51 protein-coding genes (2 of these 51 running past the window's edge) are annotated in these 57,671 nt (G+C 61.4%); 30 read left to right on the plus strand and 21 right to left on the minus strand.

All coding sequences use genetic code 11. From position 1 onward, the window contains the following. The 5 genes in view from BLW69_RS19740 to BLW69_RS19760 are tightly spaced (at most 20 nt apart) and all read left to right on the plus strand, a layout consistent with a single transcriptional unit that may run on beyond the window. Window positions 1-751, plus strand: the 3' portion of a protein-coding gene (locus BLW69_RS19740; protein WP_092664396.1) for an ABC transporter ATP-binding protein. The gene continues 248 nt to the left of window position 1, outside the view; the window shows 751 of its 999 coding nt (coding positions 249-999); its start codon lies beyond the left edge, outside the window; its stop codon occupies window positions 749-751. Between the two features lie 11 nt (window positions 752-762). Continuing rightward, window positions 763-1,689 carry an ABC transporter permease gene (locus tag BLW69_RS19745; RefSeq protein WP_092664398.1) on the plus strand — a complete coding sequence of 309 codons (927 nt, stop codon included), beginning with the start codon at window positions 763-765 and terminating at the stop codon, window positions 1,687-1,689. Between the two features lie 14 nt (window positions 1,690-1,703). Next, window positions 1,704-2,585 (plus strand): ABC transporter permease, encoded by an 882-nt coding sequence (locus tag BLW69_RS19750; RefSeq protein WP_062458558.1) that lies wholly within the window; start codon window positions 1,704-1,706, stop codon window positions 2,583-2,585. 20 nt (window positions 2,586-2,605) lie between these two features. Then, a complete protein-coding gene (locus BLW69_RS19755) occupies window positions 2,606-3,364 on the plus strand; it encodes a glycerophosphodiester phosphodiesterase family protein (RefSeq protein WP_092664400.1) in 759 nt (252 codons plus the stop codon). Between the two features lie 14 nt (window positions 3,365-3,378). Continuing rightward, complete coding sequence (locus tag BLW69_RS19760; RefSeq protein ID WP_092664402.1) at window positions 3,379-4,293, plus strand: TIM barrel protein; 915 nt, start codon at window positions 3,379-3,381, stop codon at window positions 4,291-4,293. 56 nt (window positions 4,294-4,349) lie between these two features. Here the strand turns inward: BLW69_RS19760 and BLW69_RS19765 are convergent, their stop codons facing one another. Both BLW69_RS19765 and BLW69_RS19770 read right to left on the minus strand, forming a co-directional pair. Beyond that, entirely contained in the window at window positions 4,350-5,069 is a 720-nt protein-coding gene (locus tag BLW69_RS19765; RefSeq protein WP_092664642.1) for a FadR/GntR family transcriptional regulator, read from the minus strand. Between the two features lie 26 nt (window positions 5,070-5,095). Further along, on the minus strand, window positions 5,096-6,532 hold the full coding sequence (locus tag BLW69_RS19770) for an FAD-binding oxidoreductase (protein WP_092664404.1): 1,437 nt from the start codon (window positions 6,530-6,532) through the stop codon (window positions 5,096-5,098). Between the two features lie 173 nt (window positions 6,533-6,705). On the opposite strand from BLW69_RS19770, the gene denD reads away from it, so the two are divergent. From denD to mce, 4 genes are all read left to right on the plus strand, one after another. After that, window positions 6,706-7,689 carry a D-erythronate dehydrogenase gene (gene denD / locus BLW69_RS19775; RefSeq protein WP_092664406.1) on the plus strand — a complete coding sequence of 328 codons (984 nt, stop codon included), beginning with the start codon at window positions 6,706-6,708 and terminating at the stop codon, window positions 7,687-7,689. Then, entirely contained in the window at window positions 7,686-8,570 is an 885-nt protein-coding gene (locus tag BLW69_RS19780; protein WP_092664408.1) for an NAD(P)-dependent oxidoreductase, read from the plus strand. Before denD ends, BLW69_RS19780 begins: the two co-directional genes overlap by 4 nt. Window positions 8,571-8,653: 83 nt before the next feature. Continuing rightward, the gene (gene scpA / locus BLW69_RS19785) at window positions 8,654-10,798 is read left to right on the plus strand and encodes a methylmalonyl-CoA mutase (RefSeq protein WP_244508900.1); all 2,145 of its coding nucleotides are present in this window, start codon (window positions 8,654-8,656) and stop codon (window positions 10,796-10,798) included. 6 nt (window positions 10,799-10,804) lie between these two features. Next, on the plus strand, window positions 10,805-11,206 hold the full coding sequence (mce, locus tag BLW69_RS19790) for a methylmalonyl-CoA epimerase (protein WP_092664412.1): 402 nt from the start codon (window positions 10,805-10,807) through the stop codon (window positions 11,204-11,206). Window positions 11,207-11,261: 55 nt separating this feature from the next. Here the strand turns inward: mce and leuD are convergent, their stop codons facing one another. Then, the gene (gene leuD / locus BLW69_RS19795; protein ID WP_062576678.1) at window positions 11,262-11,882 is read right to left on the minus strand and encodes a 3-isopropylmalate dehydratase small subunit; all 621 of its coding nucleotides are present in this window, start codon (window positions 11,880-11,882) and stop codon (window positions 11,262-11,264) included. After that, on the minus strand, window positions 11,879-13,297 hold the full coding sequence (gene leuC, locus BLW69_RS19800; RefSeq protein ID WP_092664414.1) for a 3-isopropylmalate dehydratase large subunit: 1,419 nt from the start codon (window positions 13,295-13,297) through the stop codon (window positions 11,879-11,881). Before leuC ends, leuD begins: the two co-directional genes overlap by 4 nt. Window positions 13,298-13,422: 125 nt before the next feature. Between leuC and BLW69_RS19805 the strand changes: the two genes are divergently transcribed. After that, window positions 13,423-14,169: an SDR family NAD(P)-dependent oxidoreductase gene (locus BLW69_RS19805; RefSeq protein WP_092664416.1), complete on the plus strand. Its 747-nt coding sequence runs from the start codon at window positions 13,423-13,425 to the stop codon at window positions 14,167-14,169. 1 nt (window position 14,170) lies between these two features. Here BLW69_RS19805 and BLW69_RS19810 read toward each other — a convergent pair whose 3' ends face one another. Both BLW69_RS19810 and BLW69_RS19815 read right to left on the minus strand, forming a co-directional pair. Next, window positions 14,171-15,142: an NAD-dependent epimerase/dehydratase family protein gene (locus BLW69_RS19810; RefSeq protein ID WP_092664417.1), complete on the minus strand. Its 972-nt coding sequence runs from the start codon at window positions 15,140-15,142 to the stop codon at window positions 14,171-14,173. A gap of 22 nt (window positions 15,143-15,164) precedes the next feature. Then, entirely contained in the window at window positions 15,165-17,150 is a 1,986-nt protein-coding gene (locus BLW69_RS19815) for an oxidoreductase (RefSeq protein ID WP_092664419.1), read from the minus strand. A 150-nt stretch (window positions 17,151-17,300) separates the two neighbouring features. Here BLW69_RS19815 and BLW69_RS19820 point away from each other — a divergent pair, with 150 nt between their 5' ends. The 13 genes from BLW69_RS19820 to BLW69_RS19880 all read left to right on the plus strand — a co-directional run bounded on the left by BLW69_RS19820 (window position 17,301) and on the right by BLW69_RS19880 (window position 33,177). Continuing rightward, window positions 17,301-18,101: a GntR family transcriptional regulator gene (locus BLW69_RS19820; protein WP_244508901.1), complete on the plus strand. Its 801-nt coding sequence runs from the start codon at window positions 17,301-17,303 to the stop codon at window positions 18,099-18,101. Next, window positions 18,098-19,324 carry an ABC transporter substrate-binding protein gene (locus BLW69_RS19825; protein WP_092664423.1) on the plus strand — a complete coding sequence of 409 codons (1,227 nt, stop codon included), beginning with the start codon at window positions 18,098-18,100 and terminating at the stop codon, window positions 19,322-19,324. Before BLW69_RS19820 ends, BLW69_RS19825 begins: the two co-directional genes overlap by 4 nt. Window positions 19,325-19,406: 82 nt before the next feature. Beyond that, the gene (locus tag BLW69_RS19830) at window positions 19,407-20,279 is read left to right on the plus strand and encodes a branched-chain amino acid ABC transporter permease (RefSeq protein ID WP_092664425.1); all 873 of its coding nucleotides are present in this window, start codon (window positions 19,407-19,409) and stop codon (window positions 20,277-20,279) included. Further along, window positions 20,276-21,250: a branched-chain amino acid ABC transporter permease gene (locus BLW69_RS19835; RefSeq protein ID WP_092664427.1), complete on the plus strand. Its 975-nt coding sequence runs from the start codon at window positions 20,276-20,278 to the stop codon at window positions 21,248-21,250. The genes BLW69_RS19830 and BLW69_RS19835 overlap by 4 nt, the downstream gene beginning before the upstream one ends. Before the next feature lie 11 nt (window positions 21,251-21,261). Beyond that, entirely contained in the window at window positions 21,262-22,008 is a 747-nt protein-coding gene (locus BLW69_RS19840) for an ABC transporter ATP-binding protein (RefSeq protein WP_062576853.1), read from the plus strand. Beyond that, window positions 22,001-22,702: an ABC transporter ATP-binding protein gene (locus tag BLW69_RS19845; protein WP_092664429.1), complete on the plus strand. Its 702-nt coding sequence runs from the start codon at window positions 22,001-22,003 to the stop codon at window positions 22,700-22,702. The genes BLW69_RS19840 and BLW69_RS19845 overlap by 8 nt, the downstream gene beginning before the upstream one ends. A 49-nt stretch (window positions 22,703-22,751) precedes the next feature. Beyond that, window positions 22,752-23,645, plus strand: a complete 894-nt coding sequence (locus tag BLW69_RS19850; RefSeq protein WP_092664431.1) for an isocitrate lyase/PEP mutase family protein — start codon at window positions 22,752-22,754, stop codon at window positions 23,643-23,645. Continuing rightward, complete coding sequence (locus BLW69_RS19855) at window positions 23,642-25,408, plus strand: hydantoinase B/oxoprolinase family protein (protein WP_092664433.1); 1,767 nt, start codon at window positions 23,642-23,644, stop codon at window positions 25,406-25,408. Before BLW69_RS19850 ends, BLW69_RS19855 begins: the two co-directional genes overlap by 4 nt. A gap of 5 nt (window positions 25,409-25,413) precedes the next feature. Beyond that, a complete protein-coding gene (locus BLW69_RS19860) occupies window positions 25,414-27,510 on the plus strand; it encodes a hydantoinase/oxoprolinase family protein (RefSeq protein ID WP_244508909.1) in 2,097 nt (698 codons plus the stop codon). Further along, entirely contained in the window at window positions 27,507-28,121 is a 615-nt protein-coding gene (locus BLW69_RS19865) for a cysteine hydrolase family protein (RefSeq protein WP_092664437.1), read from the plus strand. The genes BLW69_RS19860 and BLW69_RS19865 overlap by 4 nt, the downstream gene beginning before the upstream one ends. Then, on the plus strand, window positions 28,118-29,518 hold the full coding sequence (locus BLW69_RS19870) for an FAD-dependent oxidoreductase (protein ID WP_092664439.1): 1,401 nt from the start codon (window positions 28,118-28,120) through the stop codon (window positions 29,516-29,518). Before BLW69_RS19865 ends, BLW69_RS19870 begins: the two co-directional genes overlap by 4 nt. A gap of 112 nt (window positions 29,519-29,630) precedes the next feature. Then, window positions 29,631-31,139 (plus strand): ATPase domain-containing protein, encoded by a 1,509-nt coding sequence (locus tag BLW69_RS19875; protein ID WP_092664441.1) that lies wholly within the window; start codon window positions 29,631-29,633, stop codon window positions 31,137-31,139. Beyond that, a complete protein-coding gene (locus tag BLW69_RS19880) occupies window positions 31,132-33,177 on the plus strand; it encodes a hybrid sensor histidine kinase/response regulator (RefSeq protein WP_092664645.1) in 2,046 nt (681 codons plus the stop codon). Before BLW69_RS19875 ends, BLW69_RS19880 begins: the two co-directional genes overlap by 8 nt. Window positions 33,178-33,238: 61 nt before the next feature. Here BLW69_RS19880 and BLW69_RS19885 read toward each other — a convergent pair whose 3' ends face one another. The 5 genes from BLW69_RS19885 to BLW69_RS19905 form a co-directional block, all read right to left on the minus strand. Then, complete coding sequence (locus BLW69_RS19885) at window positions 33,239-34,066, minus strand: transglutaminase-like domain-containing protein (RefSeq protein WP_092664443.1); 828 nt, start codon at window positions 34,064-34,066, stop codon at window positions 33,239-33,241. Between the two features lie 74 nt (window positions 34,067-34,140). Beyond that, window positions 34,141-35,037, minus strand: a complete 897-nt coding sequence (locus tag BLW69_RS19890; protein ID WP_062458480.1) for a transglutaminase family protein — start codon at window positions 35,035-35,037, stop codon at window positions 34,141-34,143. 93 nt (window positions 35,038-35,130) lie between these two features. Then, on the minus strand, window positions 35,131-35,397 hold the full coding sequence (locus tag BLW69_RS19895) for a DUF1488 family protein (RefSeq protein ID WP_062458477.1): 267 nt from the start codon (window positions 35,395-35,397) through the stop codon (window positions 35,131-35,133). Between the two features lie 317 nt (window positions 35,398-35,714). Beyond that, window positions 35,715-36,431: a histidine utilization repressor gene (gene hutC, locus BLW69_RS19900; protein WP_092664648.1), complete on the minus strand. Its 717-nt coding sequence runs from the start codon at window positions 36,429-36,431 to the stop codon at window positions 35,715-35,717. Between the two features lie 77 nt (window positions 36,432-36,508). Continuing rightward, complete coding sequence (locus tag BLW69_RS19905) at window positions 36,509-37,858, minus strand: formimidoylglutamate deiminase (protein ID WP_092664651.1); 1,350 nt, start codon at window positions 37,856-37,858, stop codon at window positions 36,509-36,511. A gap of 60 nt (window positions 37,859-37,918) precedes the next feature. Between BLW69_RS19905 and hutI the strand changes: the two genes are divergently transcribed. The 5 genes from hutI to BLW69_RS19930 all read left to right on the plus strand — a co-directional run bounded on the left by hutI (window position 37,919) and on the right by BLW69_RS19930 (window position 43,796). Continuing rightward, window positions 37,919-39,211: an imidazolonepropionase gene (hutI, locus tag BLW69_RS19910; RefSeq protein ID WP_092664445.1), complete on the plus strand. Its 1,293-nt coding sequence runs from the start codon at window positions 37,919-37,921 to the stop codon at window positions 39,209-39,211. Further along, complete coding sequence (hutH, locus tag BLW69_RS19915) at window positions 39,208-40,743, plus strand: histidine ammonia-lyase (RefSeq protein WP_092664447.1); 1,536 nt, start codon at window positions 39,208-39,210, stop codon at window positions 40,741-40,743. Before hutI ends, hutH begins: the two co-directional genes overlap by 4 nt. Window positions 40,744-40,771: 28 nt before the next feature. Continuing rightward, the gene (gene hutU / locus BLW69_RS19920; RefSeq protein WP_092664449.1) at window positions 40,772-42,457 is read left to right on the plus strand and encodes a urocanate hydratase; all 1,686 of its coding nucleotides are present in this window, start codon (window positions 40,772-40,774) and stop codon (window positions 42,455-42,457) included. Window positions 42,458-42,462: 5 nt separating this feature from the next. Continuing rightward, entirely contained in the window at window positions 42,463-43,056 is a 594-nt protein-coding gene (locus BLW69_RS19925; protein WP_092664451.1) for a HutD/Ves family protein, read from the plus strand. Window positions 43,057-43,292: 236 nt separating this feature from the next. Next, window positions 43,293-43,796 carry an invasion associated locus B family protein gene (locus BLW69_RS19930; protein WP_062576716.1) on the plus strand — a complete coding sequence of 168 codons (504 nt, stop codon included), beginning with the start codon at window positions 43,293-43,295 and terminating at the stop codon, window positions 43,794-43,796. Window positions 43,797-43,875: 79 nt separating this feature from the next. Here BLW69_RS19930 and BLW69_RS19935 read toward each other — a convergent pair whose 3' ends face one another. The 8 genes from BLW69_RS19935 to BLW69_RS19970 form a co-directional block, all read right to left on the minus strand. Beyond that, window positions 43,876-45,045, minus strand: coding sequence for a pyridoxal phosphate-dependent aminotransferase (locus BLW69_RS19935; protein WP_092664453.1), 1,170 nt, complete (start codon window positions 45,043-45,045; stop codon window positions 43,876-43,878). A gap of 34 nt (window positions 45,046-45,079) precedes the next feature. After that, window positions 45,080-45,337, minus strand: a complete 258-nt coding sequence (locus BLW69_RS19940) for a hypothetical protein (RefSeq protein WP_092664455.1) — start codon at window positions 45,335-45,337, stop codon at window positions 45,080-45,082. Window positions 45,338-45,417: 80 nt separating this feature from the next. Then, complete coding sequence (locus BLW69_RS19945; RefSeq protein WP_092664457.1) at window positions 45,418-46,038, minus strand: 2-dehydro-3-deoxy-6-phosphogalactonate aldolase; 621 nt, start codon at window positions 46,036-46,038, stop codon at window positions 45,418-45,420. A 4-nt stretch (window positions 46,039-46,042) separates the two neighbouring features. After that, window positions 46,043-46,984, minus strand: a complete 942-nt coding sequence (locus tag BLW69_RS19950; protein ID WP_092664459.1) for a 2-dehydro-3-deoxygalactonokinase — start codon at window positions 46,982-46,984, stop codon at window positions 46,043-46,045. Window positions 46,985-47,105: 121 nt separating this feature from the next. After that, window positions 47,106-48,164 carry an ABC transporter ATP-binding protein gene (locus BLW69_RS19955; RefSeq protein WP_092664461.1) on the minus strand — a complete coding sequence of 353 codons (1,059 nt, stop codon included), beginning with the start codon at window positions 48,162-48,164 and terminating at the stop codon, window positions 47,106-47,108. 16 nt (window positions 48,165-48,180) lie between these two features. After that, entirely contained in the window at window positions 48,181-48,969 is a 789-nt protein-coding gene (locus BLW69_RS19960; protein WP_092664463.1) for an ABC transporter permease, read from the minus strand. 4 nt (window positions 48,970-48,973) lie between these two features. Then, on the minus strand, window positions 48,974-49,798 hold the full coding sequence (locus BLW69_RS19965; protein ID WP_092664465.1) for an ABC transporter permease: 825 nt from the start codon (window positions 49,796-49,798) through the stop codon (window positions 48,974-48,976). Window positions 49,799-49,939: 141 nt separating this feature from the next. After that, the gene (locus BLW69_RS19970) at window positions 49,940-50,980 is read right to left on the minus strand and encodes an ABC transporter substrate-binding protein (RefSeq protein ID WP_092664467.1); all 1,041 of its coding nucleotides are present in this window, start codon (window positions 50,978-50,980) and stop codon (window positions 49,940-49,942) included. A gap of 243 nt (window positions 50,981-51,223) precedes the next feature. On the opposite strand from BLW69_RS19970, the gene BLW69_RS19975 reads away from it, so the two are divergent. Then, complete coding sequence (locus tag BLW69_RS19975; RefSeq protein WP_092664469.1) at window positions 51,224-53,449, plus strand: heavy metal translocating P-type ATPase; 2,226 nt, start codon at window positions 51,224-51,226, stop codon at window positions 53,447-53,449. Between the two features lie 53 nt (window positions 53,450-53,502). On the opposite strand, the gene BLW69_RS19980 is transcribed toward BLW69_RS19975, so the two are convergent. Then, a complete protein-coding gene (locus BLW69_RS19980) occupies window positions 53,503-55,209 on the minus strand; it encodes a glycoside hydrolase family 13 protein (RefSeq protein WP_092664471.1) in 1,707 nt (568 codons plus the stop codon). A gap of 310 nt (window positions 55,210-55,519) precedes the next feature. On the opposite strand from BLW69_RS19980, the gene BLW69_RS19985 reads away from it, so the two are divergent. Beyond that, window positions 55,520-56,602 carry a glycoside hydrolase family 25 protein gene (locus BLW69_RS19985; RefSeq protein WP_062454464.1) on the plus strand — a complete coding sequence of 361 codons (1,083 nt, stop codon included), beginning with the start codon at window positions 55,520-55,522 and terminating at the stop codon, window positions 56,600-56,602. A gap of 109 nt (window positions 56,603-56,711) precedes the next feature. Here the strand turns inward: BLW69_RS19985 and BLW69_RS19990 are convergent, their stop codons facing one another. Continuing rightward, on the minus strand, window positions 56,712-57,671 hold the 3' portion of the coding sequence (locus BLW69_RS19990; RefSeq protein WP_092664474.1) for an HlyD family secretion protein. It continues 111 nt past the right edge of the window; 960 of the gene's 1,071 nt are visible here — the last part of the coding sequence; the start codon falls outside the window, past its right edge — the gene reads right to left on this strand; it ends in the stop codon at window positions 56,712-56,714.

Here is a 57,671-nt window from a genome sequence, read left to right on the forward strand (position 1 = left end):
GCCGAAGCTTGCAACGCCAGAATGGCGTGCATTGCGGGCAAAAATGCAGTTCGTCTATCAGGATCCGCTGGCAGCGCTCGACCGCCGTCTGACGATTGCCGAGCAGATCGGCGAGCCGCTCGCCATCCACAACCTCGTGCCGAAGCCCCATCGGGAAACGCGCGTCGCCGAGCTGATGTCGGCTGTGGGACTGAGACCGGATCAGGCCGGGCGCTATCCGCACGAGCTTTCGGGTGGTCAGCGTCAGCGCGCCGTCATTGCGAGGGCGCTTGCGTCGCGGCCGAAGCTTCTGGTTTGCGACGAACCAGTTTCGGCGCTCGACGTGTCGATCCAGGCGCAAGTGGTCAACATGCTGCGCGACCTGCAGGAGAAAAACCACATCGCCATGGTGTTCATCAGCCATGACCTGAAAGTGGTGCGCAATATCGCCGACCGCGTCGCCGTCATGTATCTCGGCCGTATCGTCGAGGAGGCGTCCTCGGACGTCATCTTCAAGACGCCGCTGCATCCCTATACCAAGGCGCTGGTGTCCAGTGTGCCGGTGCCGGGCAAGCTGCTTCAAGGCCGCGTCATCCTGCAGGGAGAGCCGCCGAACCCTGCCAACCGCCCATCCGGCTGTGCCTTCCATCCCCGCTGCCCGCTCGCCGCCGATATCTGCCGCACCAGCGTGCCGCAGCTTCTGTCGGTTGCCGACGGCCGAACCGCGGCCTGTCACATGGTGACCCGCGCCGAGGCGTCGGTCGCGGCCTAAAGGATTTCCCGATGTTTCGTTTCGCTTCCATCCGCCTTCTTCGCGCGCTCATCACCATCCTTGCCGTCATCACCTTTGCCTTCGTCGTGTTGCGGCTGTCGGGTGATCCGGCCCAGGTCATGCTTGGTCCCGATGTTCCGCAAGAATCCGTCGATGCCTTCCGCAAGGCCTGGGGCCTCGATCAGCCGCTGTGGATCCAGTACCTCTCCTATATCCGGGCGATCTTCACCGGCGATTTCGGCGTCTCCATGCGTGACAAGGCCTCGGCCATGCAGCTGGTGATCGAGCGCATTCCGGCAACCCTTCAGCTGACGATCCCGGCGCTGTTCCTGAAGGTCGTGATCGGCATCCCGGCCGGCGTCTATGCGGCCCTGCATCGCCAGAGCGCGATCGATCGCGGCGTTATTCTGGCTGCCATTTTCGGCTTCACCATTCCGTCCTTCGTCATGGGCCTGCTTCTGGTGCTGATCTTTTCGATCACGCTCGGGCTGCTTCCATCCGGTGGGCAGGACACGTGGCAGCACGGCATCCTGCCGACGCTGACGATGAGCATCGGCGGTATCGGCATTCTCGCGCGCTTTTCGAGAAGTGCGATGATCGAGGTGATGGGCCAGCCCTATATCCGCACGGCTTCTGCCAAGGGGATGAAGTGGCAGGATGTCGTCTGGAAGCATGCGCTGCCGAATGCCGCTGTTCCGATCGTCACCATCGTCGGGTTCATGGTCGGCACGCTGATCGCCGGCGCCGTGGTGGTGGAATCGATCTTCTCCTGGCCAGGCATCGGACGCCTGCTCGTCGTCTCTGTCAGCAACCGGGATCTCGCTGTCGTCCAGTGCATCCTGCTCCTGGTCGCCGCCACCATGGTCGTGTCGAACCTCATCGTCGACCTGCTCTACGGCTTTCTCGATCCACGGCTTCGCGCCCAGAGCGCTTCATAGAGAGGAGGCCGGTCATGACTGTTACCGATATCGCCCGCCCACAATCACCCAACTTGTCTCTCTTCACCCGCTTCATCAAGCAGGTCCGCAAGGTTCCGTTCTCCGTTACCTTCGGCATCGTCTGGCTGGTCGGGATGGTGGTGGTTGCCGTTTTTGCAGACGTCATCCGCCCCTATGGCATTACCGCCATGGATCTGCGCGCCCGTCTGTCGCTGCCGGGCAATCCCGCGCATCTTCTCGGAACTGACGAACTCGGCCGCGATGTCCTGTCGCGCCTGCTTCAGTCGATCCGCGTATCGCTGGCAATCGCCTTTGGTGCAACGATCATCTCCGCCGTGTTCGGCACCGTGCTTGGCTTTGCCGCAGCAAAGTTTCGGGGCGCGGTCGAGCATCTTGTCCTCGTGCTCGCCGATTTCCAGGCTGCCCTGCCGTTCCTGATCATGTCGCTCGCCGTCCTCGCCTTCTTCGGTTCGTCGATGCCGCTTTTGATTGGTTTGATGGGGTTTTATGGCTGGGAGCGCTATGCCCGCATCGCCCGCGGTCTCGCGATCTCGGCCAGTGCGCAAGGCTATGCATCTGCCGTCGTGCAGCTCGGCGCCACGCCTGGACGCGTCTACCTGCACCACATCCTGCCGAACGTTGCCTCGACCCTGATTGTCTCGATGACTCTGACCTTTCCGGAAATTATCCTGATGGAAAGCGGGCTCTCGTTTTTGGGGCTCGGTGTGCAGCCGCCGGAAACCAGCCTTGGCAACATGGTCGGCTTCGGCCGCGAATACCTGACACGGGCGCCGTGGATCATGCTGGCGCCGGCCTTCGTCATCATGGTGACGACGCTTTCCATCTCGCTCGTTGGTGACTGGCTGCGCGACAAGCTCGATCCGACCCTTCGCTGATCACACTTCAGGAGACGACAATGACGAAGATCACCGGCCACCGGGGAGCCCGCAATCTCTGGCCTGAAAACTCCATGACCGGCTTTCGCAACGTGCTGGATCTGGGTGTGGATGCGATCGAATTCGACGTGCACCTGACCGATGCCGGCGAACTGGTCGTCATCCACGACGCGACGCTCGATCGCACGACCGACAGGACAGGACCGGTCCGCTCGCTGACGCCGGAGATTCGTGGCGAAACGCATCTCGACGGTTCTGATGACACGGTGCCGACGCTGGCCGACGTCCTCGCCGTCCTGGCGACATCCGAGGGCAAGCAACTGCATGTCGAAATCAAGTCCGACGAAGCAAAGCAGCCCTATCCGGGCATTGCCGAAAAAGTCGTGGCGGAGATCGAGCAGTTCGGTCTGGCAGATCGCTGCCATCTGACCTCCTTCGACCTCTCCGTTCTCGACGAATGCCAGCGCATTGCTCCGCATATTGCGCGCCTCGTGTCCGTCAATGCGGAATGGGCTGACAAAGAGGGCGGTCTCGAACGCTTCCTCGAGAAGGTCGACGGCCTCGCCGATATCGTTGCCATCCACCACGAGCTGATGGATGCCGAATGGGCGCTTATCACCGGCAAACTTCCGCTCGAAAACCTTTGTGTCTGGACACTGAACGACGAAGCATTGATCCGGCGCTGGCTTGACCGCGGCATCGGTCACCTGACCTCCGACAGCCCGGACCTCGCGCTCGATCTGCGACGCGAAACCCAGTTCCAATCCGAACCTGCCTGAAAGGGAATACGACAATGAGCAACATCATCGGCACAGGCTTCAATGCCGGCTCCACCAATGGAGAACTTGAAAGCCTAGAAAAGGAGCTTCGCATCCTGAGCGAGATCGGCGTCGATACCGTCGAACTCGGTCTGACCAGCCTCGATCTGATCTCGGGCGGCCGGATCATCGAAGAACGCGCCGAGCGGCTCGTGGCGCTGACGAAGCAGTTCGACTTCCGCTACACGGTTCATGGCCTTGTCTCCTCGAACTTCATGGAGCCGGAAACCTGCCGCTACCAGCTCGACGCCGCCAAGGCGCTTGCGCAGATCTGCGATCGGATCGGTGCCGGCATCCTGGTGCAGCACGGCGGCAATCTCCGCGCCGAACAGATCATGGAGCGTGCCGAGGCCGACGCCCGCGAACGCGAAGCGCTGTTCGAACTCGCCGAATTCTGCAAGCCTTACGGTGTTAGGGTCGCGTTTGAAAACATCTTCACCACGGAGCCCGGCCAGTATCGCCAGACACCGACCCAGATCGCCGAAACGGTGAAGACCATCGGGCATCCGAACCTCGTGGCACTGATCGACTTCAGCCACGCCTATATCGAATCGACCTATCGCGGCCTGAACTTCCGCGAGGAGCTGCGTGCCATGGCGTCTGTCGCCGGCCATCTGCATGTCCATGACAGCTTCGGCCGTCCGCAGGCTTTCTACAAGGGTTACCACGTGCAGGAAAATACCGCGCTCGGCATCGGCGATCTGCACATGCCGCTCGGCTGGGGCGACATCGACTGGGAAGATATCTTCTCCGAACTCACCTTCCTGCCCGGCACCGTGCTGATGATGGAAATCGGACGCCGCTACCATGCCGAACAGCCTGCGAGTCTGGAACGGGCGAAAGGCCTTATGGCCCTAAACGACCGCACCGCAGCTATCGCGGCAGAATAACGTCGAAAGGGGCGGGGGAGGGACACTTCCCCGCTCTGGCCTTTTGAGGTCTGCCCTCAGGGAACGGTAAGTTCCAGATTGAGACGGCCGGACGCGCCATCGAGATGATCGCGCATGGCGCTTCTGGCCCGAGATGCGTCGCGGGCCGCAATCGCATCGCGGATTGCCACATGTTCGGCGATCGTCACTTCCACGATCTCCTCCAGCACCGCCTTCGCCCGCGCGGCGTTGATGGTGAGCTGGATACGCTCGGCGATGAAGCCGATGAACTGGATGAAATAATCATTGCGGGTCGCGGCGGCGACAGCGCGGTGGAAGGCGAGATCGGCAACGATGCCTTCCTCTGTCCATTTGGCGGCACCGGTCATCTGAGCCAGAACCTCGTCGAGACGCTTCAGATCATCAGGCGTATGGCTGACGGCCGCAAGCGCCGCCGCCTCGACCTCAAGCGCCAGACGCAGCTGGAACAGGTCGCGGAAATTTTCCGGATCGGTCAGATCGGCCGGCTCGACGCGGATCATCTGGCGACGATCCTTTTCCGTTGCAAATGCACCGACGCCCTGGCGTGTCTCCACCAGTCCTTCGTTGCGCAACTGTACGATGGCTTCGCGAACGACCGACCGGCTGACGCCGAATGTCTGGGCAAGCAGATGTTCGGTGGGCAGCTTTTCTCCGGACGCGATCCGTCCCTCGACGATCTCGCGTCCGATTTCCGCGGCGATCCGGGCCGGTAGATGCGCGTTGCGCCTGATCTGGTTGAAGTCCGTCAAAGCCAAGGCCGCCTTCTTGTTCCGGATGGTTTCTACGACTCTGCCGATAAATTCAACTGGCATCCCGGGTTCATCACGAGGTCGGGATCGATCGCCCGCTTGATCGCAGTCAGCAACCTGCGTTTTACCTCGGGCAGTCTGGTATCGAAATCCATCTGCTTCAGGCGGCCGATGCCGTGTTCGGCGCTGATGCTGCCGGCATATTGGTCCACCACCTCATTGAGCACGGTCTTTGACCGATAGATCCGTTCAGCTTTGTCCGCTGCCGAAAGATCCGAAGGCGGCAAACAGTTGAGATGAACATTGCCATCGCCGACATGTCCGTAGGACACGCAGATGCAATCGGGCAGGGCGGCATGGATCGCATCTTCCGCATCACGGACGAAGGCCGGCAGTTGCGACAGTGGCACGGAGACATCGCTTCGCATATGTGCGCCCCGCTTTGCCTGTCCCTCGTTCATGCCCTCGCGGATCAGCCAGAGGTTTTTTGCCTGCGCCTGAGAGGATGCGAGTGTCCCGTCGAGGACGAGACCGTCCTCCATCACGCCTTCCAGAAAGCGCTCCATCAGGTCCTGGATGTCGACAAGGCCGCATCCGGATATCTCCATCAGGACATAGGCCGGATAATCGCCCGACATCGGCAACGGCAGGTCGGGGATCGCTTCTCTCGCGAGCGTCAAGGCGAGAGGCGGCATGAATTCGAAGGCCGACATCAGGTCGCAGCAATCCCGGCGGGCGCGACGGTAAAGCGTAATGACGTCCTCGAGTGAGGCAAGGCCGAGCAGCGCAGTCGCAACCTGATCGGGGTAGGGGGTAAGCTTTACCGAGACGGCGGTGATGATCCCGAGCGTGCCCTCGGCGCCGATGAACAGTTGCTTGAGGTCAATGCCGCGGTTGTCCTTGCGCAGGGTCGAGAGCCCGTTGAGGATCGAGCCGTCGGGCAGCACCACCTCAAGCCCGAGCACAAGCTCGCGGGTCATGCCGTAGCGCAGCACGTTGATGCCGCCGGCATTGGTGGAGACGTTGCCGCCAATCCGGCAGCTGCCCTGCGCGCCGAGCGCAAGCGGAAAGAACATCGCCTTGTCGGCGATCGCGTCCTTGAGTTCGGAGAGGATGCACCCGGCCTCGACCACGGCGGAAAAATCGTCTGCGTCGATATTGCGGATGGCGTTCATCCGCTCCAGGCTGATCACGACCTGATGGGCCGGATCATCAGGCGTACCGCCGAGCACGAGGCCGGTATTGCCGCCTTGCGGAACGATAGCAAGGTTCAGCGCACGACAGGCTTTCACACAGGCGGCGACGTCCTGCGTCGAGCGCGGTCGTAGCACTGCAACGGCGCTGCTGGAAACGTCGCCGTGCCAGTCGCGGCAGTAGCGCGCAATCTCGGTCTCGTCGCGGATCACGATATCGCTGCCCAACGAGGCAGTCAGCGACATGGCCGGGCTATCCTCAAGATCCAATGCCATGATGTCTCTCCCTTGGGCTCATCCGTCCGCTCTTTGGAAAGGCGCGGCTTCTTGATAACCTCTTTTTCACCCGGTAAGGCTGGACAAACCATATAAGGTTATCAGACAACCGTACAAGAAAAATCATGCCGGGTTCGCAACGCTCTGCGAACTCTTCGGAAAAGGGAGGTTCCATGCATATCTTGATTATCGGCGCGGCCGGAATGGTCGGGCGCAAACTGACGACGCGGCTGCTTCGGGAGGGAGCGGTCGGTGGCGCCGCGATCGAAAAATTGACGCTGGTCGACGTGGTCAGTCCGGAAAAACCCGAAACCACCGTGGCGATCGACAGTTTCGCGGTGGATCTGTCGACGCCGGGCGTCGCCGAAACCCTGGTCGAAGGTCGCCCGGATCTGATCTATCATCTCGCAGCCATCGTCTCGGCCGAAGCCGAACTCGATTTCGACAAGGGTTACCGGATCAATCTCGACGGCACGCGCTATCTGTTCGATGCGATCCGCCTGGCCCACCAGGCTGACGGCTACAAGCCGCGCGTGGTCTTCACATCGTCCATCGCCGTGGTCGGCGCGCCCTTGCCGCTGTCGATCCCGGACGATTTCCACCTGACGCCGCTCACCAGCTACGGCACCCAGAAGGCGATGTCTGAACTGCTTCTGGCAGACTATTCGCGTCGGGGATTTTTCGACGGCATCGGCATTCGCCTGCCGACCGTTTGCATTCGCCCGGGCAAGCCGAACAAGGCCGCATCCGGCTTCTTCTCGAACATCCTGCGCGAACCGCTGATCGGTGAGGAAGCCATTCTGCCGGTGCCTGAAAGCACCCGCCACTGGCACACGTCGCCGCGCTCGGCGGTCGGGTATCTTGTCCATGCGGCGGATCTCGATCTGGCGCAGCTCGGGTCGCAGAGAAGCCTTTCCATGCCCGGCGTCAGCGCCACGGTCGGCGAGCAGATCGAAGCATTGCGGCGCATTGCGGGCGACAAGGCGGTCAGCCTCATCCGGCGCGAGCCGAACGAGATGATCATGAAGATGGTCGCAGGCTGGGCTCCGGGTTTCGAGGCAAAACGCGCAATCGAACTGGGGTTTACGGCAGAGAACAACTTCGACGAGATCATCCAGGTCCATATCGAGGATGAACTTGGGGGGAGGCTGCCATGACTGTCGCAAACCCCTCGAAAAAGATCGCCTTCCTCGGAACAGGCCTGATGGGTGCGCCGATGGCGCGCCGGCTGCTTCAGGCGGGATATTCTCTCACCGTCTGGAACCGCAATCCGGATAAGGCCAAGGCGCTGGAAAGCGATGGCGCGACGGTCGCGCCGTCTCCGGCAGAGGCCGTCGACGGCGCAGATATCGTCATCACCATGCTGACGGATGGCAAGGCCGTCGGCGACGTGCTGTTCGAAAGCGGTTGTGCCGAGCGTCTGGCCAAGGGCGCCAAGGTGATCGACATGAGTTCGATTGCGCCTGCCATTGCCAAGGAACATGCCGCAAAGCTTGAGGCATTGGGCATCGCCCATGTGGACGCGCCGGTGTCCGGTGGTGTCGTCGGAGCGGAGGCTGGCACGCTGGCGATCATGGCGGGCGGTGATGCGGATGTGGTCGCAAGCCTCCAAGACATGTTTTCGGCAATGGGTCGGGTAACCCATGTGGGCCCGAGCGGCGCGGGACAGATCTGCAAGCTCGCCAACCAGCAGATCGTTGCGGTCACGATCGGTGCGGTCGCCGAGGCCATGATCCTTGTCGAGGCCGGTGGTGCTTCCCGCGAAGCCTTTCGCAACGCGATCCGCGGCGGCTTTGCCGATAGCCGTATTCTCGAAATCCATGGCCGCCGTATGGTGGAGCGGGCGTTCGAGCCGGGTGGTACGGCAAAGAACCAGTTGAAGGATCTCAACGCCGTCATGGACGTGGCCGACGCCCTTTCCCTCACGTTGCCTCTGACCAGTGGCGTCAGGACAGAGTTTACCGATTTCGTCGAGGGCGGCGGCGGGCCGCTCGATCACAGCGGATTGCTTCTTCATCTCGAAAAGCTGAACCCGTAGTTCTTTGGAAAGGCTTGACCCTGCTGGCTGAGGCGATACCTGATAGGCTGTCGATTGAAGCGAAGCGCTGAGGGGGGATGCTTTTGTCAAAAGATACCGGGGAGAAAACGCAGGCCTGGAAAGCGCTTGCGGAACGGGAGCTAAAGGCTTCACCTGACACGCTGGTCTGGCACACGGCGGAAGGGATCGACATCAAGCCGCTCTATACGGCAGACGATCTCGACGGCATCTCGCATCTCGATACGATGCCTGGGATCAAGCCTTTCGTGCGCGGTCCGCGGGCGACCATGTATGCCGGTCGACCCTGGACGATTCGCCAATATGCCGGTTTTTCGACGGCGCAGGCTTCCAATGCCTTTTACCGGCGTAATCTGGCTGCCGGCCAGAAGGGCTTGTCCGTCGCCTTCGACCTTGCCACCCACCGCGGCTACGACAGCGACCATCCGCGCGTCGAGGGCGATGTCGGCAAGGCCGGCGTCGCGATCGACTCGGTCGAGGACATGAAGATCCTGTTCGACGGCATTCCGCTGAAAGACATGTCCGTGTCGATGACCATGAACGGTGCGGTGATCCCTATCCTTGCCTCTTTCATCGTCGCCGGCGAGGAACAGGGTTGCGAGCGCTCGCAGCTTTCGGGCACGATCCAGAACGACATCCTCAAGGAGTTCATGGTCCGCAACACCTATATCTATCCGCCCGAACCCTCGATGCGGATCGTTGCGGACATCATCGAATACACCGCAAAAGAAATGCCGCGCTTCAACTCGATCTCCATTTCCGGCTATCACATGCAGGAGGCGGGTGCGACGCTGGTCCAGGAACTGGCCTTCACGCTGGCCGACGGTCGCGAATATGTGCGCGCCGCGATCGCCAAGGGCCTCGATGTCGACGAGTTCGCCGGACGCCTGTCCTTCTTCTTCGCGATCGGTATGAACTTCTTCATGGAGGCGGCGAAGCTGCGCGCCGCCCGCCTTCTGTGGTCGAGGATCATGGAGGAGTTCGCGCCGAAGAAGCCGGGCTCGCTGATGCTGCGCACCCATTGCCAGACGTCAGGTGTCTCTCTTGCAGAGCAGGACCCGTACAACAACGTCATCCGCACGGCATACGAGGCAATGTCGGCCGTGCTCGGCGGCACCCAGTCGCTGCACACCAACGCGCTCGACGAGGCGATGGCGCTGCCGACCGAATTTTCAGCCCGCATCGCGCGCAACACGCAGTTGATCCTCGCCCACGAGACAGGCGTCACCAAGGTCGTCGATCCGCTGGCCGGCTCCTATTATGTCGAAAGCCTGACCAGCGAGCTTGCGGAAAAGGCCTGGGCGCTGATCGAGGAGATCGAGGCGCTCGGCGGCATGACCAAGGCTGTGGCCGACGGTCTGCCGAAACGGCTGATCGAGGAGGCGGCGACGCTGCGCCAGGTCAAGGTCGACCGCGGCGAGGAAATCATCGTCGGCGTCAACAAATACAGGCTTGAGACAGAAGACGATATCGACATCCTCGCCATCGACAATACGGCCGTGCGCAACGGCCAGATCGAGCGGCTGGAAGACGTGCGCCGCAAGCGCGATCCGCAAAAGGTGGCAACGACGCTTGCAGCCCTTGGCGACGTCGCGACGTCGGGCCGCGGCAATCTTCTGGCGGCGGCCGTCGAGGCGGCGCGCGCGCGTGCCACGGTCGGCGAGATGTCGGATGCGATGCGCAAGGCATTCGGCGATCATGCGGCCATGCCGGATGTGGTCAGCGATATCTACGGCCCTGCCTACGAGGGCGACCCGGAATACGAAACGCTGACTAGGCGTCTTGCCGAATACACATCGGCTAAGGCCAAGCCGAGGATCATGGTCGCAAAGCTCGGCCAGGACGGCCACGATCGTGGCGCCAAGGTCATCGCCTCGGCCTTCGGCGATATCGGCTTTAAGGTTCTGGCCGGCCCGCTGTTCCAGACGCCGGATGAGGCCGCCGATCTGGCAATCCAGCAGAAGGTTCAGGTGGTCGGCATGTCGTCGCTGGCAGCCGGTCACAGGACGCTTGCCCCGCAACTGGTCGAGGCGCTCAGGCGCAAGGGTGCAAACGATATCATCGTCGTGGTGGGCGGCGTCATTCCGCGTCAGGACTACGACTACCTCCTCGAAAACGGCGTCGCTGCCGTGTTCGGGCCCGGCACAAACGTCCTTGATGCCGCCAACGCCGTGATCGATCTCCTTGAAGGAAAACGCCGGAATGTGTGAGGCACAATGATCGGGAAGCTCAATCACGTGGCGATCGCGGTACCGGATCTGGCCGCGGCAGCCGATCAGTATCGCGGCCTCGGTGCTTCGGTCTCCGCACCGCAGGATTTGGCCGAGCACGGCGTGACTGTCGTGTTCGTCGAACTGCCCAACACCAAGATCGAGCTTCTTCACCCTTTCGGAGAGACGTCAACGATCACGAGCTTCCTGGACAAGAACCCGTCCGGCGGCATTCACCATCTCTGCTTCGAGGTCGACGACATCAACGACGCCTCAGCAAGGATCATCGAGACGGGCGCACGGATTCTGGGTGACGGTCAGCCGAAGATAGGCGCACACGGCAAACCGGTGATCTTCGTTCACCCAAAGGACTTTCAAGGCGCGCTGATTGAGTTTGAGCAGGCCTGACGGGCGAGAGACACGGAGCATGAGGCTTTCCGGTCAAAGCAACCAATCTAGTCGCTCATACCGAAGCCGGTATCTCCTGAAGCCACGGGTGACGGTCTCTGTCCGAGACCACGTAGCGGGCTATGTCATCGGCATAGCTTGCCGTCAGGTCGAGATCATCCCAGCCGTTGAGGAGCTTGGTGCGCCAGACGGGCTCGATCTCGAAGCGGAAGACATGGTTGGCGAGCCGGATTTCGCAGGTGTCGAGATCGACAAAGGCACGGTCCTGTCCATTTTCCAGCAGGGAAAGAATGGTCTCCGCATCCTCTTCGGTCACCCGCGCCGGCAAGAGGCCGTTGTTGACGGAGTTGGACGCAAAAATGTCGCCGAAGCTCGGTGCGATGACACAGCGAAAACCGTAGTCGACAAGCGCGTAAACGGCGGCCTCCCGCGAGGAACCTGCGCCGAAATTCCGGCGTCCCACGAGGATTTCGACGCCTGCGCGGGCAGGGTCGTTCAACGGGAAATCCAGGATCGGATTGCCTTCCCCGTCGAAGCGCATGTCATACAGAAGGTACTGGCCGTAGCCCTCCGATCGCGAGCGCTTCATGAAGCGCGCCGGGATCAGCTGATCGGTATCGACGCTTGCAAAAGGCAGTGGCGCAGCTTTTGCGTCGAGGGTCTTGAACGGTCTCAACTGCGGCCTCCCATCAGATCACGAACATCGGTCAGGTGACCGGTCACCGCTGCCGCGGCGACCATGGCCGGCGACATCAGGTGCGTGCGTGACTTCGGCCCCTGTCGGCCTTTGAAATTTCGGTTGGTGGTGGAGGCGCAGCGTTCGCCCGGTGGAACGAGATCACCATTCATACCGACACACATCGAACAGCCGGAATCGACCCATTCCAATCCGGCATCCACGAAGATCCGGTCGAGGCCCTCTTGTTCGGCCTGGTGTTTGACAAGCGACGATCCTGGCGATACCAGGCCCGGAACGGCAGATTTTCGGCCGGAAAGCACGGCAGCGGCGGCTCTGAGGTCTTCGATACGGCTGTTGGTGCAAGAGCCGATGAAGACGCGGTCGACCGGAATTTCCGTCAGAGGCATGCCGGGTCTCAGTCCCATATAGTCGATCGCTTCGCGCGTATGGGCAGCGCGTGACTCGTCGGTCATCGCGTCCGGCATGGGTACCGCGGATGTGATCGGCAGCGCGTCTTCGGGGCTGATCCCCCAGGTGACAACAGGTGCAATCTCGCTGCCGTCAATCACCAGCTCGCGCTCGAAGGAAGCGTCGCCGTCGCCGCGCAGGGAAAGCCAGGCTTCGGCTGCACGTTCGAAGAGATCGCCCTTCGGTGCGAGCGGACGGTTGCGCAGGAAATTCACCGTCGTCATGTCTGGGGCGATAAGGCCGCAACGCGCGCCGCTTTCGATCGAGAGGTTGCAGAGTGTCAGCCGACCTTCCATCGACAGCCCCTCGACCGCCGAGCCGGTATATTCGATCGCATGGCCCTGGGCGCCATCGGCACCGATCGCGGCGATCATCGCCAGTGCCATGTCCTTGGCGGTGATTCCAGGCCCAAGCTTGCCGTCGAAGCGGACCCGCATCGATTTCGGCTTTTTCTGCCACAGCGTCTGGGTCATCAGGACATGCGCCACTTCCGAAGCGCCGATGCCGAACGCGATTGCGCCAAAAGCGCCATGCGTCGAGGTGTGGCTGTCGCCGCATACGATCGTGGCGCCGGGTAGAGTGATTGCCTGCTCCGGGCCGACCACGTGCACAATGCCCTGGCGCGGGTCGTTTAGCCCGAAGATGCGGACATCATTGGCAAGACAGTTCTCCTCCAGCTGGGTGATCATCCCCGCAATGGCGGCATCGATCCGGATAATGTCGCGTACCCGCGTGGGCGCATAATGGTCGACGATACCAAAGGTGAGGTCTGGCCGGGAGACCCGCGCATTCTTGTCCTTCAGCTTGTTGAAACCGTGGAACGACCCTTCGTGAACCAGGTGCCGATCGATGAAGAGCAGCTGCTGACCATCGGTCTGCGATGCGATCACGTGGTTCTGCCAGATCCTGTTGAACAGTGTCTGTGGACGGTGTTCCCTCGGCATTATCAACTCCTCAAGGCCGGCTAAGGCCCTCAAAATCTGTATTGAGATTAAGACAGATTCAATTTGCAAATCAAGCGATGATGACAGACGATCCGAAGTGTTCGAATTCTCCTGAAGGGTGATGCATGTTTTCTCCTCAATGCCTTGAAGGCCGCGTCGCCATCATCACCGGCGCGGGCGGCGATATCGGGCGGGCGATCGCCAAGAGGTTCGCCTCGGCTGGCGCAAGCGTCGCGATGCTCGATCTCGACGCCGTTCCAACCGATGGCTCTGACCCTGATCGCTGCCTTGCAATTCCATGCGATGTTGCCGATCCGGCTTCGGTCGAGGCCTGCATCGACGCGGTTGCCAGCCGGTTCGGCCGTATCGATATCCTCGTCAACAACGCGGCAACCGAGACGCCGCTTGGCACCGTCTGCGACATCCCGTTCGAAAGCTGGCGCAAGACGCTGGATGTCAATCTCACGGGCGCTTTCCTGATCTGCAAATACGGCGTGCCGCATCTCGGCAAACAGGGCGGCGTCATCCTCAATATCGCGTCCCAGCTCGGACATGTGACGACGCCCGGGCGTGCCGCCTATTCGGCGAGCAAAGCCGGGCTGCATTCGCTCACCCGCAGTCTCGCGCTCGACCACGCCGATCAGGGCATTCGTGCCGTCAGTCTTTCGCCGGGTGCGGTGCTGACAAGCCGCGTCACCCGACAGGCCGGCAGCGAGGCGGCGGTCATCGAAATGCTCGCTCCTCTTCATCCGATCGGTCGGATCGGAACACCGGAGGAGATTGCCGCGACGGCGCTTTTTCTCGTCTCCGACGAGGCAAGCTTCATCACCGGCACCGACGTGCTGGCCGACGGCGGCTATACGGCGCGGTAGTTCACGAGGCATGGGTCTGATCGGCAAGCCAGCCGCCATAGTCTGCGCAGGCCTCGTCCGGCGCCATGAAGCGGAAGCCGAAATCCGTTTCGAACCTCTTGGCCGAGACCGCATGGCGACGTCGGGAGAGGTCGTCGTTGAAGGCGATCGCGCTGTCGCTGCCATCGGCCTTTCCGTCAGCAAAGCGCCAGCCGGGATAGGCTTTTGCCAGATGCGCACAGAGGCGGCTCACATGCCAGGTTTCGCCAACACTGAGATTGTAGAGATCGGACGGCAAGCTTTCCCGCATTGCAAGCAGCGCAAGCGCTTTCGCGATGTCTCGGCTGCTCGTCCAGTCGCGGGCGCCTCCTGCAGGCAAGAGAACATCCTCACCCGCCACGGCCTTGGCGGCGATCTGGAATGGCGGGCTCATCGTTTCGCGCACGCCGGTTTCATGCTCGTGCGGCCCGAACACCGCGGTGATGCGCGCCCGCACAGTGGATATGCCAAAACTTTTCCCCGCTTCGACAACCAGTCTTTCGCTGGCAAGCTTGGTAAAGCCGTAAAGCGTCGTGGGCATCGGGTTCGTCTCTTCGGTCACGGCTGCGCCATCGAAGGGCGCCGCGCCGTAGACGGCGGAGGAGCTCGGGTAGACGAAGCGGCGGATGCCGGCTTTCCGACCCTCCTCAAGCAGGATCGCGACCGAGACCGTATTGACGTCGAAGGCGTCGCTTGCCGATGCGATGGCACTCTTTGGCCCAAGGGTGATCGCAGCGGCATGGATGATGCAGCTAATGTCGTGGAGCGAGAGAATGTCGGCGATCGCCACGCGATCCCGCACGTCCGCCAATTCGACCGCGACACCCGGCTTTGCGGCGAAGGCTTCGGGAAGGGCGCGATCGTTGAGGGCAACCACCGGTTCGCCTTGGGCGATCAAGACCTCGATTAGGTTCAGCCCGAGGAAGCCGCCGGCACCCGTTATCAGAATGCTCATCGAGTGTTACTCCTTCCAGATCTCATAGCTCTCGAGCCGAGAGATGGCCGTGATAGACGGCTTCAAGGGCCGTGCGCGGCGCAAGGTTGTCGCCGATCTGCCGGACGGGCACGTCAAGATGACGGAGATGCTGGAACAGGGACTGGTCCGCGAAATTGTGCTCGGCTGCCACGAGACCGGTGAACCCCATATGCAACTCGCTCTCGCCGGTCGAAAGATCCTCGACCGTCAGGATCTTGCCGTCGAAGGCTGTGACCTTCCGGAGCGTGGCGATCCTCACCTTCTTCTCGCGCAGTCGTTTCAGGTTTGCGAGTGTCGAGTAGATGGTCGTGCGCCAGGCAATCCCGCCGGCCGGAGAGAAGAACGTCACCTTTTTGCCGAGGTCAGCGAGATGTTCCGCAAGCGTCAGTGCCGCCCATTCGCCGGTGCGGTCGAACAGTGCCACGTCGGTGCCGAGCGCTGCCGGATCGTCAAGCGCCTCCACGATCGTGAAGGCCTTTCCGCCACCGGCAAACTCTGCGCGAACCGGCATCGACCCTGTCGCCATAAACACTGCATCGGCGGCAAAGCTTGCAATCGATCCAGCATCAGCATGCTTGCCTGTTATCACCGTCACACCGAACCGATCCAGATCGGCAATCTGCTCTTCCATCAGCGTTCGGAATTCGGCGCGCTTCGGCATCTTCACCGCGTCGCGAAACTGACCGCCGAGATCGTCCTGCTTTTCCCACAGCGTCACGATATGGCCGCGCTCCGCTGCCGTACGCGCCGCCTCCAGTCCTGCCGGTCCGCCGCCGACCACGAGCAATCGTTTGGGTTGTTGCGTGCCGGTCTTGGCAAGCTCCGCCCATTCGCCTTCCAGCCCGGCGCGCGGATTGACCAGACAGCGGATCGGCAGGTTCTTTTCCAGCATGCCGGCGCAGCCCTGGTTGCAGGCAATGCAGGTGCGGATTTCGTTCATCCGGCCTTCGACCGTCTTGTTGACGATGGCCGGCTCGGCAAGATGGGCGCGTGCCATGCCCACCGCATCCGCGCCACCGGCCGCAATGATCGCATCTGCCTCCGCCAGCGTGTTGAACCGACAGACGGCGAAGACGGGAATGTCGTGGCCCTTGCTACGCACAGCGATGCGGATCCGCGTCGGCAACGACCGGAATGGCTCCGGATCGATCGCCATGTCTGCCATCTGCGAGGCGAGCGAATAGGAGGCGTGATAGGCGGAATGCGAGACATTGAAGAAGTCGATCTTTTCGGCCGCCGCAAGTGACACCGCGGTCCTCTCGGCCTGATCGATGGTGATCCCGCCCTCGACATACTCATCGCCGCTGAGGCGAATGCCCAGACAGAAATCGCGACCCACTTCCGCTCGGACAGCCTGAAGGACCTCCAGCGGAAAGCGCATCCGGTTTTCCGCCGAGCCGCCGTACGCGTCGTCGCGTGTGTTGGAAAGCGGTGACAGGAACTGCTGCAGAAGATGGCCATGCGCCATCTGCAGCTCTATCCCCTCAAAGCCCGCCGCCACGAGATGGCGCGCGGTCAGCACATGCCCGTCGATGACCGCATCCATGTCGGCACGATCCATCGGGCGCGGCGGCAGGGCCGATGTCGCCCACGGAATCGGCGACGGTCCAAAGGAGACGGTCCGCTCGAAATCGCCCTCAACCTGCCGGCCGAGATGGATGATCTGGCCAAGGATACGCGCGCCTTCCGCTTTGACAGCGTCGGTGATCCTGCGGAACGGTTCGATACTGGCAGGGTCGAAGCCACAGACGGCCTGCGGCCTGCCAAGCGAGTTCGCGTGAACGCGGATGGATTCAAAGATGATCGCACCGACACCGCCCCTCGCACGTTCGCGATGGTAGGCAAGGTGGCGCTCGCTCGGCAGGTGGTTTTCGCCGAAATTGGTCGTATGCGCCGGAACGAGAATGCGGTTGCGAAACGTGAGATTGCCGACGGCAAGTGGGGCCATCGCCTGTGGGAACGCGCTTTCGGCAGATCTATCTTGCATCGCACAATCTCGCATGTTGCACTGCATATAGGCAAATACGTCTGCTGAGTGTTATATGGGCATTGACGAGATCTGTCAGCCGTTTTATACAAAACCTGTATTAAAAATAAGATAGATTGGGAGCTCACGTTGAGGCCGGCGACCGAACCCTTGAAGACTCAGAAGGTCTATCTTCTGCTGCGGGACAAGATCGTTTCCGGCGAGCTGAAGGCCGGCATGCGCCTGCCGAGCGAGCTTGCACTGGCTGAACAATACGGGGTTTCGCGGGTCACGGTCCGGCTCGCGCTCGATCTACTGTCCGCGGAAGATCTGGTCGACAAGCGGGTCGGGTCCGGCACCTATGTGCGGGGTTCAAACTTTGCCCAGATGGCAACGGCTGACCTCTCGAATGCCTTTGCTCACCTGATTGAAATGGGGCGCACCACGGCCGTCAAACTCGTCTCGTTCGATTATATCGAGGCGCCCGAGAAGGTTGCCCAAGCGCTGCGTCTCGAAGACGACGAGCGGGTTCAGAAGTCGGTGCGCGTGCGCTCCTTCGACGACCTTCCCTTTTCCTATCTGACGGCCTACGTGCCCGAATGTGTCGGACGCGAATATTCGCGAGACGACCTGGCTCATATGGCGCTGCTGGAACTGATGGAGAGAGCCGGTCTGCGTGCCGAAACGGCATGGCAGGAAGTGGGTGCGGTTCTTGCCAATCCGGAAGTGGCCGAGGCCCTTGGTATCGGTGTGGGCTCGCCCCTCATCGCGCTGACCCGCGTCGTCTACGGCAAGGGAGGGCGCGGCATGGAGTATCTCCAGGCTCTCTACCGTCCCGACAGATACAGCCTGCAAATGAACCTCGTACGCAAGGGCACTGAAGGGAGCCGGCACTGGAGCCCTACGTCCGAGGTCTACCGTAACGAGCGGGCATCCGGCCCCCGCAATCCTAAGAGGGTGGTGAAGGAATGAAGAAGCTCACGAACTCGGTCTCCCGGCGCACGGTGCTGAAAGTTGGCGGTGTCTCGGCGATGGTCCTTGCGGCACCCGGTCTCAGCCGGGCACAGGCGCCGACGGTCAAGATCGGCCTGCTGCAGCCGATGACCGGTGGCTTTGCCGGCGACGGCGATCTGGCACGGATCGGCGCGGAATATGCGATCAAGGAAATCAACGATGCCGGCGGAATCAAGTCGCTCGGCGGCGCCAAGCTCGAACTTCTGATCGGCGACAGCCGTTCGAATGCCGAAGCCGGCGCCCAGGCGACCGAACAGCTGAAGGCGGATGGCGCTGCGATCGTCGTCGGTGGTTTTGCTAGCGGCATTTCCATGACCGCGACCCAGGCCGCGGCCCGCTACGAGCTTCCCTTCATCATCGACTGCGCCGTCTCCGACGCGCTGATGACGCGCAACCTGAAAAACGTCTTCCGTTTCAACCCGAGCTTCTCGATGGCGGCCGACGTCGCGTTGAAGAACCTCGTGACCATCAACGACGCTTCCGGCAAGGCCGCAAAGACCGTGGCGATCGTCCATGAAGACGGTCTTCTCGGCTCGGGCCTCGCCAAGCTGATGCAGGCTCGCCTGCCTGCCCTCGGCTTCGAAGTGGTCGAGGCGATCTCGCACCCGACACCGGCGCGCGACATGTCGAATGTGGTCCTCCGCCTGCGTTCGCTGCAGCCCGACCTCATCATTCCATCGCATTACTTCAACGAATTCGTGCTGTTCGCCCGCACACTGCAACAGCAGCGGGTCAAGCCGAAGGGCGGTATCTATGCTCTCTTCGGTGGTGCGGCCTCCAGCTACCGGTTCGTCAAGGAATTCCCGGAAGCGGCTGAAGGCGTGATGGACGTCAACCACTGGGGCGATCCCAAGAACCCGACCAACGACAAGCTGATGCAGGCCGTTCAGGCCGCCGGCAAGTTCTACGCCTACAACGCGCCGATCAATTACTCGGTCGTCAAGGTCGCAGCGCAGGCGCTGGAATTTGCCAAGAGTGCCGAAAGCGGCGCGATCATCGAAGCCTTGCAGAAGAACGAGTTCGACAGCGGCGTGATGCCCTACGGCAAGTCGAAGTTCGATGCGACCGGCCAGAACGTCAACGCGCTTCCGCTCAATACCCAGGTTCAGGGTGGCCAGATCAAGGTCATCTATCCGGACCAGTTCGCCCAGGCCAAGCCCAAGTTCCCGGCCAACGGCTAATCCATACCCAGCGAGTGCGGCAGTCCCGGGGCGGCGTTTTTGTCCCGGGCCATTCCGGCAAGCCCTTCTTCGAAGGAAAATCATGTATTCGCCGACAATCATTTTCGAAGCGTTGATGAACGGCCTGATGCTCGGTGCCGTCTATGCGCTGATCGCCCTCGGGCTCACCCTCATCTATGGCGTGCTGCACATCGTCAATTTCGCCCACGGCGCCTTGCTGACGGTCGCGATGTATCTCGTCTGGCTGGCCTCTGACAGGTTCGGCCTTGATCCCTACGTGGCCATCCTCGTCGTCACGCCTATGATGTTCGCGATCGGCTATTGTCTGCAGCGCTTCATTATCGGTCCGGCCAGCCGCGGCTCCGACAACGGCATATTGCTTGCCACCCTTGGTCTTTCGATCGTCATCCAGAACCTGCTTCTCGCCGGGTTCAATTCCGACACCCGCACGATTGCGACAGATTACGCGTTCGAGATCGTGCCGCTCGGTCCGCTCCTTCTCTCGCTGCCGAGAGTGATCGGGCTCGGAGTCTCGGTCGTGACCGCCGTACTTCTGTGGGCGATCCTCAACCGCACCGATATCGGCAAGGCGATCCGCGCCGTTGCCAAGGAAAAACTCGGGGCCAGCCTTGTCGGGATCAATGTCGCGCATGTCTACGCCATGACGTTTGCGATCGGCACCGCCTGCCTGGCGATTGCTGGCGGCCTGCTGATGCCCTCGTTCTATGTCAGCCCCACCACAGGGGCGGCCTTTGTTCTCGTCGCTTTCACCATTGTCGTTCTCGGCGGCATGGGATCGATCCCCGGCGCCCTGATCGGCGGCCTTCTGATCGGCGTCGTCGAAGCCATTTCCAGCCTCTTCCTCGGCGATAGCCTCGGCCAGATCGGTATCTTCCTTATTTTCATTCTCGTGCTTCTGGTGAAGCCCACCGGCCTGTTTGGAGCACGCGCATGAAGAAGAACTTCGAATTTATCGCGGCCCTTGCCTTTCTCGGCGTGGTCGGCATCGCCGCCATTGCCGGGCTGCCGGGCAATATTCTCAACCTCCTGATCTTCATGATGATCATCGCGCTGACGGCGCAGGGCTGGAATGTTCTCGGCGGCTATGGCGGGCTCTCCTCCTTCGGACACGCGGCCTTTTTCGGTACTGGCGCCTATACGACGACGATCCTGCAGACCAGCTTCGGCATCAATGCCTGGGTCGGCCTTGTCTGCGGCGTCATCCTCGGTGCGGCCGTCGGCGCCCTGATCGGCTTTCTGAGCTTCCGGGCAGGCCTAAAAGGATCCTATTTCGCGCTGATCACGCTGGCATTTGCGGAAGTGCTGCGCATCCTCGCCAACAGCTGGGATTTCACCGGTGGCGCTGCCGGCATGCTTGTGTCGATCAACAACGGCTTTGCCTATCTGCAATTCTCCGACCGCCGCTGGTTCCTGCTGATCCTCATCGGCTTCGTGGCAGGCGGCTTGCTTCTGACCCGTTGGCTGGAACGATCCGCCTTTGGCGCCTATCTCATCGCGCTTCGTGAAAACGATCAGGCGGCGCAGGCGCTCGGCGTCGATATCTTCAGGATCAAGATGCAGGCGATCACTCTGTCTGCCGCAATCACCGCGCTTGCCGGCTGCCTCTACGTCCAGAACTTCCTCTTCATCGATGCCAATGTCGCCTACGGCTCGTGGATCTCGATCGAGGCGCTGTTTGCGGCGATCGTTGGTGGTGCAGGCACGATGCTCGGGCCGCTGATCGGCTCGGTCCTTCTTTTGGGTCTCGGCGAAATCACCAAGTCGTTTTCGGGCGGCATCGCCGGCGTCGATCTTGTCGTCTTCGGCATCATTCTCATTCTCTGCGTCGCTTTCGCACCGAACGGGATCAGGGGCTTCGTGTCGGATCTCTGGTATCGGCGCAAGAGCCGCGGCAAGGCGATGTGAGGGGCATGACCATGTTGAAAGCGCACAATCTCACCAAGCGATTTTCCGGGCTTCTCGCCGTCGACGATGCAACGATCGACGTGGCGGAGGGTTCGATCACCGGGCTGATCGGTCCGAACGGGGCAGGCAAGACGACCCTGTTTGCAATGATCGCCGGCTTCCTCAACCCCAATGCGGGAACCGTCACATTTCAGAATGAGGACATCACCGGCGAGAAACCGCATCTGAGAGCGCGCCGCGGATTGGCGCGTACGTTCCAGATCGTCCAGCCTTTTGCGGGTCTCGACGTTCGCGACAACATCGCCGTCGGTGCCTTCCTGCACACCAAGGATCCGGCCGAGGCGCGGCGTCTTGCAACCCTGACGGCCGAGAAAGTCGGTCTCGGCCACGAACTCGACAAGCTTGCCTCCGGCCTCACGATCGCCGGCCGCAAGCGGCTCGAACTTGCAAGGGCACTGGCGACGCAGCCGAAGCTTTTGCTGCTCGACGAGGTGCTGGCGGGTCTCAATCCATCCGAAATCCGTGACGTTTTGCCAATCATCCGGCAGATCCGCGAGGAGGGCGTGACGATCCTGATGATCGAACACATCATGCAGGCGGTGATGAACCTCTGCGACACCGTCTACGTGCTCTCGCAGGGCAAGATGATTGCAAGCGGCGAGCCGCGTTTGGTGTGTACGGATACGGCTGTCATCGAGGCCTATCTCGGCCACGGCGCTGCAGCGCGTATCAAGGCGGAAGGGGCAGCCCATGCTTGAGATCGCAGACCTGCGCGCCGGCTATGGCGGAACCGAAGTCCTTCGAGGCCTCAGCCTTTCCGTCGGGAAGGGCGAGGTAGTCGCCGTGCTCGGATCGAACGGCGTCGGCAAGACCACGCTCAACAAGGTTCTGTCAGGAGTACAGCCCGCCCGCAGCGGCTCGGTGCGTTTCGACGGCCGTGAGATACTGGGCACCAGCGCTCGCGATATCGTCGCATCCGGCCTCATCCACGTGCCGGAAGGTCGCAAGATCTTCCCCAACCTCACCATTCTGGAAAATCTCGAACTCGGTGGCTATTGCCGGCCGAAGCGGGTCCGGGCCGGCAATATCGAAAAGGTGTTCTCGATCTTTCCGCGGCTGAAGGAACGGACCCGGCAGTACGCGGGCACGCTTTCAGGCGGCGAGCAGCAGATGCTGGCGATCGGCCGCGGCCTGATGAGCGAGCCGAAGCTGCTGATCCTCGACGAGCCTTCGCTCGGCCTGTCGCCGCTTCTGGTCGAGGAGATGTTCTCGCTCATCCGCCGCCTGAGCGACGATGGCCTGCCGATCATGCTGGTGGAGCAGAACGTCATGCAGTCGCTGGACCTCGCGAGCCGGGCCTACATCCTGGAGAACGGTTCGGTCGCACTATCAGGCGATGCCGCCGAACTTCGCGGCAATCCTGAATTGAAACGGGCTTATCTCGGCCTTTGAGCGACAAGAACACGGCCCAGAGAGGCCGGCAAGAACAAGGAAACATACCATGAGTCTCAGCCAGGATTTGAAGAGCGGCATTCCGATTGTTGCGCCTGGGGTGTTTGACGCGCTGACGGCGTCGATTGCAGCAGGCGCCGGCTTTCGCGCAGTGTATCTGAGCGGCGCGGCCATCGCCTATACCCATCTCGGACGTCCGGATATCGGGCTTGTCTCGATGGCGGAAGTGGCCGACCGGATCGCGATGATCTGCGACCGGATGACAGTGCCTGTCATCGTCGATGCCGACACGGGCTACGGCAATGCGCTCAACGTCCAGCGCACCGTGCGGCTGTTTGAAAAGATGGGCGCCCAGGGCATCCAGCTCGAGGACCAGACCACGCCGAAGCGCTGCGGGCACCTGAACGACAAGTCGGTCGTCTCCACCGGAGAGATGGTTGGAAAGATCAAGGCGGCCGTCGACGCCCGCGCCAACGAACAGACGCTGATCATCGCGCGCACCGATGCGCTGCAGATGGAAGGCATCGATCGGGCGCTGGAACGCGCGCATCTTTATGCGCAAGCCGGTGCCGACATCCTGTTCGTCGAGGCACCAAAGAGCGGCGAGCAGCTGGGCGACATCGCCGGGGCGCTGAAGGGCGTCAGGCCACTGGTCGCCAACATGGTCGAGGGCGGCACGACGCCGATCCACAACGCGGCTGAATTGTCCGACCTCGGCTTCCAGATCGTCATCTTCCCGGGCGGTATCGTCCGGGCAATGGCGAAGACCGCGGTCGATTATTACGCCTCGCTGGCCGCTGCCGGATCCAACGCGCCGTTCGCCGACCGGATGTTCGATTTCAACGGGCTCAATGCGCTGATCGGCACGCCCGACATGCTCGCGCTCGGCAGAACCTACGAAGATGCCGATGGAAAAGACAGACATGAAGAGGATGCGGCATGAGCTCGCAAGCTACCGTCACGACCGATGCCGTGACGCTTGATCCCGTAACTTTGGCGGTGCTGAAGGGACGGCTGGAACAGATCGCGGACGAGATGGATGCGACGCTCTATCGTTCTGCGTTTAACCCGACAATCGCCGAAGCCAAGGATGCCTGCCACGGCATCTATCACGCCACGACCGGCGACACGCTGGTGCAGGGCACATCCGGCCTGCCGATCTTCGTCGGGGCCATGGCGTTTGCCGTGCGCGCCGTCATCTCCAAGGTCGAGCGGGAAGGGGGCTTGCAGGAGAACGATACGTTCATCTTCAACGATCCTTATGAAGGCGGGACGCATCTCAACGATTTCCGTCTGGTGCGGCCGATCTTCCGCGATGGAAAGCTGTTCTGCTGGATGGCGTCGGTCGGTCACTGGCTCGACATCGGCGGCAATGTCGCCGGCAGCTACAATCCGAAGGCGGTCGAAAGCTTTCAGGAAGGCGTGCGGATCCCGGTGGTCAAGCTGATCTCCGCAGGCACGATGAACAACGACATCATCGAGATCCTCTCCGCCAATTCCCGCGTTCCGATGTCGAACTGGGGCGATCTCAACGGTCAGCTCAATGCGCTCGATCTTGGCGAGAAACGGCTTGGCGCTCTTCTCGGCGAATATGGTCCAGCGACAGTCGATGCGGCTTTCGAGGCATTCTCGAACCGCGCCGAAGCGCTGATGCGTTCGGCGATTGCGTCGATCCCGGATGGTACCTATTCGTTCGAGGACGTGCTCGACAATGACGGCATCATCGACGAGATGCTGACGGTGGCGCTCGACCTGACAATTGCCGGCGACACGATGGCGCTTGATTTTTCGCGCTCCACCCAGTCGGCCCAGGGTCCGATCAATATCTCGCGCTCGACGACGATTGCCGCCTGCTACGTGGCGCTGAAGCATATCTTCACCGAAGTGCCGGCGAATGCGGGTTGCCTCCGCCCTATCTCGTTCACCATCGTCGACAATTCGCTGCTCGGCGCAAATGCTCCAAAGCCGGTTGCCGGCTATACGGAAACCATCCTGCGGCTGATCGGCGTCGTTCTCGGCGCCATTGCCCAGGCTGATCCGGCGCGTGCGACTGCGGCGCCGTTCGGCACGATCAACGCATTGTCGCTCGCCGGTCACAGGGCAGACCACAAGCGATGGGTGATGTTCTCGTTCTTCGGTGGCGGCCTCGGCGGCAATCCGATGTCTGACGGCTTGAACCATGCCAACAACCCGATTTCGACAGCGACCATTCCGCCGGTCGAGATCCTCGAAGCCGCCTATCCCGTCATGTTCACGCAATGGGCGCTGCGGCCGGATTCGGCCGGTGCCGGCACCCATCGTGGCGGCGTCGGCTCCGTCTATGAACTGGAGCTGCTCACCGGCGGCGACGTGGCGCTGCTCGGTGAACGCGGCAGACGCGCGCCGTTCGGCGTCGTCGGCGGAGCGTCTGCGGCACTGAACAAGTTCTCCTGGCAAACGGAAGATGGCGGCGAAGCGGTTCCGCCGATGGCGTCGAAGATCACCGATCTGAGGCTGAAGCCCGGCAAGCGGATCCGGTTGGAAACGCCGGGAGGTGGCGGCTGGGGCGATCCGCATGGGCGCGACCCGGACAAGGTTCTGCATGACGTGCGCCTCGGCTTCGTCAGCACCAGTCAGGCGGAAGCCCTCTACGGCGTGGTGATCGGCGCAGATGGCGAGATCGACCACGAAGCAACCGACAAGCTGCGCAAGGGAGTGGCCGCGTGAGCGATCTGGGAACAACAAAACAACAAAATGAAAAACTGGGCCAGACGGGATTGGGCAGGATCGTCGGCGTCGATGTCGGCGGCACCTTTACCGATCTCTTCTATTTCGATGAAGCTTCGGCGAAATTCCGCACCAACAAGGTCCCCTCCAACCGCGGTGATGAAGCTGTCGGCTTCCTCGATGGTCTGAGGGGTTTCGGCGCCATCGCTGACCTCTCCTCGATCGTGCACGGCACGACCGTCGGCACCAACGCGCTGCTCGAGCGCAAGGGCGCCAGGGTTGGCCTGATCACCACCGAAGGCTTTCGTGACGTACTGGAAATGCGCCGCCGGGACCGGCCCAATACCTGGGGCCTGTGGGGCGATTTCATCCCCGTCGTTGAACGCGACATGCGTCTGGAAGTGGCGGAACGCACGCTTGCCGACGGTACGATCCGTCTGGGCGTCGATGTCGCTGCCGTGCGCGTCGCTGCCGAAAAGCTGAAGGCGATGGGTGCTGAAGCGCTCGCGATCGTCTTCGTCAACGCCTATGCCAATCCCGAAAACGAGGAGCGTGCGGTGGAAGCCGCCCGTGCCGTCTGGGACAACGAGAACCTCGCCTGCTCGACGCAGATCCTGCCCGAAATCCGTGAATTCGAGCGCACGTCGACGACCGTTCTCAATGCCTATCTGCAGCCGGTGGTCGGCTCCTATCTCGGCAAGCTGGAAACGGCACTGGCAAGCGAAGACTTCGCCGGCCGCTTCCATATCGTCCAGTCGAACGGCGGCGTCATGTCGACGGAAACAGCGCGCAGGCTTCCGGCCCGCACAGCGCTGTCCGGTCCGGCGGCAGGCGTGATTGCCGCGGCGGCAATCGCAAAGGCGGCCGGCTTCCCGAACGTCATCACCGGCGATCTCGGCGGTACGTCCTTCGATGTCTCGCTGATTGCCGACGGCAAGGCAGCGCTCGCGGCCCAGACGACGATCGATTTCGGCCTCGTTATCCGCACGCCGATGATCGAGATCACCACGATCGGTGCCGGCGGCGGTTCAATTGCCCATGTGGATGCAGGCGGCCTGCTGCAGGTCGGCCCGGAAAGTGCCGGCTCGCGGCCCGGCCCGGTCTGCTACGGTCAGGGCAATACCCGTCCGACGCTGACGGATGCCAATGTCGTGCTCGGCCGCATCAATGCCGACCGGCCGATCGGCGGCAAGCTTGCCCGTCTCGATGTGGAGGCCGCCAAGGCGGCTATCGAGCAGCATGTGGCAAAGCCACTCGGCCTCGGTGTGATGGAAGCGGCCGAAGCGATCGTGAAGATCGCCGACAGCCGCATGGCCGGCGCGATCCGGCTGATGTCGATCGAGCGCGGTCACGATCCGCAGAAGTTCGCGGCCGTTCCCTTCGGTGGCGGCGGGGCATTGCATGTCTCGGCGCTGATCCGCGAAGTCGGGCTGAAGGCGGCGCTTGTGCCGCGTTATCCGGGTGTGACATCTGCGCTGGGTTGCGTCATCGCCGACATCCGGCACGACCAGGTCCAGACCTTGAACCTCTCGCTCGAGGGCATCGACGTTGCGGCGATCGACGCACGCATGGTCGAGGAGGCGGGCAAGGCGCGCGCCGTCGTCGAGGATGCGCATCTGACGGTCGAGCGGATCGATACGCTGTTCGAGCTCGACATGCACTATGTCGGTCAGACCCATACGGTTCGCGTCACACTGCCGGCAACGATCAGCGGGGGTAACACCGATGTCAGCCAGGCGATGATCCAGCAGGCTTTCGAGGATGCCTATCAGGCAAGTTTCAGCCGGCTTCTGCCAGGCGTTCCGATGCGGATCGTCAACCTTCGCACCAGCGCGATCGGCATTCGTCCGAGTTTCGATCTGAAGGCCTTGGCGGCACCTGTCAACACGACGGTAGAATCTGCAACGACCGGCTCGCGACAGGTCTGGTTCGACGGCGCCTGGCATGAAACGACGATCTACGATCGCCTGCAACTGCCGGAGAGTTCGGAAATCCAGGGCCCGGCGATCCTCGAACAGCCGGATGCCACGACAGTCGTGTCGCCGGAATTCAAGGCGCGCGTCGATCTCTACGGAAATATCATCGTGGAGCGGAAATCATGAGCGGACAGTCGATTCCCATCGAGAAGACCGGCCTGATCATCGTCGATCTGACCAACGATTTTCTGGCCCCCGACGGCGCCTATGGCCGTGCCGGTCAAGGGGCGCCTGAGATCGCGGCATTGTCGGAACGCATCAAGCCACTTGTGGACGTGATGCGCGCAAAAGGCGGCTACATCATCTCGGCGCAGTTCACGCTGGTGCCGGGCAAGGGTGGCGAGCCGATCATCTCGCCGCATCTGAAGGAACTTCGGCCCTTTCTCGGCAAGGGCGATTTCGCACCCGGCACTTGGGGCAACAGCCTGATCGACGACCTCGCGCCAGCCGATCTCATTGTCGAGAAAGTCGCCTATTCGGCGTTCTACATGACCCGGCTCGAATGGGTCCTGCGCAAATGCGGCATCGAGAAGCTGGTGATCGGCGGTATCGTCACCAATGGCGGTGTCGCCTCCACCGTTCGCGACGCCCATGTCCGCGATTTCGAGACGATCACCCTGTCGGATGGTTCGGCAGCCTTTTCGCAGGAAACGCACGAGACCGCGATCGCAGCATTGAAACCGGTCAGCCGGATCGCAACGATCGCGGACATGATCGCCGAGTTCGAGGCCCGATGAGCAAGGTCGAAGTCTCGGACCGGGAATTCGAGGTGACGGTGCCGCTGGTCGTGATCGGCGCCGGTGCCGCCGGCATGATTGCAGCATTGTCGGCCAAGGCAGACGGCGTCGATGTGCTTGTGCTGGAGCGCGATCCGCTGCCGCGCGGCTCGACGGCGCTGTCAGCCGGCCTCATTCCGGCAGCAGGCACGCGCTGGCAGCTCGCGATCGGCGTCGAGGACACGCCGGAAACCTTCGGGGCGGATATCCTGCACAAGGCGGATGACGAGCCGGATGTGGGCCTCGTTCGGCTGGTAACCGAAACGGTCGGCCCAACGCTGGAATGGCTGGCCGAGGACCACGGCCTGGCGTTTTCGCTGGTCGACAACTTCCGTTATCCCGGTCATTCGCACCTTCGAATGCATGGTCTTCCCTCCCGGTCCGGCGAGGAGTTGATCGATCGTCTGCGCGACGCCGCGGAAGAAGCCGGCATCGATATCCTGACGGAAGCTCATGTGGACACGCTCGTCGTTGGCTCCGACGGCAAACCGCGAGGCATGACCCTGTCGCGACCGGATGGGTCCCGCGAAGACATCGGCTGCGAGGCATTGATCCTTGCCTGCAATGGCTATGGCGGCAATCCGGCGCTGGTCGCCCACCACATTCCGGAGATGCGGGATGCTCTTTATTTTGGCCACCCGGGCAACCAGGGCGATGCGATCGTGTGGGGTGAGGCGCTGGGTGCTGCGACGCGGCATCTGAGCGGTCATCAGGGACATGGATCCGTCGCCCATCCTGCCGGCATCCTGATCACTTGGGCGACCGTGATGGAAGGCGGCTTCCAGGTGAATGTCGCAGGCGAACGCTTTTCCAACGAGGCGAAGGGGTATTCGGAGCAGGCGTCCAACGTGCTTGCTCAGCCGGAAGGGATCGCATGGACCGTGTTCGACACGCGGATCGCCGCGATCGCGGCCCAGTTCGAGGATTTCAGAAGCGCCGAGCGTATGCATGCGATCATCGAGGCCGATACGATCGAGGCGCTTGCGGAGCGGATGCAGGTCTCGCCGGAGAAACTGACGGCAAGCTTCCGTGCTTTCGAGAATTGCAAAGCCGAGGGTGGGGCGGACCCGTTCGGCCGTTCTCTGGCAGACGTGCCGCCACTTCGAGCGCCCTTCAAAGCGGTAAGGGTCACCGGCGCACTCTTCCACACCCAGGGCGGGCTTGTTGTTGACGGCGAGGCACGCGTGGTTCGACGCGACGGTTCGACCATCGCAAACCTTTTTGCGGCCGGAGGCGCTGCCTGTGGCGTATCGGGCAGCAAAGTGAGCGGCTACCTGTCCGGGAACGGTCTCCTGACTGCAGTGGCGCTCGGACGCATTTCGGGTCTTCGCGCCGCCGCTTACCTGCGCAACTGCTAGAATCGAAGGACAGCCGGAAACATCTCGTTCGTCACAGTTACCGTACCCAACCCGTCCATCTCTTGTTTCCACGCCAGTTTGCGCTAAGTCAAAAGTCGCAAAAGGAAAAAACATGATCGACGGCTTGAGTACAAAGGCGAGGACAGGCGTTCAGGGACTGGACGATGTATTATCGGGCGGTTTGACTCGCCGCCATGTTTTCCTGCTCGAAGGGACGCCGGGCACGGGCAAAACTACGATCGCCCTGCAATTTCTTTTGGAAGGCGCAACACTCAAGGAGCGCTGTCTTTATATCAGCCTGTCGGAGAGTGAAGAAGAACTGCGGGAAAGCGCGCTTTCGCACGGTATCGAATTCGGGGATTCGATCGAAATCTTCGAGCTCGTCCCCCCGGAAAGCCTGCTTGACGCAGACCAGCAGCAAAGCCTGCTTTACTCCTCAGATCTGGAGCTCGGCGAGACGACCAAGCTGATCTTCGAGGCCTTCGAGCGTCTGAAACCGCAGCGTGTGGTGATCGACAGCTTGTCGGAAATCCGTCTGTTGGCACAGAGTTCTCTCCGCTACCGCCGCCAGATCCTGGCCATGAAGCATTTCTTTTCTCGATCCGACGCCACAGTCCTTTTGCTCGACGACATGACGTCGGACAATCTCGACAAGACCGTCCACAGCGTCGTTCACGGCGTTCTTCATCTCGAGCAGCTGGCTCCCGACTATGGTTCGGAACGCCGCCGCCTGCGGGTGATCAAATATCGCGGCCAGGCGTTCCGCGGCGGCTATCATGATTTCGTCATCAAGACCGGAGGCGTCTCGGTCTTTCCGCGGCTGCGTGCGATCGAGCACAAGACGGCATTCGACCGAGCTATTTTGAAAAGCGGCATTGCCGAATTCGACGATCTTCTTGGCGGTGGTATAGAGCGCGGCTCGAGCACGCTGCTCATCGGACCTGCCGGTACCGGCAAAAGCCTGTTCGCGCTCCAGTTTGTAGCAGCTGCCGTGAAGCGCGGTGAGAAAGCAGCCGTCTTCATATTCGACGAGGAGCTCGGCCTGTTGTTCTCGCGTACGAAAGCAATGGGGATCGACCTCGAGAAGATGCGCGACGACGGCGCTATTCACATCGAGCAGCTGGATGCGGCCGAGCTTTCGCCGGGGGAATTCTCGCAACGCGTGCGGGATCGCGTGGCGACCTTCAAGGCCGGGACAGTCGTGATCGATAGCGTGAACGGCTACCAGGCGTCGATGCCCGAGGAAAACGCGCTGATCCTGCACGTGCATGAACTGCTGCAATACCTCAATCGGCAAGGCGCCAATACGTTTCTGACAGTTGCCCAGCACGGACTCGTCGGAGACATGAAATCCCCGGTCGATGTCACCTACCTCGCCGATACAGTTATCCTGCTGCGCTATTTCGAGGCACTGGGCAGGGTTCGGCGTGCAGTCTCGGTCATCAAGAAGCGAACCGGTCGGCACGAAGAAACCATCCGCGAGTTTCGCATCACCGATGCAGGGCTGACACTGGGCGATCCGCTTTCCGGTTTCCAGGGCGTGTTGCGCGGCGTACCGACGCTTGTCGGCGAAAAGCAGCAACTGCTGGAGCTTTCAAACGAGGACGAAAGCCATTCCTAACAGAGATGCCGTCGGCCTCATTCACGCCCCACACGGTCGCGATGCGCAGATTGCGGCATCCCTCCTGAAGGAAGCCGGTATCGCTTCGAAGGCGGCCCCGGACCTGTCCGGTTTCGTCGACAGCCTTGACGACAACATCGCGCTCGCTGTCATCACCGAGGAAGCTCTACGCTCCGCCGACCTGCGCGCCATCTCCCAGTGGATCGAGAACCAGCCGAGCTGGTCGGATCTACCGTTCGTCATTCTGACAAACCGCGGCGGTGGTCCGGAGCGTAACCCCGCAGCTGCGCGGCTGTCGGAAGTCCTTGGCAATGTCAGCTTCATCGAGCGCCCTTTCCACGCAACGACATTCATCAGCGTTGCCCGTTCTGCCGCACGCGGGCGTCGGCGCCAATATGATGCACGTCTGCGGATGGAAGCTCTCGACGAAGGAGAGCGCCGCCTGCAGACAGCACTCGAAGCCGGTCGCCTCGGCGCTTGGGAACTGGATCTTGCAACCGATGTCCTGAGCACGTCTGCGACCTGCAAGAGCATTTTCGGGCGAGGTCCGGAAGAGGCGTTCACCTATCAGGACCTTATTGCCAGTATCCATCCCGATGACCGACAACGCGTGCAGGATGCTCATACGGCAACAGCCGAGAGCGGCGAGGATTATTCTGTCGAATACCGCACCGTCTGGCGCGACGGCACCGTGCACTGGGCAGAGGTGCGGGCACAGCTCTACCGCGACCACTCGGGCAAGGCGGTCAAGCTGGTCGGCGTATCCGCCGACATTACCGACCGGGTCATCAACGAGAAGCAGCAGCGGCAGATCAACGAACTGCTTGAAGAGCGTGTCGCCGAGCGGACGCGTGAACTTGAACAGGCCCATTCGGTCGTGATGAACGAGGTGTCGCAGCGTGAGCGGGCGGAAGATCAACTGCGCCAGGCGCAGAAGATGGAGGCGATCGGCCAACTGACCGGCGGCGTCGCCCACGATTTCAACAACCTGTTGATGGCAGTGCTCGGCAATCTCGAATTGCTCCGCAAGCTCGTTGCGGGCGATCCGAAAGCCGAACGCCTGATCGATGGCGCCCTTCAGGGTGCAAGACGCGGGGCGTCGTTGACCCAGCGGCTGCTCGCCTTTGCCCGCCGCCAGGATTTGCAGATCGGTCCGGTTGACCTTGGCGCCCTGATCGGTGGCATGCGCGACCTTCTCGAACGCTCGGTCGGGTCGACCATCCTCGTCGAGACCGCGATACCGGATCATCTGCCGAAGGTTTCGGCAGATGCCAACCAGATCGAACTGGCGCTTCTCAACCTCGCCGTCAACTCGCGTGACGCCATGCCCGACGGCGGCACGCTGCGGATCAGCCTCAGCCAGGAAGAGCAGAGGTTCTCAAACGATACGCTTGCAGCCGGACGATACGTCGTGCTCTCGGTCAAGGACGAAGGCCAAGGCATGGACGAGGCGACGCTGCAAAAAGCCATCGAACCGTTTTTCTCAACGAAGGAACTGGGCAAGGGAACGGGCCTCGGATTGTCGATGATCCACGGCCTGGCGTCCCAGTTAAAGGGAGAGTTGAAGTTGTCGAGCAGGATCGGTTCCGGCACTACCGCCGAATTGTGGATTCCGGTCTCTTCCGCTGCCGAGCAGCCGAGGCAGGCCGAGGCACCATCGCCTCCGGCAGAATATCAGGGTGGTCCCAAGCGTATCCTGCTTGTCGACGACGACGTCCTCATCGCCATGAGTTCCGCCGACATGCTGCTGGATCTCGGACACGACGTGGTCGAAGCCCATTCCGGCAAGGAGGCGCTGGAGCATCTGGGTAAGGGACCAAAGTTCGATCTGATGATCACCGACTATTCCATGCCTGGCATGACCGGGGGCGAACTCTCGAAGGCTGCACGAGCCTTGCTGCCCGAATTGCCAATCCTGATCGCCTCCGGCTACGCGGATCTTCCGCCTGGCGTTGATCTTGAGGTTGCGCGGCTCGGAAAGCCGTATACGCAGGCACAGCTGGCGGAACAGATCGGCAAGCTTACGTCGCCGCGCTAGTTGCTCTTGCAACCGGGGGCGACGTCATAAAGCTCAAAGGGTCAGAAACTCGGCACGGCTATTACGCCTGCCCGTCTCCGCCCATCGGCAGTTCGTCCGTGATCACTTCGAACCTTGCCAGGATCGCCGGGCCGAAGGCCGTGGACAACGCGACATCGGTCGCATCGCGACCGGTCGCCATCAGGATCCGGCCGATACGAGGTTTGTTGTGACGGGCATCGACAGTGTGCCAGCGTCCGCCGAGATAGACTTCGAACCATGCACTGAAGTCCATCGGATTGTGATCCTTGGGAACACCGATGTCACCGAGATAACCCGTGCAGTAGCGTGCGGGAATGTTCATGCACCGGCAAAGGGTGATCGCCAGATGCGCGTAGTCCCGGCACACGCCCGTCCGGTCGTTGAAGCCGCCGAACGCGGTCCGCAGCGAATCGGCGTTCTGATAGTTGAACGCAATGCGGTTGTGCGCGAAATCAAGAATGGCTTTGACGCGCGGCCAGCCCAGATCAGTCGAGGAAAACGTGTTCCAGGCGAAGTCTGACAGACGGTCCGTGTCGCAATAACGGCTGCCCAGCAGGAACACCAGAACGTCGTCGGGTAGATCCTGGATGAGGTGCTGCTGCGCATCTTCCGGGATCGGGTCCGGGAGCCCGGTGTCATAGATCTCGAACTCGGTCGAGATCGTCGTCAGGCCGGGCGGTGCAACGATGCGGCTGCAGGCGTTCCCGAAGACATCCTGATAACCCCAGGCTTCGATCGGTCTGTCGAAAGTCAGCACCTGTTCGGTCAATAGATCTACGCGACGGGAGGGGTGGATATTCAACGCCAGAAGCATGGCAGTCGGCTGTTGGCATTCATAGCCCAGATGAAAACCGGCGCGTATCCTCATGAAGCGATGTCTCCTAAATACCGTTGACGAGATGGCAGCAATGCGGCAATGCCCGGGCGTTGATACGGTTCCGTTTAGCCATGAAGTTTGGCCTGGAACTCGTCGGTCGTGACGTTGACCTGCACTGACATGCTTTTGAAATCTTCCGCCTCACCGTCATAGCTGCCACGAAGCGGGATAGCCTGTTTCGGGTCGCGGGCGACGCCGACGCGAATGAGGTCGCGGTTACCGACAATGCCGTTGGTCGGATCAAATTCCACCCATCCGGCTCCCGGCAGGTAGACCTGGCACCAGGCGTGGGTAGACCCACCTCCAAGCGTCGTCGATCCGTCGCGATCGGGAACGTAGATATAGCCGGTGACGAAACGTGCAGCGAGGCCGAGGGCCCGTGCGGCTTCCATCATCAAAAGCGCAAAGTCGCGGCAGGTCCCGCGACGCAGCTGCAGCGTCTCGAGCGGAGCCTGGGTGCCGTGTTCGTGGCGACGGGCATAGACGAAGCTTTCACGGATCGCGTAGCAGAGCGTCATCAGCAATCGGCCGGTCTCGGTCGGCTGGCCGGGTTTGACGAACTGCCTCGCCCATTTGCCAACCTCGTCGTTGGCATCTGGGTAATGGCGACGGATGGTGCATTCCAGATCGAACGCTTCCACCGGATCATAGGTGAAGGGATAGGTGAGGGCTTCCTCGTCGATCTGAAAATCCATCGCGAGCTGCGGCGTATGATCGAGCCTGATGGTCGTTTCGAACTGGAGTTTCTGAGACGCACCCTCAAAACCGACCAGCGCCACGCAGTTGCCAAACACGTCGTGGATCCAGCGGACATAGGCAGGCTTTGGAAAGACCTCGAGGCGCGACACGAGCAGCGTCTGGTCGAAACTGTCCCTCGGTCGGAACAGCAGCCTGTGTTCGCCGAACTCGACCGGCTTATGATACTGGTAGGACGTAAGGTGACGAACCGAAAAGATCGTCATGCGATCACCGACCCGAGTTCGACTGACATTGGGTCAGATCGGAAAAATACATCATGTCGGGACGATGAGCGATGGCGCTCAGCAGAAGTCTGTTCATTTGAAGTTCTCGAGATCTAGCATGATGGATTGTGCGTTTTTCGCCTTGTAGGCAGCCTGGGCCGCCTTCAGGATCTTCGGTCGTAGCGCATCGAAAGAGGCAAGATAATCATCGCTGACGGCAGTTCTTTCAACAAGGTTGCTGCTGAGAACTTCAGCAGCAACGAAGAACCGAACCTCGAACATGCCGTCATGACCCAGAAAGCGGACGCGTCTTTTCGATTCATCGTAACTGCGCGCGGGATTTGGGAAAGAAAGTGTCATGCCAGCCTCTGTCGTCAGCGTGGCTCCGAATGTCGGACTACCACGTTTGCATGTCGGGTATCTTGCTGCCATCCGCTTAGTCGATGATAACAAGCCCAGTGACGTTTCGCAGGTAACCGGCTTTTTGGTCCCGCAGTCCGTATTGAGGCAGCGCCGCCAATTTTCCAAACGCCGGATCGATGGCATCCTATGCCGACGAACCATATGACTAGGTCACGTTGAGCCCCCGAAGTCCAACGCGAAATGGCGAGCCTGCTGCGACAGACCGCATTTTAAGCCTGAATTGGCGAGGGATGCTTGGGGTGGGCAAGCCGGTCTCAGCTCGAGGCCGGAGCAAAGCGTGCAGTGATCGCATGGCTGTCGGAAGGGTAGCTGAACCGCACCGACGTCACCGGGCCGGAAACGTCCCAGGTCTTGCGTTCTACCACGAGGCAGGCAGACTGCGGCGTGATTTCCAGCCGCCTTGCCAGCTCTTCGTCCGCAAGCTGGGCCGAGATCCGATGTTCCGCAGCGGTCCATGGTATCTGCGCGATCAGCCACTTGCCCGGTGAAACCGTCGAGAAATCCATGTCCTTTGCCTGCGGCACGGTCTTCAGATTGATCAGTCGTTCCTCGAGACAGAACGGCTTCCCGTCGGCGAAATGCAGGCAGATGACGTAGATGGATTTTTCCTTGCCGGAGACGCTCAGTCGCAGCCGGTCCGTTGCCACAGTCTTCCGCTCCCGGCATTCCTCCATCCGGAAATGGTAGTCCTTGTTCAGGGCGCGGACTTCATCTTCGATGTCGTAGATCTCAAGAATGGCAGCCTGGTTGCGCGGCTGGGCGACAAAGGAGCCCGATTTCTTGCGCCGCTCGATCAGTCCGGCATTGGCAAGCTGGGTCAGAACCTTGTTGGCGGTCATCCGCGAGACGTTATAGTGCTTGGCGAGCTCCACCTCGAAAGGGATCCTGTAGCCCGGGGGCCATTCGCCGCTGACGATATTGTTCTCGATGTCGCCCAGGATCTTCTGGTGCAGTGTGCCCACCGCACGCATCGCCTTGATGTCTTTTTCTCCGGTCAAGGCGAAGTCCTTCGGCTTTCTGCATCAAACGGCTTCTCCACCATATCCGGTCAGCCGGCGTCAAGCAGAGCGGCCATCACGGCCTGGAACCTCGGCAGGATCGTCTCTCGGCTCACATGCCGACCGCCCGTCACCAGCTTCCTGCCCGCCGCCCAGACGCAATCCACCTTGATCGTATCAGCGAAGATCCACTGGTCGAGAACCTGATCTGCCGAAAGGTAGGGGGCGGCCTCAAGGTCGAGCGAAACGAAATCCGCCGATGCACCTGATACGATGTCGTCCTGCGACTGCAATGCGCGGGCGCCGCCCTTGAGTGCCGCCTGGAACAGGCGCGCGCCCGTCGATTGCTGCGGTTGTGCCACGACGTTTCTCGAGCGTAGTCCAAGACGCTGCGAATATTCGAGCTGCCGAAGTTCATGCGCGACCGAAATCGAGATGTTCGAGTCCGAGCCGACGCCGAAATGGCCGCCGTCCTCGAGAAACGCCGGTGCCGGAAATATGCCGTCGCCGAGATTGGCTTCCGTGATGGGGCAGAGACCGGCGATGGCTCCTCGGCGTGCCATGTCGCGCGTTTCCGCCTCGGTCATATGGGTAGCGTGGATCAGGCACCAGCGCTCATCGACCGGCATGTTGGCGAGCAGCCATTCGACGGGACGTGCGCCCGACCACGCGATACAGTCCTCGACCTCTTTCGTTTGCTCGGCGATATGGATGTGGATCGGGCCTCCACCTGCCATCGGCAGAACGTCCCGCAGTTCTTCCGGCGTCGCGGCCCGCAGACTGTGCGGCGCGATGCCGAGTTGGCCGCCGGGAAGCGCAGACGTGATCTTCCGGCATTCCTCCATCAGCGTGGAAAAGCTTTCGACCGAGTTGATGAAGCGTCGCTGGCCCTCCGTCGGTGCCATTCCCCCGAAACCGGAGCGGGCGTAGAAGACTGGCAGCAGGGTGAGGCCGATCCCGGTCGCAGCACTTGCCGCACCGATCCGCGCCGCGTGCTCCGCGATATTGGCGTAGTGGCGCCCGTCACGGTCGTGATGCAGGTAATGAAACTCGCCGACGCGGGTAAAGCCCGCCTCCAGCATTTCCATATAGAGCTGCGCTGCGACCGCCTCGATATCGTCAGGTGTCATCGACAGGGAGAATTTGTACATCTGCGTGCGCCAGCTCCAGAAGCTGTCGCTTGTCGATCCGCGAACCTCCGTCAGTCCTGCCATGGCGCGCTGGAAAGCGTGGCTGTGGAGATTGGCCATGCCGGGCACGATCAGCCGGTGCCGCTCGTCGGTGGCCGCAGGCATGGCGCTACGCTCGATCGACTGCACGGTGCCATGCTCGATCTTCAGGCGAGTGTTGCTCGCCCATTCCCCGCCGATCAGTGCGCTTTCTGCAAAAATGGTGTTCACTGCCAACTCCACTCGTCGGTCCCGTCTGCGTCCAGCAGGCGCCTGCAAATTCTTCTTGCCATGGGTTTTTATGTATATACATTAAAACAAAAAGAGGAAGGCTTCGTGGTCGAGAATAGTGATAATTCACCGGTGGTGCCAACCAGAACGGTATGGCGCAACGCCCGCCTGCTCACGCTTGCCGACGAGGCACAAGGTCTTGCTCTCATTGAGGACGGAGCGCTCGCAGTGGAGGGTGACAGGATCATCTTCGCCGGTCCCCAGTCCGCTCTGCCGTCAACCTTTCTGGAAGCCGATGAGATCATCGACGTGGAGGGCAGGGTAATCACGCCCGGCCTGATCGACTGCCATACGCATCTGATCTTCGGCGGCGATCGCGCGATGGAATTCGAAATGCGGCTCGAAGGGGCCACCTATGAAGAGGTCGCGCGCGCAGGCGGCGGCATCGTCTCCTCCGTCAAGGCGACCAACGCTCTTTCCGTCGACGGGCTTGTGAAGGCGGCCCTGCCAAGGGTCGATGCGCTTCTCGCGGAAGGTGTTTCGACGCTCGAGATCAAATCCGGTTACGGCCTGTCGATCGAGGGCGAACTGAACATGCTGCGCGCCGCCCGGGCGCTCGAAAAAATCCGCCCGGTGCGGGTCGTCACCTCCTTCCTCGGCGCCCACGCAACGCCCGTCGAGTACCGCGGACGCAACGGCGACTACATTACCGACGTGGTGCTGCCCGCTATGGACCTTGCCCATGCGGAAGGCCTGGTGGATGCAGTCGACGGGTTCTGCGAAGGTATCGCGTTTTCGGTTGCGGAGATGCGCCGCGTCTTCGATCACGCGACGTCGCTCGGCCTGCCCGTGAAGCTGCACGCCGAACAGCTTTCCAATCTCGGCGGTGCCGCCATGGCGGCATCCTACGGTGCCTTGTCCGCCGATCATCTCGAATATCTCGATACCGAAGGTGCTGCCGCGATGGCTGCGTCCGGCACGGTTGCGGTTCTTCTGCCGGGCGCCTTTTATGCGATCAACGAAACGCAGAAGCCGCCGGTCCAGCTGCTGCGCGATGCCGGCGTCCGGATCGCGATTGCGACCGATTGCAATCCCGGCACGTCGCCGCTCACCTCGCTGCTGCTGACGATGAACATGTCGGCGACACTCTTCCGGCTGACCGTCGAAGAATGCATCGCAGGCGCGACGCGCGAGGCGGCGAGGGCGCTCGGTCTTCTCTCCGAAACCGGCACGCTGGAGGCCGGAAAATCGGCGGACTTCGCCATCTGGAACATCCAGCGACCCGCCGAGCTGGTTTACCGCATCGGCTTCAACCCGCTCCATTCGAACGTCTTCAGAGGTCAACAGCTATGACGATCACGCTTCACCCCGGCAGCGTTACTCTGGCCGAGCTTTCCGATCTCTACTGGAACAATGGTTCGGCGGTTCTCGATCGCTCCTTCGATGCAGGCATCGAAAAGGCAGCGAGACGGATCGCGGAAATCGCCGCCGGAAACGCGCCGGTCTACGGCATCAACACCGGCTTCGGCAAACTTGCCTCGATCAAGATCGACAGTGCCGATCTCGCCACTCTGCAGCGCAATCTCATCCTGTCGCATTGCTGCGGCATCGGCGCGCCGCTGCCGGAAAATGTGGTACGTCTCATCATGGCGCTGAAGCTCATCTCGCTCGGCCGTGGCGCGTCCGGTGTCCGGATCGAGTTGATCCGCCTGATCGAAGGCATGCTGGAAAAGGGCGTCATTCCGGTCATTCCGGAAAAAGGCTCGGTCGGCGCATCCGGCGATCTGGCACCGCTTGCCCATATGGCGGCCACCATGATGGGCGAAGGCGAAGCCTTCCTCCACGGAGAACGCCTACCGTCTGCCGATGCACTCGCCAAGGTGGGTCTGACCCCTGTCATTCTTGCCGCCAAGGAAGGGCTGGCACTGATCAACGGCACCCAGACGTCCAACGCACTGGCCCTCGCCGGTCTGTTTCGCACGCATCGCGCAGCCCAGACGGCACTTGTTACAGGCGCCCTGTCGACAGACGCCGCGATGGGCTCGTCCGCTCCGTTTCACCCTGACATCCACACCCTTCGCGGCCACAAGGGCCAGATTGACGCCGGCGCCGCACTTCGCAACCTTCTCGAAGGCTCCGAAATTCGTGCGAGCCATATCGAAGGCGACGAGCGCGTTCAGGATCCCTATTGCATCCGTTGCCAGCCTCAGGTCGACGGCGCCTGCCTCGATCTGTTGCGGTCCGTCGCAAGGACTCTGGAAATCGAGGCGAATGCCGTCACCGACAATCCGCTGGTTCTGTCTGACAATTCCGTCGTCTCCGGCGGCAACTTTCATGCCGAGCCGGTCGCCTTTGCCGCGGATCAGACCGCGCTCGCGATCTGCGAGATCGGTGCGATCGCCCAGCGTCGCATCGCGCTTCTGGTCGATCCAGCTCTGTCCTATGGACTGCCGGCATTTCTCTCGAAGAAGCCCGGTCTTAACTCGGGGCTGATGATCGCCGAAGTCACGTCGGCGGCGTTGATGAGCGAGAACAAGCAGATGTCGCATCCCGCCTCGGTCGATTCGACGCCGACCTCCGCCAATCAGGAGGACCATGTGTCGATGGCCTGCCACGGCGCCCGCCGCCTGCTCGGCATGACCGAAAACCTGTTCGGCATTCTCGGGATCGAAGCGCTGACGGCCGTCCAGGGCGTGGAACTGCGCGGGCCGCTCAAGACCAGTCCCGAGCTCGAAAAAGCCGTTGCCGTGCTGCGGGCTTCCGTCCCTGCGCTCCACGATGACCGTTACCTAGCGCCGGATCTCAAGGCCGCAAGCGAACTGGTCGCGTCCGGTGCCTTCGCCCACGCCATCTCGCCGGGCATCCTGCCGGTGCTTGAAGTTTGATCATCAGAGGAAATTGGGGAGCCACGTCATGACCAATCCACGCCACAACATTCGCGATGTCCGCTCGCCCAAGGGCAGCGAGCTCAATGCCAAGAGCTGGATGACCGAAGCTCCGCTTCGGATGCTGATGAACAACCTCGATCCCGATGTGGCGGAAAACCCGCATGAACTCGTGGTCTATGGCGGCATCGGCCGGGCCGCCCGCACTTGGGACGACTTCGACAAGATCGTCGCGACCTTGAAGACGCTGACGGAGGAAGAGACGCTTCTCGTCCAGTCCGGCAAGCCGGTCGGCGTGTTCCGCACCCACAAGGATGCGCCGCGCGTTCTGATCGCCAACTCGAACCTCGTGCCGCATTGGGCAACCTGGGATCACTTCAACGAACTCGATAAGAAGGGCCTGGCTATGTACGGCCAGATGACCGCCGGTTCGTGGATCTACATCGGCACGCAGGGCATCGTTCAGGGCACCTACGAGACCTTCGTGGAAGCGGGCCGCCAGCACTACGGCGGCAGCCTGAAGGGTAAGTGGATACTGACCGGCGGCCTCGGCGGCATGGGCGGCGCACAGCCGCTCGCAGCCGTCATGGCCGGCGCCTGCTGCCTCGCGGTTGAATGCGACGAGACCCGCATCGATTTTCGTCTGCGCACCCGTTATGTCGATGCCAAGGCGAAGACGCTGGACGAAGCACTGGCGCTGATCGACCAGTGGACCAAGGCCGGCGAAGCGAAATCGGTCGGCCTGCTCGGCAATGCTGCCGAAATCTTCCCCGAACTGGTCTCCCGCATGAAGGCCGGCGGCGCTCGCCCGGATATCGTCACCGATCAGACCTCCGCCCATGACCCGCGCAACGGCTACCTGCCGGTCGGCTGGACCGTCGAGGAAGCCAAAGCCAAGCGCGAAAGCGATCCGAAATCGGTGGAGGTCGCGGCCCGTGCATCGATGAAGGCGCATGTGGAAGCGATGGTGGCGTTCTGGGATGCGGGCGTGCCGACGCTCGATTATGGCAACAACATCCGCCAGGTCGCCAAGGACGAAGGGCTGGAAAATGCCTTCGCGTTTCCGGGCTTCGTTCCGGCCTATATCCGTCCGCTGTTTTGCCGCGGCATCGGCCCGTTCCGCTGGGCGGCGCTGTCGGGCGATCCTGAGGACATCTACAAGACGGATGCGAAGGTAAAGGAACTGCTGCCCGACAACACCCACCTGCACAACTGGCTGGACATGGCGCGCGAACGCATCGCCTTCCAGGGACTTCCGGCACGGATTTGCTGGGTGGGTCTGGGTGATCGCCACAAGCTCGGTCTCGCCTTCAACGAGATGGTGAGGAGCGGTGAATTGTCCGCGCCTGTTGTCATCGGCCGCGACCATCTCGATTCCGGCTCCGTCGCCTCGCCGAACCGCGAGACGGAAGCGATGAAGGATGGCTCGGACGCCGTGTCCGACTGGCCGCTCCTCAACGCGCTCCTCAACACCGCATCCGGCGCCACCTGGGTGTCGCTGCACCATGGCGGCGGTGTCGGCATGGGATATTCGCAGCATTCCGGCATGGTCATCTGCGCCGACGGAACGGATGATGCAGCCCGGCGGATCGAACGTGTCCTGTGGAACGACCCGGCAACCGGCGTCATGCGCCACGCCGATGCGGGATACGAGATCGCGATCGACTGCGCCGAAGAGAAGGGCCTTCGCCTGCCCGGCATACTCGGGAACTGACGCGCATGCGCATCCTGCGTGCATCGGACCATAAGCGAATGCCTTGGAAGAACGGCAAGGGCGAGACGGTGGAGATCGCCGTCTTTCCCGCGGCCGCCACGGTCGACGATTTCGACTGGCGTATCAGCATGGCGACGGTGGCCGAGGACGGCCCGTTCTCTGTGTTCGCGGACATAGACCGGACCCTCAGCGTTTTGACGAGCGACGGGATCGAGCTTTCGGTCGAGGGCGAGCCCGATCGTGTCCTGCGCCCCGACACGCCGCCCCACGCGTTTCCGGCCGATGCAGTGACCAGCGCAAGGCTACTCTCTGGCCCGATCACCGATCTCAATGTCATGACCCGGCGCGGAAAGTTTATCCACGGCGTGACGATGCTCCCCGCCAGTGAACGCGTCATTACGTCGAACGGTTCGGACGTGACCCTGGTTCTGCCGACGTCGGATTTGGTGCTGAAAGACGGCACATTGCTTGGCGCGTATGATGCGATCCTGCTGCATCCGGGCGATTCGGAGATCGAACTTAGTCAGGCGCCATCAAGCCGGACTTTTCTTGTCCGCATCGCCTCACGGCAAAAAGCCTCGGTTTCGTTACAGGTTTGACGCATTTGTGAAGATGCCGTGAGGCTGGCCGCAGCGATCGCGCTAAAGAACCGGAAACGCGATATTTCGTCTCTTTCGGGTGATCACATCTGCCCGGTTCCAGACCGGGTTTGGCGGAGGCGACGGCGCAGAAGGTGAAAGTTTTAACTTTCCGGTAACCGCCTCCTCCCCCTATGGGATCACTTACGGATGCATTCGTACCCGTATTTCCCTTGCCATTCCCAACAGGAGACGAGATGTCCTTCAAACCTTTCGCCCTTGCGCCTCTCTTTGCAGCCGTGATTGCCCTGCCGGCATTTGCCCAGCCGAGCCCGACGATGCTGAGGCAGTTCGGCGACTGGAACGTCTATTCCTATCAGGCGGGAGCTTCGAAAAGCTGCTACGTCCTGACCATTCCGAAACAGGCGACGCCCGCAAGCGTCAACCACGGCGATAACTTCTTCCTCGTGGCGCCCAAGCCTTCGGGCAGCGGATATTATCCGCAGGCCATCATGGGATATGATCTTCAAAACAGCTCACAGATAACGGTCACGATCGATGGCAAATCTTTTGCCATGACGCCGCGGGGCAACTCCGGCTGGACGCAGCAGGAAAGCAATGATTCCGCGATGATCGACGCCATGCGTACGGGAAGCAATATGACGCTTCAGGCGGTCTCGGGGAGAGGCACCCGCACATCCTACACGTTCTCGCTCAGCGGCGTGACCGCAGCCCTGAACCAGGCCGGTCAGTGCAACTGACGTCGATCTCTTAAGATCTCTGATGGGTGGAGTTCGAAACCGGCATTCGCCCATCGCCGATCTTGACGAGCTCGTCCGGTCAACGTCGGCGGATATAGGCGAATAGCCGCTCGGCCGCGTCTTCGATCTGCTTCGGGTCGCGCAGAAAACATGCTCTCATGAAGGGGGCGCCGCCGGGGCCGAATGCGGTGCCCGGCGCCATGCCGACGCCGGTTTCGTCGACAATCCTGAAGGCTTCGGCGCGGCTGTCTGTTACGCCGTCGATCTTCAGGAACGCGTAGAGCGCGCCTTCGGGCTTTCGCGTTTCGACACGGTTGGTGGCGACCAGCGCGTCACACAGAATGTCGCGCGAGGTTCGGGCACGCTCGACATTGGAGCGAATGAACTCGTCGCCAAGGTCGAGTGCCGCAATCGCGCCCTTCTGCATGAATTGCGCAACGCCTGACGTGGAATACTGTATGAGATTGGTGAGCGTCTGGCCGATCTCCGCCGGCGCCACCACCCAGCCGATACGCCAGCCGGTCATGCACCAGTTCTTCGAGAACGAGTTGGCAAAGATGATGCGGTCTTCCGCGTCCATGACATCCATGAACGACGGCGCCCGCGTGCCTTCGAAATAGTAGAGCCCGTAGATCTCGTCGGCGATGATCCAGAGACCATGGCGGCGCGCAAGGCTAAGGATTGCCTCGAGATCATCCTTCGTTGCCGTCCAGCCCGTCGGGTTGGATGGGGTATTGATGAACAGCGCCCGGGTTTTCGGCGTGATCGCAGCTTCGAGACGGCCCGCATCGAGCACCCACCGGCCATCGATGAAATCGAGGACGACAGGCACGGCCTTTGCCTCGGAAACACTTGCGGCATGGGCAGCGTTCGGCCAAGCCGGTGACAAATAGATCACCTCGTCGCCAGCCGATGCGACCGTCTGGATCGCCAGCACGATCGACTGCATGCCCGATCCGGTGACATAGATGTTGTCGACCGAGAGATCGGCCGTGTAGTGGCGCTGGTAGTAGCGCAGGATTGCCTGGCGAAGCTCCGGGATCCCTTGCGTCCAGGTATAGAATGTCTCGCCTGCGAGAAGCGCGTCGCTGGCCGCGCGGGTGATGAACTCGGGCGTCGCAAGGTCGCCTTCGCCGATCCACAGCGGCATGAGGTTGTCACGACCGCGTGCATAGGTGACGATTTCGCCAATACCGCTACGCGGAGCGGCCGCAGCGCGGGCGCTGATGTCGGGTCGGATGATCGTCATGCGAATCTCGGCTGAGTATGGCGGGGAACTATGCCTAGGCCAAGTTCCGACGTACGGTCAACCGGTTGCAGGCCGCATCGGACACGGAACCTTCGGTCCGAAAGCGTTGATTTGGCGTTGGTTTCGACGGCTCTTCGGGCGTGCCCGGTTTCGCCACCGGGGCGAAGGTCAGCGCCTCGATCAGGAAATACGCAGATTGGACAAGTTCGTCTTCGCCCATGTCATCCTCGAACTGCGGTTCGTCTTCGGAAAACTGCTCTTCAGGAAGGATTTTCATAAGGATGCGGTGCATTGCTGATTCAAGAACCGCTGCTTTACGCCGATTGGTCGAAAAAGGCCATGCGCGGATTGGCGCATGGCGTTAATTCGGTATCAGCTGCGGCGCATCGCCTCGATAAATAGCTTGGCCTTGGCCGCCACCGACGCAACATCGTCACCCGGCTTGTAAAGCGATCCGCCGATGCCGAAGCCGTTCGTGCCGGCGTCGATAAAGGATTTCATGTTGTCAGGCGTAATCCCGCCAACGGCCAGAACCGGCATATCCTTGGGCAGAACCGCCCGCCAGGCCTTGATGACCATGGGCGGGATCGCTTCCGCCGGAAAGGCCTTGATGCCGGTCGCACCGGCGCCGATCGCCGCAAAGGCTTCAGACGGCGTCGCAACGCCCGGCAGGCTGATCATGCCGCGCGAAACGCTCGCTTCGATGACCGAGAGGTTCGCGTTCGGCGAGATGATGACAGTTGCACCCGTCGAGGCAACGTCTGCGACCTGAGCGGTCGTCAGCACCGTTCCCGCACCAATCAGCGCCCGGTCACCGAACCGCTTCTGCAGTTTTTCAATGCTCTTCAGCGGTTCCGGCGAATTGAGCGGAACTTCGATGATCCGCCAGCCGGCTTCGATCAGCGCCTCGCCGATCGGCTCGGCCTCGTCAGGCGTGATGCCGCGCAGGATGGCAACCAGATTGCAGGCTTGCAGCGCGTCTTGGAACGTCATCGATCTATCCTTCATTCGTCAGTTGCAATTGTCCGGCGATCAACTGGACGCCGCGCTTGGCGGCATCGGTTGGGCCTGGCTCTATATCTAGATCAAACAGCGGCGCGACTCGGCTGTAGCGGCTGTTCAGCACGTTGTTGCCGACGATGCCGATGGCTTCACCGGGTTTCAGCCAGCCTGCCGCGCGGGCCTGACGGAACTCCGAACCGATGACGAGACCGGAAACGTAGTCGCCGATATCTTCGGGCGTGAGAACGCCGGCCAGTACACCCGTGCGGGCGCTGAAGACGGCAGAGAGAAATGCGTCGGCAGCACGCGCGTCGCTTGCGGCAAACCCGGCACCCCGGTCGAATGCCTCCCAGCGCGGCTCGGCGCCGGGCATCGGCTCGGATGCCTTGGCGATGAAGGATTGCTTGGTCAGCAGTGCGAAGATTTCACCCGTCGCATAGGTCTGGAAACCGGCGATGCGGCCGTTCTCGACGCGTGCCCATTTGCTGTGGGTGCCGGGGAGAACCAGGGTCCGGTTCTTGTCCAGCCCGAAGCCGACGATCTGCGTTTCCTCGCCGCGCATCACGTCCGGAAACGGTTTCGCCGCGGGATCGCGCATGCCGGGCAGGAAGGTGACAACGGCGCCGTTGCCAAGCGTGATCTGCCGCGTGCCGGCCGCAAGTTCGCCGAGACCCGCGGGCGCATCGACGTAAGGGACCTCGATCCAGCCATTGCGGCTGGTAATCATGCCGCTCGCAAGGACCGGAATGGGGCCGTGTGCGGCAAACCATGCCCCGACCGTGTCCATCAGGGCGGCCTCGAAGGCTCCATCCTTGACGAACTGGATGCCGCCGCTTGTCGTATCCCGCGTATCGAGCGTTTCGCCCGTCTCAGATACGAGTGCTGCGCGCAGCGAACTCGTGCCCCAATCTAGAATGATCGACTTAGGCTCTGGCATCTCGCGGTTTCCTCCCCGAACATTTTGGCCTTCGATAGCGTGGGCAGGCCCGCCTTGTCGAGAGCAAGCGCTACGAAAAGTCATACTTTTGAGGAGGGGCTTGAGGTTTGTAAATCGAGGCTCAGCTTTCCGGATCGAGGATGCAGCACTGTTCGGCAACAGGCACCAGAACAGCGTTCGTACCAGGGTCGAAAGGTTCGGACAGTGCTCCATTCGCCGTGATCTCTCCGGCGACGGTCACACACTTGTATTGGTAGGCGCGGCCGAGATAGGTGCGGGTGCCAAGGGTCGCGGGAATGCCTTCGCCGGACTGACGGGCGACAAGGCCGTCGGCACGGGTGGCCAGAACGAAATCGTCCTTGATCGCACCGAAGACATCCTGCGAGAACGACAGTCGCGCACCGCCGGCAGCCTCGGCTGTGACGGTCGCGCCGTCGCGGGTGACCACCTTCATCGGAATGAGGTTCTCGAACCCGACAAAACTGGCGACGAAGGCGTTGGCCGGTTTGCGGTAGAGGACTTCCGGCGTGTCGAGCTGCATGATGCGGCCTGCATTCATGATCGCCACGCGGTCGGAGATCGAGAAGGCTTCTTCCTGATCGTGGGTGACATAAAGCGATGTCGTACCGTTCGCCTTCTGCAACTGGCGGATTTCGACGCGCATGTCCACGCGCAACTTGGCATCGAGGTTCGAAAGCGGCTCATCGAACATCAGGAGCGGTGGTTCGATGACGAGCGCGCGGGCCAGTGCGACGCGTTGCTTCTGGCCGCCTGACAGTGCCGACGGCAGCCGGTCGGCCAGGTGCGAAAGGCCGACGCGGTCGAGCATGCTTCCTGCGCGCTTGGCCCGATCGGGTTTGGCAATGCCGCGCTGCTTCAGACCGAAGGCGACGTTTTCCATCACGGTCAGGTGAGGAAAGAGCGCGTAGTTCTGGAACACAAGCCCGATATCGCGGGCATGTGCCGGAAGCGTGGTGAGATCGCGATCTCCAAGCCGCACGCGGCCGCTGGTCGCCTCAAGAAAGCCTGCGACGATCCGCAGCGTCGTCGTCTTGCCGCAGCCGGATGAGCCAAGCAGCGACACGAGCTCGCCGGCCGCGACCGAGATCGACAGGTCCTTGAGGACCTGTGTCGATCCGTAATGGGCGGAAAGTTTTTCGATGGTGAGCGATACGGTCAAAAGGGTTCTACTCGTCTTACTTGGTCAGGAAGGTGAGGCCGAGCGTGGCTTCGACGATGGCCATCACGCCAACCGTCACCAGCATCAAAAGCACGGAGACGGAGGCGATGGTGGGGTCGAAAAACTGCTCCATATGGGCCAGAATTTGGATCGGCAGCGTGGAAATGCCGGGACCGGTCAGAAACACCGAGATGGACACGTCGTTGATCGAGGTGATGAACGCGAGGATGAAGGCGGCGATGACGCCGGCGCGAATGTTCGGCAGCACGACCGTCATGAAGGTCTTGAGCGGCGGGCAACCAAGGCTGATCGCAGCTTCTTCCACGGAGAAGTCGAAGGCCGCAAGGCTCGCACCGACGACGCGCACGGAATAGGGAAGAACAAGAAGCGCGTGGCCGAGGATCAGGCTCGGATAGACCGGCAGGCCGAAGCCGATGGTAATCGACTTCAGAAGCGAGAAGCCGAACACGATTTCGGGGACCAGGATCGGCAGGATGAACAGCGTGGAAAGCCATTTCGGCAGTTCGACGCGGTACCGGTTCAGCGCATAGGCGGCAGGAATACCCATAAGCAGCGACAGCGCCGTTCCGAGGATCGCCACCTGGAAGCTGGTGATCGCGGTGTTCCGGAAGGCGGAGATCTCGAAAATATTGGCAAACCACCGCAGTGTCAGGCCCTGCGGCGGAAACGTCAGGTAGGATGTGTCGGAAAGCGACGCGCCGACGATGATGACGAGCGGCGCGAGCAGGAAAAGGAAGACGAGGGCGGCGAACGCGCCGAGGAGGGGATGGATGCGTGTGGTCATCTTGTCATACCGCCATCGGATTGAGGCGCCGCGCCATGCGGCTCATGATCGTCACCACGGCGATGGTGATGACCACCATGATCGCTGCGATGGTGGACGCACCCACCCAGTCGAAGGTGACCATGGCGCGCTGATAGAGCAGCGTTCCCATCATCATCATCTGCTCGCCGCCCAGCAGCTGCGGCGTCGCGTAGGAGGTGAAGCTGCCGGTAAAGACGAGGACCGCGCCGACGATGAGGCCCGGCACGGCAAGCGGCAGGATGACCTGGAAGAATGTGGCAATCGGCGTGGCACCCAGAGAGGTTGAGGCTTCGACGACTTCGCGCGGAATGCCCTCAAGCACACCGGTCAGGGTAAGGATCATCAGCGGCACGAACAGATAGACCATCGCAACGATCACCGAACCCTCGGTGTAGAGCATGGACAGCGGCTCGGAGATGATGCCGAGCGACATGAGCGTGTCGTTGACGATACCGTTCTTGCCGAGGATGATCAGCCAGGCAAATGAGCGAACCACGACGCCGGTCAGAAGCGGGAAAACCGCAGCGATGATGGCGACAGACTTCAGCCGCCCCGGCATGCGGGCGATCACGTAAGCCGTCAGAAAGCCGATGACCAGCGAGATCGCGGTGGTGATCAGCGCGATACGCAGCGTGCGGTAGAGGATATTGGTGCGGAAGCCGCTGTTGAAGAAGGCGGTGTAGGTCGAAAAGGCGCCTTTCGGCTCACCGAACGTGGTGGCGATGGTCAAGAGAACCGGAATAACGAGAGCGACGACGACAGCAATCGTCGCCGGCATCGTCAGCCCCCATTTGGCAAAACGCTTCATGTCTGTTCTTTCAAATTCCGGGCTGCCCTGCGACTTTCCGGCACCGGCGTTTCGGCAGCGGATGTGCTCCGCAATCCCTGCCCGGATCAGGAAAAGTCCTCTCCTTGGATCGAGGAGAGGACTCGTCGTCTGTGACTGGGATTACTGGCCGAAAACCTCGTTCCACTGGTCGATCCAGTCGGTCTTGGCGTCGTTCAGCTTGGCGTAATCGATGCGGCCGAGCTTCGAGACCTGGTCTGCGCCATAGGTCCACATCTTTGCCTGTTCCGGCGAAAGCTCGACCTTGCTGTTGATCGGCGCATCGACGCCCTGTTCGGCTTCCTTCTGCTGAACTTCCTTCGACAGAACGAAGTTGATGAACTGGTGCGCCAGCTCGACATTTTCGGAGCCCTTGGGAATGTTGACCATGTTGAGGGTGGCGATATCGCCTTCCTTCAGTGTCGCCCAGGTCATCGTCTTGACGGCTGCCTGCATCGAAGCAAGCGTGAAATCCTGCGCCAGGGCAACGCGCACCTCGCCGGTCGAGATCAGGTTCACCAGTTCGGAGCCGGTATTGTAGTTCTTGACCACATTCGGCTTCAGCGCGGTGATGGCCTCGAAGGCTTTTTCGGAATCCTCGTAGGCATCGACGCCCGCATGCTTGCCGGCCTGCAACACGACCATCGGGCCGGCCGTTGTAGTGATGCCCGGCAGCGAGACCGAGCTCTTCATGTCGGCGCGCCACAGATCGGCCCAGGATGTAATCGCCGGATCCACCTTGGCGCTGTCATAGACGAGACCGACGCGGCCGATCGTGTAGGCCGGACCATACTTGCCCTGCGGGTTGCGGCCGAGTTCGTAGATTTCCGAAAGGTTCGGGATCTTGGATGCGTCGACTTCCTGAAACAGGCCCTGTGCGACGCCGAGCTGGGAGAAGCTATCCGAGAGGTAGATCACGTCCACGCCCTTGCCGTCGCGCAGCTTCAGCTTGTTCAAGCGGTCGGCATTGTTGCCGGTTTCAAACACAATGTCGCAGCCGCAGATCTTCTTGAACGGCTCGATGATGTTGGCTTTCATCTTGTCGCCGTTATAGCCCCACCAGGAAATGGTGAAGGTCTTCGTCTGGGCACTGGCCGAGGCGACGCCGGAAAACGTGGCAAGAATTGCAAGCGCTGCAAACTTGGTGAGGCGATGAGCCTTCATGAGGTGATCCTTTGTCGAACAATCGGTGTTGAATTGGCTGCTCGGACAGCGCCGAGCGTAGAACGACAGTATTTTTTCATCGCTTTCCCCGCAAGCTCAATAATTGTGCACGCGCAATATCCATGTGGATATGCACTGCTGCAATAGGAACGCACGTGTGGGCGTTTTCCCTCTTGCAGCTCTAGTGGCTAGAGGTTGTAGACACGAGAGGTGATCTGAGACGAACGGCAGGGAACCAGCACGATGACGGCAGTAAATCAGGCGCGATACAAGGTCGGCGGCATGGACTGCGCCAGCTGCGCCACCAAGATCGACACGGCTGTCCGCCGCATGCCCGGCGTCGAGGATGTTTCGGTATCGGTTGCCGCGGGCACGATGACGGTCAGCCACAATGACAGCGTCGATCTTAGCGCCGTCGAAAAGCGTGTTTCCGGTCTCGGTTATCCGCTGAGACAGCTTTCGCAGCGGAATCGTTCGGCTGAGCCGGTCATTCCCGTTGCGGATCACGCCGACCATCATGATCACGATCATGGAAGCAGTCATGACTATTCCCATCATGAGCGCGACACAGCCGCCACTGAAGGCCTGCATGGGCATGACCACGGCCCGATGGAGGGCCCATGGTGGAAATCCGCCAAGGGCCGACTGACCATTATAGCCGGCCTGGCATTTGGAGTTGCCTATGGGCTCGGCCACCTGTTTCCCGCTTACGAGACCTATATTTTCACAGCCGCGATGCTGATCGGTCTGGTGCCGATCGCGCGCCGCGCCATCATGGCAGCGCTGGCCGGCACGCCGTTCTCGATCGAAATGCTGATGACGATCGCCGCTGTCGGCGCGGTGGTGATCGATGCGTCGGAAGAAGCGGCGGCCGTCGTCTTCCTGTTTCTCGTTGGCGAATTGCTGGAAGGCGTTGCCGCCGGAAAGGCACGCGACAGCATCAGGAGCCTCTCCGCTCTGGTGCCGAAGGAAGCACTTCTGGAGGAAGGCGGCCAGACGCGAACCGTGCCGGCCGAAAGCCTTGCGATCGGTTCGATCATCCTGGTCAGGCCCGGCGACCGGATATCAGCCGATGGCGTCATCATGTCAGGCCAGAGCGCGGTCGATCAGGCGCCCGTCACGGGCGAAAGCACGCCGGTTGCCAAGGGTGTCGACGATGTCGTGTTTGCCGGCACCATCAACACCGATGGCGCGCTTCGGGTGCGTGTCACTGCCGCTGCCGAAGACAACACGATCGCCCGCGTCGTTCGCCTCGTCGAGGAGGCGCAGGAAAAGAAGGCGCCGACCGAACGTTTCATCGACCGCTTCTCGCGCTACTATACGCCCGGCGTCGTTGCGGTTGCCGCTCTGGTCGCCATCCTGCCGCCCCTCGTTGCCGGTGGTGACTGGAACGAATGGATCTACAAGGGTCTTGCCATCCTGTTGATCGGTTGCCCCTGCGCACTGGTCATCTCCACGCCTGCGGCGATCGCTGCGTCGCTCTCATCCGGTGCTCGCCGTGGCCTGCTGATCAAGGGCGGTGCCGTGCTGGAGACACTCGGAAAGCTCACCGCCGTCGCCCTCGACAAGACCGGCACGCTGACCGAGGGACGGCCGCAGGTCACCGATGTTATTGCGTTCGGCCACAGTGCCGATGCGGTGCTGCGGATTGCGGCCGCGCTGGAAATCGGCTCCAGCCATCCACTTGCAAAGGCCATCCTCGCGAAAGCTGAAGAAGACGAAGTGGTCATTCCGCAGTCGAGCGATGGCAAGGCGCTCGGCGGAAAAGGTTTGACTGCAGAGGTCGAGGGACAGGACGTATTCTTCGGCTCTCCCAAGGCTGCCGCCGAGCGGGTGTCGATGTCGATGGCGCACAGCCGCCGCATCGCAGCGCTCAATGACGAGGGCAAAACGGTTTCCGTGCTCATCGTCGGCAGTGTGCTCGCTGGTGCGATCGCCATGCGCGACGAGCCGCGGGCTGATGCCAAGGCTGGGCTTCTGGCTCTGACCGAAGCGGGCGTAAAAACAGTCATGCTGACCGGCGACAATGCGCGCACGGCAAGTGCAATCGGACAGGAGCTCGGGATCGAGGTTCGCGCCGACCTGCTGCCGGAAGACAAGAGCCGGATCGTTGGCGAACTGAAGCGTGACGGTTTCGTCGTCGGCAAAGTCGGGGACGGGATCAACGACGCGCCGGCGCTGGCTGCGGCGGATGTCGGCATCGCCATGGGCGGCGGCACGGATGTTGCGCTCGAAACCGCCGATGCCGCTGTGCTGCATGGCCGGGTGGCAGATATCGCAGCAATGATTGCCCTGTCGAAGAAGACGATGCGCAACATCCACCAGAACATCACCATCGCGCTCGGGCTGAAGGCCGTCTTTCTGGTCACGACGGTGATCGGCGTGACCGGGCTCTGGCCGGCAATCCTGGCCGACACCGGCGCAACGGTTCTGGTGACGATCAATGCGCTCAGACTGTTGCGGAAATAGGTGTGTGGCCTGCGCTTACGGGCGCAGGGCTCTCTAAAACTGAAGACTTTTCGTCATGGCATCCGGTGCAGGATGGCGAAGGCCTCATACGGCTTCAGAACCACCGTCTCACCCAGCGCTTCTATCGGCTGGTAGTTGGAGATGAGGCAATTGCCGGATATCTTCAGTTCTTTCGGCAGGTCCAGACTGACCTCATGCGCTGAAAAACTGCCGATGACGACCAGTAGGTCCCTGTCCAGTTTGCGGGTGTAAACAAAGACGTCGGGATTGTCATCGAGCCACGACTGGTATTTGCCGTAGACGATGACCGGATGGGATTTCCGCAAGGCAATCAGCTGGCGATAATGGTTCCAGACCGAACGCTCGTCGCTCATCGCCACGTCCGCATTGATCGACGCATAGTTCGGATTGACGCCGATCCAGGGTTCTACGGTGGAAAAACCGCCATAAGCTGCGCTGTTCCACTGCATCGGCGTGCGGGCGTTGTCGCGGCCGTTCGCGTTGGCGCCCATGATGAAATCCTCGGGCGAACGGCCGCCCTCTACATGCAGCTGATACATGTTGAGCGTTTCGATGTCGCGATACTGCTCGATCGCGGTGAACGGCATGTTGGTCATGCCGATTTCCTCGCCCTGATAGATAAAGGGCGTGCCTTTCAGCAGATGCATCACCGTCGCCAGCATCTTGGCGGATTCCACGGGATAGCCTGTTGCATCGCCGTATTTCGAAACGGCACGCGGCAGGTCATGATTGCCCCAGAACAGGGAATTCCAGCCATCGTCGGCCAGCGCGTTTTGCCACTTGCTCAGCACCGACTTGAGTTCGACGAGATCGAAGCTTTTCGGCTGCCATTTTCCGTAGGTCTCATCCCATTGCCGGGTCACATGCTCGAACTGGAAGACCATCGAGAGTTCCTGCCGCTCGCGACCGGAATAGAGAAGGGCTGATGCAGGCGTGGCACTCCACGCCTCGCCGACGGTCAGAACGTTGCGGCCGCCGAAGGTCGCGCGGTTCATCTCCTGCAGATACTCGTGCAGGTGTGGACCGTCGGTCACCACGCCCTGGTCCACCTGTTTGCCGATATAGTCGATGACATCCATCCGGAAACCGGAGATCCCGCGTTCCAGCCACCAGTTCATCATGTCATGAACCTCAGCGCGAACCCTTGGGTTTTCCCAGTTCAGATCGGGCTGGCGGCGCGAGAAGAGATGCAGGTAGTATTCGCCGGTCGTCTCGTCGAGCGTCCAGGCGGGGCCGCCGAAGGTGGACTGGAGATCGTTGGGCGGTCCGCCGTCAGGACCGGGCTTCCGCCAGACGTAGAAGTCACGAAACGGATTGTCGAGAGAGGCTCGTGAGTTCTGAAACCACGGGTGTTCGTCGGACGTGTGATTGACAACCAGATCGAGCAAGATGCCGATGCCCCGGCGTCGAGCCTCGGAAACCAGCAGATCGAAATCGGCAAGCGTTCCAAATTCGGGCGCGATATCGCGATAGTCCGAGATGTCGTAACCGTTGTCATCCATCGGCGATTTGAAGATCGGGGAGAGCCATATGACGTCGATGCCGAGAGACGCAATATAATCCAGTTTCGAGATAATGCCCGGAATATCGCCGATGCCGTCGCCGTTCAGATCGCAGAAGCTGCGCGGATAGATCTGGTAGACGGTCGAGCTATGCCACCACTGCCGTTCGAGGGGTGGCGCCGCTTCCTGGACAAGTGCTGCCAGCTGATCCTCGAGCTGATCCCGTAACTGGTCCATCCACGTCTCCTTGAGATATATTCGACAACCGAACGCCAACGCCGCATGGAGAGTTCCAAACGAGCGTATTCCGGATTAAATCAAGACTACCTGACCGATCGTGTGGTGCCCCTCGCGGGCTCATTGCGCTCACCTGACGACCTCGTGACTGAAGTGTTATCGATTTCGCCTCTCTAGACGTCATCCTGCAGGGCTTGGAGCACCTCCGTAAAGATTGCATTCAGTATTTCCCGGTAAGGTCCCGTTAGTAAACGTGCGGCGCTGATCGTCTGCTGCACGGATTCCGTTTTGTATCGAGTACGGGTTCCTTATGCGTCTTACGGCTGTATCACTGCTCGTTCTGGCCCTCGCTGCGACTGGATGTACCTCCAGCAGCGATCTGGAATCCGCTGTGCCCGCTTCATCCGGGTCTGCAAAGACGTCCCGTCTGGCTGCAAGAACGGCTCCGCTGGTTCCCGCCGTCGACGTCGGGACGACGGCCGGCATTCCGTCACCACCGCAGAAGCCATTGGCCTGGGGCGGGCCTGTGCCGCAGTCGCCGGCGTTCCGCAACATCGCGCCGGGTCCTTCGGTCGAAGCGCCAGGCAATCCGATGATCACGACCGTTGGCATGCCGATGCCGGCTCAGCGGCCCGTATCGGCGCTCACTCCGGTTTCCCTGCCCGACATGAGGCCAGGCCTCGGGGTTTCGCCGGGTGGCCGCTCGCGGATCTACAGCCACAGCTTCCGCGATGCCAAACCGATCAATTTCGGCAAGGTCTCGCCACGAAAGATGTCCGTTCACGGCGTCGACGTTTCTCGCTGGCAGGGCGATATCGATTGGGCAAAGCTGCGGACGCAGGGCGCCAACTTTGCCTATATCAAGGCGACCGACGGCGGCGATCATCTGGATCCGATGTTCAAGACCAACTGGCGCAAGGCCAAGGAGGCCGGCGTCAAGCGCGGTGCCTACCACTTCTTCTACTGGTGCCGCGTTGCGAGCGACCAGGCCGAATGGTTCATCCGCAATGTTCCGAAAGATCCCGACGCGCTGCCGCCTGTGATCGACGTCGAATATAACGGCGAGTCGAGCTGCAAGATGCGTCTATCGCGCGCCAAGGTGCTCGAAAAGATGCAGGTCTTCATGGACATGCTGGAGCGTCATTACGGCAAGCGGCCGGTGATCTACACGGCGCCGGATTTCTACAAGGACAACCTGCGCGGCGAATTCCTCAACTACCCATTCTGGCTGCGCGCGGTCGCTCAGCATCCGTCGGTCGTCTATCCCGATCGCAGATGGGTGTTCTGGCAGTATTCCGGATCCGGCCTCTCGCAGGGCGTCGAGGGTAAGATCGATCTCAACGTCTTCCGCGGCGGCGAGGGCGATTGGCATGACTGGGTCGCCCGCAACTGAGGGGATCGACTTCAGACGATAATCGGCGAGCGCCGCGCGTCAGCGTCTGATGCGGGGCGTTTCGACATCCGGGATATGCGGGTTCCGCTGACACCATCGCCACTTCGGCTTAGCGCGTCTCTACCTCTGCAGCTGCTGCACTCTCCTGAGCGATATCGATCTTGGCCACGACGGACATGCCGGGCACAAGACGGTCCGTCAGGGGCTGTTCGGTATCGATGGCAATGCGCACCGGAATACGCTGAGCGACCTTGGTGAAGTTGCCGGTCGCGTTGTCGGATTTGATCACGGAGAATTCCGAGCCTGTCGCCGGGGCGAAACGCTCGATCGTTCCCGTGAACGCCTGATGACCCAGAGCATCGACCGTGAATGTCACGCGCTGGCCGACGGTCATGTTCTCCAGCTGGGTTTCCTTGAAGTTTGCGACCACCCAGACGTGATTGGGCACGAGCGAAGCGACCTGTGTGCCAACGGAAACATATTGACCGATGCGGCCGGTCACCTCTCCAAGGGTTCCGTCCTGCGGTGCGATGATCCTGGTGTTTTGCAGGTCGATCCGCGTGAGTTCGACTGCGGCCTTGGCGCTTCCGACGCTCGCTTCCAGCGAACGACGACTGACGACGATCGTGTTGAGGTCCTGTTCGGCCACCAGTTCGGTCGCCTGTGCCTGGTGGAGGCTCGCCTGCGCCTGGTCATAGGCGGCGCGGTTCTTCTCCGACTCGCTTTGGGTGGTGACGTTGTTTTTGAGCAAAGTCTCGGTGCGCTCATAGGTCAGCTTGGCCGCGTTCAGTGCTGCCTGCGCACTTTCGATGCCGGCCTTTGCCGAGACGATATTGGCCTCCGCCGATTTGCGGCTTTGCTCGGAATTGTCGAGCGACGCTTCAGCGGTGGCGAGCTGCGCTTCTGCCTGTTCGAGCTTCTGGGCATAGATGCGGTCATCGATCTTGACGATCAGATCGCCCTTCTTGACCTTCTGGTAGTCCTGCACCGGCACGTCGACGATGACTCCCGCCAGTTGCGGACTGAGCAACGTCACCTGTCCGCGGACATAGGCATCGTTCGTGTTCTC

Origin of the sequence: Rhizobium sp. NFR12, from assembly GCF_900108545.1 — a bacterium.
Lineage (GTDB): Bacteria > Pseudomonadota > Alphaproteobacteria > Rhizobiales > Rhizobiaceae > Neorhizobium > Neorhizobium soli.

Coding starts and splice junctions, on each gene's coding strand:
- BLW69_RS19745 (WP_092664398.1), top strand. CDS start 763: ATGTTTCGTTTCGCTTCCATCCGCCTTCTTCGCGCGCTCATCACCATC.
- BLW69_RS19750 (WP_062458558.1), top strand. CDS start 1,704: ATGACTGTTACCGATATCGCCCGCCCACAATCACCCAACTTGTCTCTC.
- BLW69_RS19755 (WP_092664400.1), top strand. CDS start 2,606: ATGACGAAGATCACCGGCCACCGGGGAGCCCGCAATCTCTGGCCTGAA.
- BLW69_RS19760 (WP_092664402.1), top strand. CDS start 3,379: ATGAGCAACATCATCGGCACAGGCTTCAATGCCGGCTCCACCAATGGA.
- BLW69_RS19770 (WP_092664404.1), bottom strand. CDS start 6,532: ATGGCATTGGATCTTGAGGATAGCCCGGCCATGTCGCTGACTGCCTCG.
- denD (WP_092664406.1), top strand. CDS start 6,706: ATGCATATCTTGATTATCGGCGCGGCCGGAATGGTCGGGCGCAAACTG.
- BLW69_RS19780 (WP_092664408.1), top strand. CDS start 7,686: ATGACTGTCGCAAACCCCTCGAAAAAGATCGCCTTCCTCGGAACAGGC.
- mce (WP_092664412.1), top strand. CDS start 10,805: ATGATCGGGAAGCTCAATCACGTGGCGATCGCGGTACCGGATCTGGCC.
- leuC (WP_092664414.1), bottom strand. CDS start 13,297: ATGCCGAGGGAACACCGTCCACAGACACTGTTCAACAGGATCTGGCAG.
- BLW69_RS19805 (WP_092664416.1), top strand. CDS start 13,423: ATGTTTTCTCCTCAATGCCTTGAAGGCCGCGTCGCCATCATCACCGGC.
- BLW69_RS19810 (WP_092664417.1), bottom strand. CDS start 15,142: ATGAGCATTCTGATAACGGGTGCCGGCGGCTTCCTCGGGCTGAACCTA.
- BLW69_RS19815 (WP_092664419.1), bottom strand. CDS start 17,150: ATGCAAGATAGATCTGCCGAAAGCGCGTTCCCACAGGCGATGGCCCCA.
- BLW69_RS19825 (WP_092664423.1), top strand. CDS start 18,098: ATGAAGAAGCTCACGAACTCGGTCTCCCGGCGCACGGTGCTGAAAGTT.
- BLW69_RS19830 (WP_092664425.1), top strand. CDS start 19,407: ATGTATTCGCCGACAATCATTTTCGAAGCGTTGATGAACGGCCTGATG.
- BLW69_RS19835 (WP_092664427.1), top strand. CDS start 20,276: ATGAAGAAGAACTTCGAATTTATCGCGGCCCTTGCCTTTCTCGGCGTG.
- BLW69_RS19840 (WP_062576853.1), top strand. CDS start 21,262: ATGTTGAAAGCGCACAATCTCACCAAGCGATTTTCCGGGCTTCTCGCC.
- BLW69_RS19845 (WP_092664429.1), top strand. CDS start 22,001: ATGCTTGAGATCGCAGACCTGCGCGCCGGCTATGGCGGAACCGAAGTC.
- BLW69_RS19850 (WP_092664431.1), top strand. CDS start 22,752: ATGAGTCTCAGCCAGGATTTGAAGAGCGGCATTCCGATTGTTGCGCCT.
- BLW69_RS19855 (WP_092664433.1), top strand. CDS start 23,642: ATGAGCTCGCAAGCTACCGTCACGACCGATGCCGTGACGCTTGATCCC.
- BLW69_RS19865 (WP_092664437.1), top strand. CDS start 27,507: ATGAGCGGACAGTCGATTCCCATCGAGAAGACCGGCCTGATCATCGTC.
- BLW69_RS19870 (WP_092664439.1), top strand. CDS start 28,118: ATGAGCAAGGTCGAAGTCTCGGACCGGGAATTCGAGGTGACGGTGCCG.
- BLW69_RS19875 (WP_092664441.1), top strand. CDS start 29,631: ATGATCGACGGCTTGAGTACAAAGGCGAGGACAGGCGTTCAGGGACTG.
- BLW69_RS19885 (WP_092664443.1), bottom strand. CDS start 34,066: ATGAGGATACGCGCCGGTTTTCATCTGGGCTATGAATGCCAACAGCCG.
- BLW69_RS19890 (WP_062458480.1), bottom strand. CDS start 35,037: ATGACGATCTTTTCGGTTCGTCACCTTACGTCCTACCAGTATCATAAG.
- BLW69_RS19895 (WP_062458477.1), bottom strand. CDS start 35,397: ATGACACTTTCTTTCCCAAATCCCGCGCGCAGTTACGATGAATCGAAA.
- hutC (WP_092664648.1), bottom strand. CDS start 36,431: ATGCGTGCGGTGGGCACACTGCACCAGAAGATCCTGGGCGACATCGAG.
- hutI (WP_092664445.1), top strand. CDS start 37,919: ATGGGTTTTTATGTATATACATTAAAACAAAAAGAGGAAGGCTTCGTG.
- hutH (WP_092664447.1), top strand. CDS start 39,208: ATGACGATCACGCTTCACCCCGGCAGCGTTACTCTGGCCGAGCTTTCC.
- hutU (WP_092664449.1), top strand. CDS start 40,772: ATGACCAATCCACGCCACAACATTCGCGATGTCCGCTCGCCCAAGGGC.
- BLW69_RS19925 (WP_092664451.1), top strand. CDS start 42,463: ATGCGCATCCTGCGTGCATCGGACCATAAGCGAATGCCTTGGAAGAAC.
- BLW69_RS19930 (WP_062576716.1), top strand. CDS start 43,293: ATGTCCTTCAAACCTTTCGCCCTTGCGCCTCTCTTTGCAGCCGTGATT.
- BLW69_RS19935 (WP_092664453.1), bottom strand. CDS start 45,045: ATGACGATCATCCGACCCGACATCAGCGCCCGCGCTGCGGCCGCTCCG.
- BLW69_RS19940 (WP_092664455.1), bottom strand. CDS start 45,337: ATGCACCGCATCCTTATGAAAATCCTTCCTGAAGAGCAGTTTTCCGAA.
- BLW69_RS19945 (WP_092664457.1), bottom strand. CDS start 46,038: ATGACGTTCCAAGACGCGCTGCAAGCCTGCAATCTGGTTGCCATCCTG.
- BLW69_RS19950 (WP_092664459.1), bottom strand. CDS start 46,984: ATGCCAGAGCCTAAGTCGATCATTCTAGATTGGGGCACGAGTTCGCTG.
- BLW69_RS19960 (WP_092664463.1), bottom strand. CDS start 48,969: ATGACCACACGCATCCATCCCCTCCTCGGCGCGTTCGCCGCCCTCGTC.
- BLW69_RS19965 (WP_092664465.1), bottom strand. CDS start 49,798: ATGAAGCGTTTTGCCAAATGGGGGCTGACGATGCCGGCGACGATTGCT.
- BLW69_RS19970 (WP_092664467.1), bottom strand. CDS start 50,980: ATGAAGGCTCATCGCCTCACCAAGTTTGCAGCGCTTGCAATTCTTGCC.
- BLW69_RS19975 (WP_092664469.1), top strand. CDS start 51,224: ATGACGGCAGTAAATCAGGCGCGATACAAGGTCGGCGGCATGGACTGC.
- BLW69_RS19980 (WP_092664471.1), bottom strand. CDS start 55,209: ATGGACCAGTTACGGGATCAGCTCGAGGATCAGCTGGCAGCACTTGTC.
- BLW69_RS19985 (WP_062454464.1), top strand. CDS start 55,520: ATGCGTCTTACGGCTGTATCACTGCTCGTTCTGGCCCTCGCTGCGACT.